Below are 42,160 nucleotides of genomic sequence, written 5' to 3' on the forward strand. Positions count from 1 at the left end.
CGCGCGCACAGTGCCGCGGCCACCAGCAGCGCCACCGTCAGCGCGGCCAGGGTCGCCGCCGCCGCCGACCGCCGCCGCAGGGCGGGGATGCGCGCGACGACCGCCACCACGACGAGCGCGCCGAGCAGGGAGAGCGCCGCCGCGATCACCGGTCCGCCTCCCGCAGCAGGCGTTCGGCAAGGACCCGGCCCGCGACCTCCGGTTGCCAGGCGGCTGCGGCCAGCCGCTGGGACACCGCCTGTTTGGTGATGCCAAGGACATCTGCCGCCTCCGATTGGGTGAGCCCGCGATCCATCAGGCCCACGGCGGTGTGGCCCTGCGCGGAGCGCCGTACGATCACCAGGCCCGTGAGCACCAGCGCCGTCTGCGCCGATTCGGTCCTGGCGGCGTCCTGCCCGGCGGCCGCGACGGGGACCTGGGCCGATTTCGCGGCCTCGACCGCGGTCCGCGCCGCCTCGAACGCCCTGCCCCTGCCCGCGCGCGTGCTCTCCGGCAGCGGCAGGTCCACGGCGCCGATTCCGATCCCGACGCTCCAGTGTTTGCGCCGGAGCAGGTCGAGGGCAAGCGTCACCACCAGGCGGGGATTGTCCGTGACCCCCTGCACCTCGTCGCCCGCGGTGCGTTCGAATGGCCGGAGCAGGGGAGCCTTGTTGACCTCCGGCAGCAGGGCCTCGACGCGATCTTGGTCACGGCGGCTGCGCCGCTGGTCTACGGTGAGAACGAACATCGTCGAGGGCCTCCCGGAATGCTTCGGCCCGCCCCGCGGACGTGGGCGAGGGGTCGTACCATCACATCTCGGTCAAGGTTACAGCCTTAATATTGTTCAGTAAAGGCGTCTTCCTTGCTTCCAGTGCATCAAGAATAATGGCTTGACGTCGACGCGCGCTCCTCCCGGCCTGGCCGCCCCGACCATGAGTCCAGCCGCGCGTCGACGATCAGCCCCAGGATCCCGGCGCCGACCGCCGCCGCCGTGAGGGCGAGCGACGTCCAGCCGCCGCCGGCTCTCACCGCGTGGCCGAAGTACACGACCGCCACCGTCCCCGGCAGGCTGCCCGCCAGCGTGGCCGCGAGGAAAGGCATCACGCGCACCCCGGACACCGAGCAGCAGTAGTTGAGTACCGAGAACGGCACCACCGGTATCAGGCGCAGCGATCCGACAGCGAGCCAGCCGCGCCTGCGCAGCCGCTCGTCGACCCGCAGCACGGCCGGGTGCGCAAGCCGGGCGTGGACGGCGTCTCGGCCCAGTGACCGCCCGGCCAGCAGCGTCAGCAGTGCGGCGAGGACGCTGCCCGTCAACGCCAGGACCACGCCCCACAGCGGCGCGAACAGCACGCCCGCCGCGACGGTGAACGCGGTGCGCGGCACCGGCGCGGTGCACACCACCGCGTGCACCGCCACGAACACGACCGGGAACCACCAGCCCGCCCCCGCGGCCCACCGGGCCAGCGAATCCGGCGACAATCCGGGCCCCAGCACCGCCGCGGCGACAGCGACGGCCGCGAAGAACACCAGCGCGGCGATGCGATGCCGGCCGGCCGGCGTCCGCGGCGACAGTCCCGCACGGACCCGCGCCGCCGGCGACGGGACGGCACGCCCACATCGCTGCTCGAGCCCGGGGGAATCCACGGTCGATTAGAATACGCGGCAGCGCCCGCGCCCATCCGCTACCGGCCGGTAACAAAACTCGTGCGTACGCGGCTTCACCGGAAGCGAGACCGGGGGAGGGCGACAGTCGGTACTCCGACTAACATCGGCGAAATGACGGATTCGACGACCGGCGCGACGGTGAGCGCACCCGACGACCCCGGCTACTCCGCGTGGCGCACAGCAGCCGCAGCGGTGCTCGCGAAGGGGCGCAGAATCGACCCTGCGGACCTGCCCGCGGGCCCGGAGGAGCTCCTCCAGGCCACGACGTACGACGGCGCGGAGGTGGCACCGCTCTACACCGCGGCCGACGAGCGGGCAGAGCAGCCCCTGCCGGGCAGCTTCCCCTACGTGCGCGGCGGCGACGCCACTCGCGACGTCACCGTCGGCTGGCTGGTCGACGCACGCTTCGGCGGCGCCGACGACGACAACGACCCCGCAGCCGAGCCTGCGGCACTGAACGAGCGGATTCTCGACGCCCTGGCGAACGGCGTCAGCGCGGTCACGTTGGCGATGGGCCCCGGGGAGATCGCTCCGGGCGATCTCCCGGCCGTTCTGCGCGGCGTGCACCTCGACCTGGCCCCGGTGGCCCTCGATGCGGGCGCCGCGGCCGTCGACGCGGCCCGCGCACTGTTCGCCCTGCTCGACGACGCGCCCGCGGAGCGTCCCGACGCGGTCCGCGCGAGCCTGGGCGCGACGCCGCTGAGCGACTTGTTCGCCTCCGGCGACGAGAGCACCGGCGCCGACGCGCTGGCCGTGCTCGCCGCGGACGCGCACGCGCGCTCCGGCGCCATCCGCGCCGTCACCGTCGACGGCACCGCCTTCCACAACCGCGGCGCCTCCGACGCACAGGAGCTCGGCGCGGCGATCGCCGCCGGCGTCGAGCACGTGCGCGACCTGACCACGCGCGGGCTCACCACCGCCGCCGCGCTCGGGCAGATCGAGTTCCGGCTGGCGGCGACCGACGACCAGTTCGCGTCCATCGCCAAGTTCCGCGCGGCGCGCCGCCTGTGGGCGCGGGTGGCCCAGGTGCTCGGGGCGCCGGAGGCCGGGGCGGCGCCGCAGCACGCGGTGACCTCGGCCGCCATGCTCAGCCGCCGCGATCCGTGGGTGAACATGCTGCGCACGACGCTCGCCACGTTCGGCGCCGGCGTCGGCGGGGCGGACAAGATCACGGTGCTGCCCTTCGATGCCGCACTGCCCGTCGGCGCGCTCGGCACCTCCGAGACGTTCGCCGGCCGCATCGCCCGCAACACGCAGCTGCTGCTGCTCGAAGAGTCACACCTGGGACAGGTGCTCGACCCGGCCGGCGGGTCCTGGTACGTCGAGTCGCTCACCGACGACCTGGCGCGCATCGCGTGGGCGGACTTCCAGCGGATCGAGGCCGACGGCGGCTTCCGCGCGTGCGTCGCGTCGGGGGCCCTCGGCGGCCGCATCGACGCCCTGGCCGCGCGCCGCGAGGCGGATATCGCACGCCGGGCCACCGCGGTGACGGGGGTCAACGAGTTCCCGAATCTCGACGAGCCGGTGCCGGCTGCGGGGGAGCCGCGGCTCGCGGAGGTCCGCCGCTACTCCGCCCCGTTCGAGGCGCTGCGCGACCGCTCGGACGCGCACCTCGCCTCGCATGGCGCCCGGCCGCGGGCCGTGCTTGTGGCGCTCGGGCCGCTGTCCGAGCACAACGTGCGCACCAGCTTCGCCTCGAACCTGCTGGCTTCCGGCGGCATCGCCTCCGAGAGCACCGGCACCGTCACGGCCGACTCGCTCACCGACGCGCTCGCGTCGCTCGGCGACGCGGCGCCCGCCGTCGCCGTGGTCTGCGGCACCGACGCCCGCTACGCCGACGAGGCGCCGGCCGCCGCGGCCGCCCTGCGCGCGGCCGGGGCCGGCAAGGTCCTGCTCGCCGGCCCGGAGAAGGCGTGGCCGCAGGGCGCGGGAGAGCGCCCGGACGGCTTCCTGACCATGAAGATCGACGCCGTCGAGACCCTCGCCGGCCTCCTCGACGCGCTGGGAGTGAAGTGAGCATGACCGACACGCAGCAGGTTCCTTCGTTCGCCGACGTCCCCCTTGAGGCGCCCGACGCGGCTGAGAGCCCCGACGTCACTGCGGCGGACGGCGCCGCCGACATGATCCGGGTCGGCGCGGAGGCGCACGGCTACTCGGCAGAGCAGGTCACCTGGTCCACGCCCGAGGGCATCGACGTCAAGCCGGTGTACACCCGCGCCGACCGCGACGAGGCGGTCGCCGCCGGGTACCCGTTGAACTCGCATCCCGGCGCCGCTCCGTACCTGCGCGGCCCCTACCCGACGATGTACGTCAACCAGCCGTGGACCATCCGCCAGTACGCGGGATTCTCGACCGCGGCGGAGTCCAACGCCTTCTACCGCCGCAACCTCAAGGCCGGCCAGAAGGGCCTGTCGGTGGCCTTCGACCTGGCCACCCACCGCGGCTACGACTCCGACCACCCGCGTGTGCAGGGCGACGTGGGCATGGCCGGCGTGGCCATCGACTCGATCCTGGACATGCGGGAACTGTTCGAGGGGATCGACCTGTCGAAGGTGTCGGTGTCGATGACGATGAACGGCGCAGTGCTGCCGATCCTCGCTCTCTACGTGGCGACGGCCGAGGAGCAGGGCGTCGCGCCGGAGAAGCTTGCGGGGACCATCCAGAACGACATCCTCAAAGAGTTCATGGTCCGCAACACCTACATCTATCCGCCCAAGCCGTCGATGCGGATCATCTCGGACATCTTCGCGTACACGTCGACGAAGATGCCCAAGTACAACTCGATCTCGATCTCCGGCTACCACATCCAGGAGGCCGGCGCCACGGCCGACCTGGAGCTGGCCTACACCCTCGCCGACGGCGTCGAATACATCCGCGCCGGGCTGGACGCCGGGCTCGACATCGACGCATTCGCCCCGCGCCTGTCGTTCTTCTGGGGCATCGGCATGAACTTCTTCATGGAGGTCGCCAAGCTGCGCGCGGCGCGGCTGCTGTGGAGCGAGCTCGTCGCGCAGTTCGAGCCTGAAAACCCCAAGTCGCTCTCGCTGCGCACCCACTCCCAGACGTCCGGCTGGTCGCTGACCGCCCAGGACGTCTACAACAACGTGGCCCGCACCTGCGTGGAGGCCATGGCCGCCACCCAGGGGCACACCCAGTCGCTGCACACCAACGCGCTCGACGAGGCGCTGGCGCTGCCCACCGACTTCTCGGCACGCATCGCCCGCAACACCCAGCTGCTGATCCAGCAGGAGTCCAACACGGTGCGGCCCATCGACCCGTGGGCGGGCTCCGACTACGTCGAATGGCTGACCCACCAGCTGGCCGAGCGGGCGCGTGCGCACATCCGCGAGGTCGAAGAGGCCGGCGGCATGGCGCAGGCCATCAGCGAGGGCATCCCCAAACTCCGTATCGAGGAGGCCGCCGCCCGCACCCAGGCCCGCATCGACTCGGGCCGTCAGCCACTGATCGGCGTCAACAAGTACCGCGTGGACGCGGACGAGCAGATCGACGTGCTCAAGGTCGAGAACTCGCAGGTGCGCCGCGAGCAGCTGGACAAGCTCGCCCGGCTGCGCGCCGAACGCGACCAGGACGAGGTGGATGCGGCGCTGGCCGACCTCACCCGCGCGGCCGCCGAGTCCGACCGCGCGGGTGGCGACGGGCTGGGCAACAACCTGCTCGCCCTCGCCATCAAGGCGGCGCGGGCCAAGGCCACCGGCGGTGAGATCTCCGACGCACTCGAGAAGGTCTACGGTCGGCACCAGGCGGAGATCAAGACGATCTCCGGCGTGTACCGAGACGAGGCGGGTTCCGTGGGCAACATCTCCGACGCCATCGCGGTGGTCGACCGATTCGCCGAGGCGGAGGGCCGACGCCCCCGCATCCTCATCGCCAAGATGGGCCAGGACGGGCACGACCGCGGCCAGAAGGTGATCGCCACCGCATTCGCCGACCTGGGCTTCGACGTCGACGTGGGCCCGCTGTTCCAGACGCCGGAGGAGGTCGCGCAGCAGGCGGCGGACAACGACGTGCACGCCATCGGCGCGTCGTCGCTCGCCGCGGGACACCTCACGCTGGTGCCGGCGCTGCGCGCCGCGCTGGAGAAGGTGGGCCGGCCGGACATCATGGTCATCGTCGGCGGCGTCATCCCGCCCGGCGACTTCGATGAGCTCTACGCGTCCGGCGCCGAGGCCATCTTCCCGCCCGGCACGGTCATCGCCGACGCCGCGGCGGAGCTGCTGACCAAGCTCGGCAAGCGGCTCGGCCACGATCTCACCGACTCCGCGGCCGGGGGCGAGTGATCCGGGCGATGTCTGCAGCACCATCGCGCCCGGTCATCGACGTCGGCGCCCTGGCCGAAGGCATCCGTGACGGCCGCCGGTCCGACCTTTCCCGGGCTATCACCCTGGTCGAGTCGACGCGAGTGGACCACCGGGCTCTGGCGCAGGAGCTTCTGATGGAGCTCTTGCCCGACTCGGGCGGCGCGCACCGCGTCGGCATCACCGGCGTTCCGGGGGTGGGCAAATCCACCTTCATCGACGCGCTGGGAGGCCACCTGATCGAGCAGGGGCACAAAGTGGCCGTGCTGGCCGTCGACCCGTCGTCGACCCGCACCGGTGGCTCGATCCTGGGCGACAAGACCCGGATGGGCCGGCTGTCCGCCAGTCCCGAGGCCTACATCCGTCCGTCGCCTACCGCCGGCACGCTCGGCGGGGTCGCCAAGGCCACCCGGCAGACCATCGTCCTGCTGGAAGCGGCAGGATTCGACGTCGTGCTGGTGGAGACTGTCGGTGTGGGCCAGTCCGAGGTGACGGTGGCGAACATGACCGACATCTTCTGCTTCCTCACCCTCTCGCGCACCGGCGACCAGCTGCAGGGCATCAAGAAGGGTGTCCTGGAGCTGGCGGACCTGGTAGCGGTCAACAAGGCCGACGGCAAGTTCGTCATCGAGGCCAAACGCACCGCGCGCGAACTCGCCGGCGCGCTGTCGCTGGTGCACCCGCACGACGCCCTGTGGCAGCCGCCGGTGATCACCATGAGCGGGCGCGAGGGCACGGGCATCGACGAGTTCTGGACTACCGTCGAACACCATGCCCAGGTGCTCAGGGACGCGGGGGAGTTCGACGCCAAACGCGCACGCCAGCAGGTGGACTGGACGTGGTCGATGGTGCACGAGCAGCTCCTGGACCGCCTGTTGCACAACCCCGGGGTCCGTGCCGTGCGCGGCGACGTCGAAGAGCGCGTGCGGGCGGGCACGCTCACCGCAGCGCTGGCGTCGCAGGCGATCCTCGACGCGTTCGACGCCCGATAGTCCCGGGTCTCCGGCGACGGCACCGCCCCGCGGACGGCACCTCAACCGTCCGCGGGGCGGTCCTGTTCCGGGTGCGGATGATTCAATGCCGGGCTTGCGAGGCATTCAGCTCCCCGCGAGCGCGTCGGCACGAAATCCACGTGGGCCGGGCGCGCAGGGCGTTGTTCTGCTCGCGAGCGGGGGAGCGGAGCGCTGAAGAACGGCCCGCGGATCGCGACGCACATCACGGCGCGGATACCTGCCCGCGGACGGGAGGGTTCGGCACAGTGACATCGGGTACAACGCAAGCGGCCCCGGATCATCGATCCGGGGCCGCTTGCGTCTGTCTCAACTCAGAGTGCGCGAGGGGGGACTTGAACCCCCACGTCCATTAATAGGACACTAGCACCTCAAGCTAGCGCGTCTGCCATTCCGCCACTCGCGCTTGCACACTCACACGTGCTCACACAACCTACCAGACGGCCCTGCAGGACCGGCCGCACCTGTGCGAGCAATCGACCACCGCAACAGGCTGAGCGGGCACCTACTGCCGTCGAGGGCTGTGCGCCATCGACGACTGCTCCCGATCCCCGCCCGATCCCCGCTGCCGGGGATTGCGCTTGCTGCCGGATCAGAGTAACCGATGCCCGAGGCGAATCCCAAATCCGGTGGCCGGGGACCGAGAGGCGTCGCCAACCACGGAGTGCGGGCGCTGCACGCGGCCCCGGGTGGTAGGAAAGGGGGCGTGGACGCGGACAACCCTGGACAGGAACGCCCTTCCGGCAACGGCACCGAGGCCGCGGCGTCTGCCGCGGTGGCGGAGGTCGTCGACCTGGTGAGCCGGCTCATCCGGTTCGACACCACCAACACGGGCGAGCCCGAGACGACGATGGGGGAGCGCGAGGCGGCCCAGTGGGTCGCTGCGCAGCTCGAGGACGCGGGCTACGCCACCACCTACATCGAATCCGGCGCCCCCGGCCGCGGCAACGTCTTCGCCCGGCTCGAGGGCGCGGACCCGGAGCGGGGCGCCCTGCTGCTGCACGGGCATCTCGACGTGGTCCCCGCCGAGGCCGCCGACTGGCAGGTGCACCCGTTTTCCGGCGCGGTGCAAGACGGCTACGTCTGGGGCCGCGGCGCGGTGGACATGAAGGACATGGTCGGGATGATGCTGGCGCTGGCGCGCCAGTACAAGCGGGTCGGAGTCGTCCCGCCCCGCGACATCGTCTTCGCCTTCCTGGCGGACGAGGAGGCCGGCAGCACGTTCGGCGCACAGTGGCTGGTGGAGCACCGGCCCGACCTGTTCGACGGCGTCACGGAGGCCGTGGGCGAGGTGGGCGGCTTTTCGCTGACCGTCCCGTCCCAGACGGGCGGCGACAGGCGGCTGTACCTGGTGGAGACCGCGGAGAAGGGCTTGTGCTGGATGCGCCTGACCGCGCGCGCCCGCCCCGGCCACGGCTCGTTCCTGCACGAGGACAACGCCGTCACCGCGCTGGCGGCGGCGGTGGCCCGGCTCGGCGCGCACGAGTTCCCGCTGGTGGTGACGGAGTCGGTCGCCGAGTTCCTCGCCGCCGTCTCGTCCGAGACCGGATACGACCTGGACCCCGGTGCTGACGACATCACCGGGCGGCTCGACAAGCTCGGCAGCATCGCCCGGATCGTCGGCGCCACGCTGCGTGACACCGCCAACCCGACGATGCTCGCCGCCGGGTACAAGGCCAACGTGATCCCGCAGACCGCGCAGGCCGTGGTGGACTGCCGGATCCTGCCGGGGCGGCGCGCCGCGTTCGAGGCCGAGCTCGACGAGATCCTCGGCCCCGACATCGAGCGCGAATGGATCACCAGCCTCGATTCATACGAGACCACTTTCGACGGGGACCTGGTCAAAGCCATGAACGCAGCGATACTCGCGCACGACCCGCAGGGCCGGACGGTGCCGTACATGCTCTCCGGCGGCACGGACGCGAAGGCCCTGGCCACGCTGGGCATCCGGTGCTTCGGGTTCGCCCCGCTGCAGCTGCCGCCGGAGCTCGACTTCGCCGCGCTGTTCCACGGGGTCGACGAGCGCGTCCCCGTGGACGCGCTCCGTTTCGGCACCCGGGTACTGGACCATTTCCTGCGGCACAGCTAGCGCCCGAGACCTGTCCCGCAGGCATCCCGCCACCATGAACGACCCCTACCGAATGGAAGGAATCGCTATGAGCCGCAATCCCTATGACGACCTGCCGAAGCTGCCCGGCTTCACCCTGACCTCCGAGGACGTCACCGACGGCGGCCCGCTGGCACGCGCCCAAGTCAGCGGGATCATGGGGGCCGGGGGCGACGACGTGTCGCCGCAGCTGGCGTGGTCGGGCTTCCCCGCCGAAACCAAGAGCTTCGCCGTGACGGTCTTCGACCCCGACGCGCCCACCGCAGCCGGATTCTGGCACTGGGCCGTGGCGGACATTCCGGCCACCACCACGTCGCTCGCCTCCGGCGCGGGCGACGACTCCGGCTCCGGCCTGCCGGACGGCGCGATCCAGTTGCGCAGCGACGCAGGCGCCGCCCGGTACATCGGCGCCGCCCCGCCCGCCGGCCACGGGCCGCACCATTACTACGTCGCCGTGCACGCGGTGGACGTCGCGAGCCTGGGGCTCGGTGCCGACACCACGCCGACGGTGCTGGGCTTCAACCTGTTCTCGCATGCCATCGCCCGCGCCTACATCGTCGGCACCTACGAGCAGAACTGACAGCGAGCGCCTCCGCCCGCTCAGCCCCCTCGTCCCGGGCGCCGGAACACCGGCCCCGGACGGGGGCGGATGTGCGCGTCGATCCGGTGGATCGCGCCATCGCCGCGCACCTCGAACTCCTCGGTGATGTGCGCGACCACGAGGTTCAGTCCGAGCACGGAGGTGTCGACGACGTAGCGTGTCCGCACGGTGTCGCCGTCACGCCACGCGGTGACGTCCCGGACCCCGGAGATCACCCGGAACTGCGGACCGCGCTCGAGGCTCCGGACGATGTGCGCACCGCTGCGCCCCGTCTTCACGCCCACCTCGTAGCGCACCGCGCCGGGTGCGAGCCGCACGTCCGACGCGTCATGCGACACCAGCGCATCGATGTAGGCCCGCGCGGCCGCGATCCGCTGTTCGGTCGTCGCATCACCGCCGCCGGACCCCGGTTCAGTGCCTTCGGTCATAGGCCTGCCTCCGTTCCCGTCTCCGCCTCGTCGTCGGCTCCGCCGGCCGTGGCGCTGCCGCCGGTCCCCACGGTATCGGTGCCCACCGCGTCCGCGATCGACGCGAACCCGGCGTCCCGCACCCGCTGTGCGAGGCCGCGGTGGATCCGCCGCATCCAGAAGGGCCCGCCGTAGATGAAGCCCGTGTAGCCCTGGAGCAGCGACGCGCCGGCCGTGATCCGTTGCCAGGCCTGTTCCACGGTGAAGATCCCGCCGACCGACACGATCGCCAGGTCGTCGCCCACCCGCGCGTGCAGACGCCGGAGCACCTCCAGCGACCTGTCCGCGACCGGCGCGCCGGAGACCCCGCCCGCGCCGATCCGTTCCACCTCGGCCGCGGGGGTCGCCAGCCCGGACCGTGAGATGGTCGTGTTCGTCGCCACGATCCCCGCCAGCCCCAGTTCGACCGCCAGGTCGGCCACCGCGTCCACGTCCGCGTCGGCCAGGTCGGGGGCGATCTTGACCAGGACCGGCGTCCGGGCGACGTCGAGCACGGTGCGCAGCAGCGGCCGCAGCGAGTCCACCGCTTGCAGGTTCCGCAGCCCCGGCGTATTCGGCGAGCTGACGTTGACGATGAGGAAGTCGGCCAACGGCGCCAGCAGCGCGGCGCTGTAGCGGTAGTCGCCGGCGGCCTCGTCCACCGGCACGGCCTTGGTCTTGCCGATGTTGATGCCGATGGGCACACCGCCGCGGCGCGCCCGCAGCCGCACCGCCGCGGCGTCGGCGCCCTCGTTGTTGAACCCCATGCGGTTGACCAGTGCCTGGTCGGCCGGAAGCCGGAACAGGCGGGGCGAGGGGTTGCCCGGCTGCGCACGGCCGGTCACCGTGCCGACCTCGGCGAAGCCGAAGCCCATCGGCCCCCAGGCGGCGACCCCCTCGGCGTTCTTGTCGAATCCGGCGGCCAGCCCCAGCGGGGCAGGGAAGTCGACGCCGAACACCCGCGTGCGCAACACCGGGTCACGGGGGGACAGAAACCGCGCGATGAGCGTGCCGACGGCCGGCAGCGCCGTCGCCAGGCGGATGGCGCGGAAGCTCAGGTGATGGATGCGCTCGGGGTCGACGAGGAACAGTGCGCGCAGTACGAGCGCGTACAGACGCCCGGTCATCGGATCTGCTCCGGACTGATGCGGGCCACGCCGCCGTCGCGGCCGGAGCCGACGTACACGGCGCCGTCCGCGCCCACCGCCACCGAGGTGGGGAACGCGACGGTGGGGTACCGGTGCTTCTCCACGGGCTCGCCGGTGGACAGGTCGAAGGCCGCCACCTCGTCGGTGCCGGTGAAGGTCACCCACACCAGCCCGCGCGCCGGGTCCGCCGCCAGCGCCGCCGGCGACGCGCCGATGGGCGCGAGCTGCCGGTTGATCAACGGGTCGAGACCGTAGACGAGCATCTGCCCGCCGTCCGTGTCCAGCGCGATGACGCGCCCGTATCCGTCGGAGATGATCCGTGTGGCGCCCTTGCCGACGCGCAGCGCCGCGCCGTGTTCACCGGTGGCCGGGTCCACCTCCGTGAGCGAGGTCTGGTGCGCATCCAGCACCAGCAGCGCGTCGCCCGACGCGGCCAGCGCATCCGCCGAGACGAAACCGGTGACGGTCCTGTCGACGGCGAGGTCCGCGCCGAGGATGTACACGGTGCCGTCCGCGGTGCCGACGGCGTATCCGCCGCCCGGCAGGCCCGTAGCGGAGATCGCGTCCCCGTCGATGTGCGCGGTGTCCGTCGCGCCCGTGGCGAGGTCCACCCGGAGCAGTGCGCCGGGCGCCGGGACGAGGACCACCGGCGGCGCCGACTCGTCGTCCGTGGCGGAGACCCGCGTCATCGGGGCCGCGCCGTCCGGGACCGGGATGACGCGCTGCGGGTCTGCCGGCGCGTCCGCGGCGTACACCGCGATCGACGACGGCCCGTCGGATTGCACCGCGAGCAGCCCGCCGCCGCCGGCCACGGTGAGAGCCCGCACCCCGGTGGTGTCGATGATGACCTGGGCCGCCGGTGCCTGGGCGGTGCCGGGGCCTGCCACCGGCGTGGCGGGCACGCGTGTGGGCACGTCCGGCCGTCCGCCCGACGAGCCGCACGCGGTGAGCGCGAGCAGCGCCGCCGCCAGGGCGGTGGCCGCCGCCACCCGGCCTGCCCCGGATGCGCGGCGGCCCCGCCGATGGGGGAGCCCGCCACGCACCACGCCCGCTGAGTCAGTGGACCTGAGTCCGGTCACTTTCGTCGTCACCGCCTGCATCCGTGTGCTGGAACTATCCTTGTGCTGGAACAATCCGTCGCCGTCGGGGCACTACGTCCGCACCGACCCAGGTGCTCCGGATGGGCCGCGGGCCGTCCCGACCGGGGTGACGGTGCACCGGCGCGGCCGGCGATCACATAGAGTCTGCCTGTGACCGAAACGGAGTAGGCGCTGCACTGGGCAGGACGCGCGGATCCCGTACACGAGGATACGGACGCGCCTGCCGCAGACGACTCCGCCCCGCACACGAACACGCTGGGAGACGAATGAGCACGGGCGATCCAGCGGCGGCCCCCCCGCCGGACGACGACGCTGCGGCGGAATCATCGTTCGTCATCGAGGACCTCTCCTCGGGCCCGGCCGCGCACGGGTTCGGCTCGCGCAGCGGCCGCGACTTCGCCTTCCAAGTGCGGCGCACCGTTCTGCGGCTGGAGCTGTACCGGGCGGGCCGCAAGGAGCCGGTGCCCGGCCCCGACGACGTCGTCGCGGTGGCCGAGCTCCCCGTGACCGACGTCGACCTGGATGACGCCCGCAGCGTCACCGCACTGGTCCGCGACGCGCTCGCGGAGGCGGAACGCACCGAGCAACCGGCGGGGCAGCATCCCACCGTCGTCCGCACGCTGCTCGGAAAGCTGGGGTCGGTCATCGATGGCATCTGAAAGTCCGGCCACAAGCACGGCCGAACCCCCCGCCGGGGGCGACGTGGCACGCGGCAAGGGCCGCCGCGAGCGGGCGAGCCTGCTCCGCCTGCTGCGCACGCACCTGCGCCCATACACGCCGCTGCTGATCGGGGTGGTCGTACTCGAGATCTTCGCCGCGGCGATGGCGCTGTTCCTGCCCACGCTCAACGCCCGGATCATCGATGACGGCATCGCCCGCGGCGACACCGACTTCATCCTCCGTGCCGGCGGGCTGATGCTGCTGGTGACCGTCGCCCAGGCCATAGGCGCCGTCGGCGTGGTGTACTGCGCGGCGAAGGCCGCCACCAGCGTGGGGCGCGACCTGCGCTCCGGCCTCTATCACCAGGTGTCGACGTTCTCGGACCGCGAGTTCGCCCAGTTCGGAACGCCCTCGCTCATCACGCGCAACACCAACGACGTCCAGCAGATCCAGATGCTGGTCATGATCAGTGCCACCATCTTGACCACGGCGCCCATCATGTCGATCGGCGGCGTGGTGATGGCGCTGCGCGAGAACGCACGGCTGTCCTTGCTGCTCGTGATCTCCGTGCCGCTGCTGCTCGGCGTGGTCACCGCGATCATGGCGCTGATGGTTCCGCTCTACCGCCGGATGCAGGCGCGGATCGACGGGGTCAACCGTGTGATGCGCGAGCAGCTCTCCGGCATGCGCGTGGTCCGCGCCTTCGTCCGCGAGCAGCTCGAACGCGACAAGTTCGACACCGCCAACAACGACCTGACGTCGGTGGCGCTGTCCGCGGGCAGGCTGTTCGCCTTGATGATGCCCGCCATCATGATCATCTCGAACCTCACGAGCGTCGCGGTGCTCTGGTTCGCCGCGCACCTGATCGACGACGGCCAGATGCAGGTCGGCCAGATGACGGCTTTCATCGCGTACGTCATGCAGATCCTCTCATCGGTGATGATGGCGGTGGTCATGGCCGTGCTCGTGCCGCGCGCCGCCGTCAGCGCCGAGCGGATCAGCGAGGTGCTGCGCACCGAGTCCTCCGTCCGCGACCCGCACGATCCGCAGACGCCGGCCTCGCCCGCGGGCGTCGTCACGTTCGAGGACGCCGGATTCGGCTACCCCGGTGCGGAGGAGCCGGTGCTCTCGGGGCTGAACTTCCGCTGCACACCCGGCACCACGACGGCCGTCGTCGGCAGCACCGGCAGCGGCAAGACCACCCTTCTGTCGCTCGTCCCGCGCTTGTTCGACGTCACCTCGGGCGCCGTGCTCGTCGACGGCGTCGACGTGCGCCTCCAGGACCAGGACGCCATGTGCAGGCACATCGGGCTCGTGCCGCAGCGCGCGTACCTGTTCTCCGGCACCGTCGCGTCCAACCTGCGCTTCGGCAAGCCCGACGCCACCGACGAGGAGATGTGGGAGGCGCTGCACATCAGTCAGGCCGATGAGTTCGTCCGCGCACTGCCGGAGGGCCTGGAGGCGCCGGTCTCGCAGGGCGGCACCAATTTCTCCGGCGGCCAGCGCCAGCGCCTCACCATCGCGCGGGCCGTGGTGCGGCGCCCCCGCGTCTACCTGTTCGACGACTCCTTCTCCGCGCTCGATCTGAGCACCGAGGCGGCGCTGTACCGGGCGCTGTCCGAGGCACGCGGCGAAGCGACGGTCATCACCATCAGCCAGCGCGTCGCCCGCATAGCCCAGTCCGACCAGATCGTGGTGCTCGAGGACGGCCGCGCTGTAGGGGTGGGCAGCCACCAGCAGCTGGTCGTCGAATGCCCCACGTACTGGGAGATCGTCCAATCGCAGCAGCCGACGGAGGTGGAGTCGTGAGCGCACCAGCAGCCATGCCCGGGGCGCCCGGGGCCGCCGCCGGCGCGGCGCAGAAGCCCCAGCATTTCCGCCAGACCTTCCGGCGGCTCATCGGCGAGCTGGGCCCGGAGAAGCTGCGGTTCTTCACCGTGCTGCTGATCTCCATCGTCGGGATCGGCATGAGCGCGGTGGCGCCGCTCATCATGGGCCGCGCCACCGACGTGCTGTTCTCCGGCGCCATCAGCCGCACCCTGCCCCCGGGCGCCACCAAGGAACAGGCCGTGGAGATCCTGCGCAGCCAGGGGGACATGACCAAGGCCGACATGGTCGCGAACATGGATCTCACACCCGGGGCCGGCATCGATTTCGACGCGCTCACCCGCATCATCCTGCTGATCCTGGCGCTGTATGTGGTGGCGGCGACGCTGTCGTGGGCGCAGGCGTACCTGCTCAACACCGTCGTGCAGAAGACCGTGTACCGGCTGCGCCGGAAGGTCTCGGAGAAGCTGCACCGCATGCCGCTGCACTATTTCGATTCGACCCCGCGCGGCGAGGTGCTCAGCCGGGTCACCAACGACGTCGACAACATGCAGACGGTGCTGGGGCAGACGATCAACCAGTTGATCACCTCGGCGCTCACGGTGGTCAGCGTGCTGGCCCTGATGTTCTTCCTCTCGCCCCTCCTCACGCTCATTGCGCTGGCCTCGATCCCCGTGTCGCTGCTGCTCGTCACCATCGTCGCGAAGAAGGCACAGCCGTTGTTCCGTCAGCAGTGGGCGGAGACCGGGCGCCTCAACGCCCACATCGAGGAGACCTACAGCGGCCACGCCCTGGTGCGCGTGTACGGCCACCAGAAGGAGATGGAGGGCCAGTTCACCGAGGTCAACGGTGCCCTGGTCAAGAGCAGTTTCGGCGCGCAGTTCCTCTCCGGCATGATCTCGCCGATCATGTCGCTGGTCTCCAACCTGATGTACGTGGTCCTGGCCGTCGTCGGCGGCCTGCGCATCGCGAACGGCACCATCAGCCTGGGCAGCGTGCAAGCGTTCATCCAGTATTCGCGCCAGTTCAGCCAGCCGATCAATCAGATCGCGTCGATGGCCAACCGGATGCAATCCGGCCTGGCGTCCGCCGAGCGCGTGTACGGGATCCTCGACGCGGAGGAGATGTCCCCGGAGACGGTCATCGAGGAGGGGGGACGCCATTCGGCCGCCGCCCGGTTCCTCGGCGGCGCCCGAGTGCGAGGGCACGTGCGCTTCGACGGCGTCGCCTTCCGCTACAACGAGGACACCCCGCTGATCGAGGACCTGTCCCTGGACGTCGAGCCCGGGCGCACCGTCGCCATCGTGGGCCCCACCGGGGCCGGCAAGACCACCCTGGTCAATCTCCTTATGCGGTTCTACGAACTGCGCTCCGGTTCCATCAGCATCGACGGGGTCGACATCACCGACATCCCGCGCGGCGCGCTGCGAGCGCGCATCGGCATGGTGCTGCAGGACACGTGGCTGTTCGAGGGGTCGATCCGCGACAACATCCTCTACGGCGACCTGAACGCCACCGAGGAACAGATGCTCGAGGCGGCGCGCGCCACCTTCGTCGACAGCTTCGTCGCGCACCTGCCCGACGGTTACGACACCCTCATCACCGAGGACGCCGGCAACGTGAGCGCCGGCCAGAAGCAGCTCATCACCATCGCCCGGGCGTTCCTGGCGTCGCCGTCCATCCTCATCCTCGACGAGGCCACCAGCTCGGTGGACACCCGCACCGAGGTGCTGCTGCAGGAGGCGATGAGCGCTCTGCGCAGCGACCGCACGAGTTTCATCATCGCCCATCGCCTTTCGACGATCCGCGACGCGGATCTGATCCTGGTGATGGAACACGGCGCGATCGTCGAGTCCGGGACTCACGACGAGCTTGCGGCGGCCGACGGCGCCTATGCGCGGCTGTACTCGGCCCAGTTCGCCGGTTCGACCGCCGGCTGACCGGCCCGGGCCGGCCCGTGGCCCGGGCGGCGGGGCACGATGAGCGGGCGTCCGCCGTGCGGGTGTGGCAGCACGTCCACCGGATGCCGGTACACGGCGCTGAGCAACGCCTCGGTGAGCACCTCGTCCGGCGGGCCGTCGGCCGCGGTCCGGCCGCCGGCGAGCACCATCACACGGTCCGCGTAGGCGGCGGCCAGGCCCAGGTCGTGCAGCACCACGACCACGGCAGAGCCCGCCTGCGCCCGTTGCGCGGCGATCCGCATCACCGTCTCCTGGTGGCGCAGGTCCAGCGCCGCCGTCGGCTCGTCGAGCATGATCGTCGGGCATTCCTGCGCCAGTACTCGGGCCAGCGCCACACGCGCCTGCTCGCCGCCGGACAACGTCACGAACGAACGGTCGTGGAAGGCGGCCACGTCGCAGATGTCGAGCGCCTCGGAGACCACCGCGTCGTCGTCCACCGACCTGTCGGTGCGCGCCCAGGGTGCGCGCCCCATACGGACGATCTCGTCCACGGTGAAGCCGAATCCCACCCGATGCTGCTGCGGCAGCACCGCGCGCCGCCGCGACAGCTCGCGGGCGGTCCAGTCCCGTACCGGCCTGCCGTCGATGACGGCGGTGCCCGCCGAGAGCGGAAGGTCTCCCGACAGCGCCGCGAGGAGCGTGGATTTTCCGGCGCCGTTGGGCCCCACCAGGGCCAGCACCTCACCGGCCATGACATCCACGTCCACGTCGGCCAGAATCGTGCGCGCGCCGCGGGCCACGCCCAGTCCGCGCGCCTGCAGCAGCACCCGCCCGCCATCCGGCGCCGCCGCATCCGCGTGGGAGGCGGCCCGCCCGCGGCGGGGATGCAGAACGTCCGCGAACCTCATGACCACCCTCCTTGCGACCTGCGGGTCCGGTGGAGCAACCAGAAGAAGAACGGGCCGCCCACCAGCGACGTGAGCATGCCGAGCGGAAGATCGGCATTGCTCACCAAGGTACGGGCGCCGATATCGGCGGCGAGCAGGACCACGGCGCCGCCGATGGTGCTGGCCGGGATGAGCATGCGGTGCGACGGGCCGATGAGCATGCGGAAGGCGTGCGGCACGACGAGGCCCACGAAAGCGATGATCCCCGTGAAGGCCACGCCGGCGGCCACGAGCACGCCGACGATGACGATGGCCCACCGGCGCACCCGTTCGACGTCCACGCCCAGGTGCCGCGCCGGCCCCTCGCCGAGCGCCAGGAGGTCGAGTTTGCGGGCCAGGAGCATCGAGCCGACGACCCCTGCGACGGCGAGCGGCGCCACCACGCCGACGGCCTCCCAGTCGGCGCCGCCGAGCGTGCCGAGCTGCCAGAACACGATCTGTTCACGGGCGGCGGGGGAGGCGACGAAGGTGAAGTACGCGATCAGACCGCCGGCCACGGCGTTGACCGCGACGCCCGTGAGGATCACGGTGACCACTTCGGTACGGCCGTCGGCCCGCGCCAGCCCGTAGACCAGCAGGGTGGTGCCGAGCCCCCCGGCGAATGCGGCCGCGGCGATGGCCCAGCCGGACGAGAACGTGCCGCCGATGAGGATGACCGAACTCGCCCCCACGGCCGCACCGGCGGAGACGCCGATGACGCCGGGCTCGGCGAGCGGATTGGCGAACACGCCCTGCAGGACGGCGCCCGCGCACCCGAGGCTGGCGCCCACGAGCATCGCCAGGACGACGCGCGGGAAGCGCACCTCCCACAGGGCGGCGTCCCCGTTGGGGTGGGCCGGCATGGCGAACCAGTCGATGCCGACCCGGTGCAGGATCGAGCCCACCACCTCGCCGGGATCCACGGGCACCTGGCCCAGGCAGGCCGCGAGGACGGCCAGCACCACCAGCGCGACGGCCGTCGCTGCGAGCACGATCACGGTGCGCCGCCGCCGCGGGTTGCGTGCGGCCGGCGCCCCCGGCGCCGGGGGAACGGGCTTGTCGGTGGTCGCCGTCACCGGGACTGCTCGCCGTAGAGCGCGTCGGTGAGCGCGCCGATCACCTTGCCGGTGGACGGTCCGTAGCTGAGCAGCACCGAATCGTCCATGTCGATCACCCGCCGGTTCTCACCCGCCGGAGTCTGTTTGATCCCCGGCATCTGCACGAGCCCGTCGACGCCGCCGACCGACTGCAGCCCGCCGGACATCATGAGGATCACGTCCGGGGCGGCGACGATGAGCGCCTCGGCGGTGACCGGCGTGTAGGCGGCGGTGAGCCCCGACGCGGTGCCCGCATCGACCCCGCCCACCGCGCGAATGATGTCGTCCGCGCCGCTGCCGGGGCCGCCGAGCATGGAGATCGCCGCGCCCCGCTGGTACAGGAATGCGATCGTGGGCGGGTCCTGCCGTTCCGGCACCGCGGCGAGCGCCTGGTCGATCTGCTGCTGCGTGCGCTCGGCGAGCGCGTCGCCCGCTTGAGGCACGCCGAGCGTGCGGCCGACGTCGCGGATCATGTCGGCGGTCGTGTCCAGAGTGCGCTCGCCGTCGAAGAAGACGACCGGGATGCCCGCCGCGCGGATCTGCTCCTGCACCGCGTGCGGCCCGATGCTCGAGTCGGTGAGCACCACCGTGGGGCGCAACGCCAGGATGGCCTCCGCATTGAGCGAATGGCCGCCGGGAGTCACGTTGGGTATGTCGGCGGCGGCCGGGAAGTCGGTGGCGGTGTCCCGGCCGACCAGATTCCCGCCCAGCCCCAGCGCGAAGACCGTCTCGCCGAGGGTGCCGTACTGGTCCACCGCGACGATGCGGTCGGCGCTCGTGACCGTCACCTCCGCTCCGTCTTCCGAGGCCACCGTGACGGGCAGCCGCGGCGACGGGGGAGGGCCGATCGGCTCCGGGTCGAGCTCGCCGATGGAGGCGGTGACCGCCCCCACGCCCCCGGAGTCCGCGCCGCCGGGTGCGTTGCATCCCGCCGCCAGCACGGCGAGCACTGCAACGAGCACGGCGATGCCCCTCGCGGGCACACGACCGCGCCGAGTATCCGCCAGGGAACGGTCCGTGCACCGACGGCCGGAGTCGATCCGCGATCTCACACTGCGGCTCCGCTGCGCGCGAATCGGCCGCCGAGGTCGGCGAAAAGGTCCCGGTTGAGGCGGAACGCGTCGGCGACTTCGGCGATGAAACGCTCGGATTCCGCACCGTCGATCGGCAGCGCGTCCATCTTAGCGCGGTAGCCGTCCTTGTAGGGCTTGGGCTTGGCGATCGCGTCGAAGATGTAGAAGCGCACGCCGTCGGTCTCGTATCCGTAGGTGCGCGACATCTTGGTGCGGATGATCTGGCCGCCTGAGAGGTCCCCGAGGTAGCGCAGGTAGTGGTGGGCGACGAAACCCGCGGGCCAAGTGGCGACGACTTCGGCGATGCGCTCCACGTACCGCTCGGTGGCCGGCAGCATCGCGATCAACGAACGCCATTGCGCGCCGAGGTGATGCTCCAGGTCCCGCTCCAGCCCCTCGAGGCGCAGAAGCGCGTCGTCGAGGAAAGGGTCCACCAGGGCGTTGCCGGCCAGCGTCCGCCCGCCCGCCTCCAGTGCGCGATAGATGAACCAGCTCTGCGCCTCGAGCTCGACGTAGGCGGCCTCCGGCAGCGCCCCGTCGAGCAGATCGGCCATGAACGAGGAGGACTCGGCGGCCCGGTGCGCCTCGTCCGTGCGGCTCTTGACCAGCGCCGCGAGGCCGCCCGCGCGCGCGGTGTCGTCAATGGTCATGTCGTTCTCTCCCCTGTCACAGTCGTCCAACTCCAACTAGGTTAGCCTAGCCTTCAGTATCCGACGAAGCGAGGATTCCCATGCACCGTTCCCACACTCTCCTGCGCCGCGCCGCCGCAGCGACCGGCATCGCCGCCGTCGCCGCCGGATCGCTGCTCGCCGTGAGCACGGCCGCGGCCGCCGACCCGGCGGCGTCCGGTCCGCAACTGACCATCAGCCAGACCGACGGGCTGGCAGCGGGCGAGAGCATCACCGTGGAGGGCAGCGGGCTCGACCCCGAGGCCGGCTACTACGTGGCCACCTGCGTGACCGGCACGACGGGGCCCGCGGGTCCGGAGTGCTCCGGCGACCGCACGGTGCCCGGGTCGCAGCTATGGGTGTCCAATGGGCGGGGCGCGACGACGCCGATCGCCCCCGACGGGACCTTCACCGCGGAGCTCAGCGCGGTCGCCGCCGGCACGTCCATGAGCGGCACCCCGGTCGACTGCACCGAGTCGGACTGTTCGATCACCCTGTTCTACGACCACCGCAACGGTTTCGGCACCGTCACCGGGGTGCCGGTCACCTTCACCGCGGCGACGGGTTCGGTGGCGACGGAGGTGTCGGCCGACCGGGAGGCCACCGGGGGACAGGCCGCAGAAGGACAGGGCACAGGGGACCAGAGTACGGACGACCAGGCCTCCGCCGAGGACTCCGACAGCTCGTCGACGGTCGTCTGGTGGACCGTCGGCGGCGTCGTCGTCGCGCTCGTCGTCATCGGCGGTATCGCCATCGCGGTCCGTCGACGCGGGCAGCAGGGTTCCTGACGGCCGGATCCGGCCGACACGCCCGGCGGCTCCGCCCTCCCTGTGGGGCCGCCCTGTCGGCCGGATCTAGCTGCTCACGTCGTCGAGCGCGGCGGTGATCGCCGGTGGCAGCGTGAGATCCGCCGCCACCAGCACGCCCGTGAGCTGTGCGATGTCCCGGGCACCGACGATGGCACTGCCCACTCCCGGACGGTCGCGGATCCATGCCAACGCCACGGCCAACGGCGACGTGCCCAGACCGTCCGCCGCCGTGACCACGGCGTCGATCACGCTCACCGCATCGTCGTGCAGGTAGGCCTGGACGATCTCCGCCCTTGCCGCGTCGGCGCCGCGCGAATCGCTGGGCACGCCGTCCCGGTACTTACCGGTGAGCACGCCGCCGGCCAGCGGAACCGCCGCGAGCAATCCCATGCCGTGGTGCAGCGCGGCGGGTACCAGCTCCTCCTCCACGCCGCGGGCGAGGAGCGAATACTCGGCCTGCGCCGCCACCATGTGCGAAGCACCGGCACGGCCCGCCACTGTCGCGAGTTGCCAGCCGAAGTGCCCGCGGACACCCGTGTAACGCACCCGGCCGGTGCGCACTGCGTAATCGCAGGTGTCGACGATCTCGTCCACCGGGGTACGACGGTCCCACGCCGCCACCTGCCACAGGTCCAGATGGTCGGTGCCCAGGGCGCGAAGGGTCGCATCGAGCTGTTGGAGCAGGGTGCGGCGCGAACAGTCGATGCGCGCGCCCACCGGAGCCGACGGAACGATGCCGGCGGCGCTGCTCAGGACCAGGTCGCGGCGAGGCACCACGTCCTCGAGAAGTTCTGCGAGCACGGCCTCTGCGGCCCCGTCCCCATACGCGGGGGAGGTGTCGACCAGAGTGCCGCCCGCCTCGGCGAACGCGCGCAGCTGGCCGGCCGCCTCGTCCCCGACGGTCTCCCGCCCCCAGGCGAGCGTGCCCAGGCCGAGGCCCGAGACCCGCAGGCCGCTGCGGCCCAGATTCGTCTCCTTCACGCCGCACGCCTGCCCGGCGCGGCCGCTCGTCGGTCCACTGCACTCCCCTCGGCTCCATCGTCACCGTCCGTGCCGTACGGCACGGACGGTGCGGCGCGGACCAGAGCACCCTAACCCGGGCACGCGGGGGCACGACCCGCGCCGCGCCGAGCGCATAGGGTGGCGGACATGACGGTGATCCTGCTGCGCCACGGGCGCTCCAGCGCCAACACCGCGGCCACCCTGGCGGGCCGCACCCCCGGGGTCGGGCTCGACGAGACCGGCCGGGCGCAGGCGACCGAGGCTGCGCGCCGGCTCGGCGGACTGCCCATCGTGGCCATCGTCTCCTCGCCCCAGCAGCGCTGCAGGGACACCGTCCGCCCGCTGTCCGAGGTGATCGGCATACAGGTGCGCACCGACGAAGCGCTTGCGGAGGTCGACTACGGCGAATGGACGGGGCGCGCGCTGTCCGAACTCGTCAAGGAACCGCTGTGGCGGGTCGTGCAGCAGCAGCCATCCGCGGCCACGTTCCCCGGCGGGGAATGCCTCGCCGCCGTGCAGGCGCGCAGCGTGGCGGCGATCCGGTCGCACGACGCACGCCTGCGCGCAGAGCACGGCGACAACTCGCTGTGGGTGGCATGCACCCACGGGGACGTGATCAAGTCGATCCTGGCGGACGCCCTCGGGATGCATCTGGACGGATTCCAGCGCATCGCCACGGTGCCGGCGGCGATCAGCGTGATCCGCTACACCGAGGCCCGCCCGATGGTGCAGCATCTGAACGACACCGGTTCCGTACTCGACGGGCTCGCGCGGCGCCCGCGGGACCCGCAGAGGGGCACCCCGGAATGTCCGGACGGCGATCGCCGTTCCCCGGACGGGGCGCCCGGAGCGTCCTCGTTCACCGGAGGTGTCCCCGGCGGGGAAGTCTGAGCGGGGCTGCCATGACCGACCGCGACCGCAGGCCATAGATTGGAGGTGCCATGTCACGTGCCATTCACATCTTCCGCAGCCCGGACCGATTCGTCGCGGGGACGGTGGGCGAGCCCGGTGACCGCGCGTTCTATCTCCAAGTGAGCCAGGACAACCGGCTGGTCAGCGTCCTGCTGGAAAAGCAGCAGGTGCAGATCCTGGCCGAGCGCATCGGCGCGCTTCTCGGCGAGGTCCACCGGCGGTTCGGTGCGGAGCTGCCGCCCACGGACGTCGCCGTGGACGACCTGGAGCCGCTGCAGATGCCGGTGGACGTGGAGTTCCGCGTGGGCACGATGGGCCTGGGCTGGGAGGCGGACGCCGGTGCGGTGGTCGTCGAGCTGCTCGCGGTGACGGAGACGCCGCTGGATGAGTCGGTGGTGCTCGACGACACCGACGAGGGCCCCGACACGGTGCGGGTGTTCCTGGCGCCGACGGAGGCGCGGCAATTCTCCGCGCGCACCGAGCTCATCGTCGATGCCGGCAGGCCCCCATGCCCGCTGTGCGGCAGGCCTCTCGACCCCGCCGGCCACATCTGCGCGCGCACCAACGGCTACCACCGCGGCATCGAGCTCACCGACCTGCACAAGCCGGACGACGAACAATGACGGTGCCCGCACCCCGGGACGCCGCCCACCCCGGCGACGCCCTCTCTGCGGACGGCGAATCCGCCCACGCCGCCCCTGCCCACGCCGATCCCGCCGACGCCGATCCTGCACTGTTGGGGGCTGCGCCGATCGAGGTCATCGGCCGCCTCACCACTGCCAGCAACGCCACATTCCTGTGCCGGCTGGGCGGGCCGGGCCGGGAGGCTCGCTGCGTCTACAAGCCGGTGCTGGGGGAGCGGCCGCTCTGGGACTTCCCCGACGGCACGCTTGCCGAGCGGGAGTACGCGTCGTATCTGATCAGTGCCGCGCTGGGTTGGGGGATCGTTCCGCGGACGGTGCTGCGCGGCGGCCCGCACGGCTGGGGGATGGTACAGGAATGGATAGAGGCCCCGCCCGCGCAGGCGGACGTCGGCTCCGAGGTCGAGGGCTCTGCCGTCGAGGGCTCTGCCGTCGGGGGCTCTGCCGTCGAAAGCTCTGCCGCCGGGGGCTCCGTCATAGAGGACTCCACCACCGACCTCGTGGACCTGTTCCCCGCCGATGCCGTCCCCGCCGGCCACCTGCCGGTGTTCGCGGCCGAAGACATGACCGGCCGCCAGGTGGTGCTCGCACATGCGGACGACGAGCGGTTGCAGCGCATCGCGGTCCTCGACGTCGTGCTCAACAACCCGGACCGCAAGGCCGGCCACATCCTGTGCGCGCCCGGTGGCCGACTGCGCGGCGTCGACCACGGCATCTGCCTGCACAGCGAACCCAAGCTCCGCACCGTGCTCTGGGGCTGGGCGCACCGACCGATCCCGGCCGGTCTGCTCGCGGACGTCGCCGTCCTCGGGGATGATCTCCGGCGCCGCAGCACCCCGTTGGCCGACGCCCTCGACGCGCTGCTCACCACCGCAGAGGTCGACGCTCTGGCGCGGCGGATCGAACGGCTGGTGGAATCGCGCGTGCATCCGGGGCCCACCGCCGCCCGCGCCATCCCCTGGCCGCCGTTCTGAGCACCCTGGACCCGGCAGCGCGCGTGCGCGTGCCGGAACGGCGTAGCGGCGCACTCGGTCCGCCCGGCCGCCGACGTCGCCCGGCGCGGGACCGCTTAGGCTGGTGCATATGCAGTCCTGGTCCGATGTCGCCGTGCCCGCCGTCCCCGGCTCCGGCCCGCCGCTCCGTCTCTACGACACCGCCGACCGCGCCGTCCGCCCCGTCGCCCCCGGACGGGTGGCGGGCATGTACGTGTGCGGGATCACCCCGTACGACGCCACCCACATGGGTCACGCCGCGACCTATCTGACGTTCGATGTGGTCGCCCGGGTCCTGCGCGACAACGGCCACGAGGTTCACTACGTGCAGAACGTCACCGACGTGGACGACCCGCTGTTCGAGCGCGCCGCGCGCGACGGCATCGACTGGCGCGCTCTGGGCGAGCGCGAGACCGACCTGTTCCGCACCGACATGGCGGCGTTGCGCGTGCTGCCGCCGCGCGACTACATCGGGGCCGTCGAGTCCATCGACGAGGTCATCACCATGGTGGAGAAGCTCCTGGCCTCCGGCGCCGCCTACGTGGTGGACGACCCGGAGTACCCCGACGTCTACTTCAGCATCGAGGCCACCGAGCAGTTCGGGTACGAGTCGGGGTACGACAAGGCCACGATGGACCGGTTCTTCGCCGAGCGCGGCGGCGACCCCGACCGCCCCGGCAAGCGGCACCGCCTGGACGCGCTGCTGTGGCGTGTGCGGCGCGAGGGCGAGCCGTCGTGGCCGTCCCCGTTCGGCGACGGGCGTCCCGGCTGGCACATCGAATGCTCCGCCATCGCGCTCAACAGGATCGGCAGCGGTTTCGACATCCAGGGCGGCGGCAGCGACCTCATCTTCCCGCACCACGAGTTCTCCGCGGCGCACGCCGAGGCCGCGACCGGCGAACGCCGTTTCGCCCGGCACTACGTGCACACCGGGATGATGGGGCTGGACGGTGAGAAGATGTCCAAGAGCCTCGGCAACCTCGTGCTCGTCTCCCGGCTTCGCGAGGCGGGGGAGGACCCGATGGCGCTGCGCCTGGCACTGCTCGACGCGCACTACCGCACCGACCGGTTCTGGACCGGCGGGCTGCTCGACACCGCACGTGAACGGCTGCGGCGGTGGCGCGCCGCGGCGAACGCCCAGGCGGGGCCGGGGGCGGAGGAGACCGTGGCGCGGCTGCGTCAGCACCTGGCCGACGACCTCGACACGCCGAAGGCGTTGACGGCGGTGGACGCGTGGGCGGCGGACGTCGAGGCCGGCCTGGGGAGCGACGCCCAGGCGCCCGGGCTCATCGCCGACGCGGTCGACGCCCTGCTCGGCGTGCAGCTGACGGGATAGCGCACGCCCCGACGCGGCAACACGCGACCGACGCGCCGAAGAGCGGCCCCGTCCGCTATCCGCCCTGGCCGCCGGGGTCGGGGCCGCGCCCCGGCCCCTGGCGGCGCAGATAGCGCTCGAACTCTGCTGCGATCTCATCACCGTCGACGGCGCGCAGCATTTCGGAGATGTCGGTCTGCTCGTCACCCCGCTCCTCGAGCGCCTGCACGTACTCCGCGATGTCCTCGTCCTCTTCGGTGAGCGCTCGTGCGGTGTCCTGCCACTCCTCGGCCTGCCGCGGAAGGTCGCCCGCCGGAATCTCGAACCCGAGCACCTGCTCGAGGCGGCGCATCAACGCCACCATCACCTTGGGGTTGGGCGGCTGCGACAGGTAGTGCGGCACCGCGGCCCACAGCGTGGTGGCGGGGATGCCGGCGCGCACGCACGCGTCCTGCAGCACCCCGGTGATGCCGGTAGGGCCCTCGTAGTCGCTGCCGGTCAACCCGTACAGCTTCGCCGCGGCGGCGCTGTGGGTGCTGCCCGTGATGGGCACCGGCCTGGTGTGCGGGGTGTCCGCCAGCAGCGCGCCCACGGTGACGACGGCCGCAACGCCCGCCTGGGTGAAGAGATCCAGCAACTCGGCGCAGAAAGCGCGCCACCGCAGGTTGGGCTCGATACCGTGCACCAGGATCAGCTCGCGGCCGCCGGGGGAGAGGCGGCACCGCGTCAGCCGCGTGGCCGGCCAGGTGATCCGGCGGGTGACGCCCGAAATTTGAGAGATCGTGGGCCGGTTGACCTGGTAGTCGTAATAGCCTTCCGAATCGAGCTCGGCCAGCGGGGTGGCCCCGCCGATCAGGGCGAGATGCTCGACCAGTCCGGTCGCGGCGTCCGCCGCATCGTTCCAGCCTTCGAAGGCCGCGACCACGATGGGCCCGTCGTCGGCCGGGTCCTCGCCGTCGCGGCGCCGCGCATCGGGGCCGTCTGTATCGGGGTTGGGCGCACCGGCGCTGCGGGATGGGTCCGTACTGCTCACACCCCCAGCCTACGGTCCGTGGGAAATTACCGGACCACTACGCTGTCCTCATGCCTGCACACACTGATTCCGCACTCGCCCGCGCCCTCGACCGCCGTGTCGTGATCGGTGACGGGGCGATGGGGACGATGCTGCAGGCGGCCGATCTTCCGCTCGACGACTTCCGCGGTCTCGAGGGCTGCAACGAGATCCTCAACGAGACCCGGCCGGACGTGCTCCGGGACATCCACCATCGGTTTCTCGAGGTCGGGGTCGATGCGATCGAGTCGAACACCTTCGGCTGCAACCTTCCCAACCTCGCCGACTACGGCATCGCCGACCGCATCCGCGACCTCTCGCAGCGCGGAGTGGCGCTGGCCCGCGCCGCCGCCGACGAGGCGGGCCCCGGCGCGGACGGGCAGGGCCGGCTCGTCTTCGGTTCCATGGGCCCCGGGACCAAGCTGCCCACACTGGGACACGCGCCGTTCGCCGACCTCCGCGACGCCTACACCGAATCCGCACTGGGGATGCTCGACGGCGGCGCCGACGCCATCCTGGTCGAAACCTGCCAGGATCTGCTGCAGGCCAAGGCCGCCATCATCGGCAGCCAACGCGCGATGGACCGGGCCGGCCACCGCATCCCGATCATCACCCACGTGACGGTGGAGACGACGGGCACGATGCTCGTCGGCTCCGAGATCGGGGCGGCATTGAACGCCCTCGAGCCGCTGGGCATCGACATGATCGGGCTCAACTGCGCCACCGGCCCCGAGGAGATGAGCGAGCATCTCCGATTCCTCTCGCAGCACGCACGCATCCCCGTCTCCGTCATGCCCAACGCCGGGCTGCCGGTACTCGGCAAGAACGGGGCGGAGTACCCGCTGACCCCCGACGAGCTGGCGGAAGCGCTCGCCGGGTTCGTCACGCAGTTCGGCCTGTCCATGGTGGGCGGCTGCTGCGGCACGACGCCCGAGCACCTGCAGCGCGTGGTCGAGGCGGTGCGCGGAATCCGGCCCGCGCAGCGTGATCCGGTGCACGAGCCGGGCGTCTCGTCGATGTACTCCGCCGTGCCGTTCGACCAAGACGCGTCGTTCCTTGTCATCGGCGAGCGCACCAACGCCAACGGGTCCAAGGCGTTCCGCGAGGCCATGCTCGGCGGCGACTACGACAAGTGCATCGACATCGCCAAGGGCCAGATCCGCGACGGCGCGCACCTGCTGGACCTGTGCATCGACTATGTGGGCCGCGACGGCGCCGGCGACATGAGCGCGCTGGCGTCCCGGCTGGCCACCGCGTCCACGCTGCCGATCATGCTCGACTCCACCGAACCCGAGGTGCTGCGCGCCGGTCTCGAGCACCTGGGCGGTCGCTGCATCGTCAATTCGGTGAACTTCGAGGACGGCGACGCCCCGGATTCCCGCTATCAGCTGATCATGCGCCACGTGAAGGAGCACGGCGCCGCCGTCGTGGCGCTCACGATCGACGAACAGGGCCAGGCGCGCACGGCCGAGCACAAGGTCGCCATCGCGGAGCGGCTCATCACGGACCTCACCGGCACGTGGGGGCTCGAGGTGTCCGACATCGTCATCGACTGCCTGACGTTCCCGATCTCGACCGGGCAGGTGGAAGTGCAACGCGACGGCATCGAGACCATCGAGGCCATCCGCGAGATCAAGCGGCGCTACCCGCAGGTGCACACCACCCTCGGGCTGTCGAACATCTCCTTCGGGCTCAACCCGGCGGCACGCCAGGTGCTCAACTCGGTGTTCCTGCACGAGTGCGTTCAGGCCGGCCTCGACACCGCCATCGTGCACGCCTCCAAGATCCTGCCGATGGCGCGGATCCCCGACGAGCAGCGCGACACGGCCCTGGACCTGGTCTACAACCGCCGCACCGACGACTACGACCCGCTGCAGAAGCTCATGGAGCTGTTCGAGGGCGTCTCCGCCGCGTCCGCCCGCGAAACCCGCGCCCAGGAACTTGCCGCGCTGCCGCTGTTCGATCGGCTCGAGCGGCGCATCGTCGACGGAGAGAAGAACGGCATCGAGGCCGACCTCGACGAGGCGATGGGGACGGTGCCGCCGCTCGAGATCATCAACGGCACGCTGCTGTCCGGGATGAAGACCGTGGGCGAGCTGTTCGGCTCCGGCCAGATGCAGCTGCCCTTCGTCCTCCAGTCGGCCGAGACGATGAAATCCGCGGTGGCGCACCTCGAACCGCACATGGAGGCCGCCGACGACTCCGGTAAGGGGCGCATCGTCCTCGCCACCGTCAAGGGCGACGTCCACGACATCGGCAAGAATCTCGTCGACATCATCCTCAGCAACAACGGGTACGAGGTCGTGAACCTGGGCATCAAGCAGCCAATCACCACGATCTACGACGCCGCGGTGGATAAGAGGGCGGACGCCATCGGCATGTCCGGACTGCTGGTCAAGTCCACCGTGGTGATGAAGGACAACCTGGTCGAACTCAACTCCAAGGGTGTGGCGGGCGACTTCCCGGTGCTGCTCGGCGGCGCCGCGCTCACCCGCACCTACGTCGAGGACGACCTGGCCGAGATCTACGAGGGCGACGTGAGCTACGCGCGTGACGCGTTCGAGGGCCTGCGCCTGATGGACGAGATCATGGCGGTGAAGCGCGGCGAGGGACCGGACCCGGACAGCCCCGAGGCCCTCGAGGCCGCCCGCAAGAAGGAGGAGCGCAAGGAACGCCGACGCCGGTCCAAGCGCATCGCCGCGCAGCGCAAGGCGGCCGAGACGCCCGTGGAGGTCCCCGAACGCTCCGACGTCGCGGCCGACAACCCCATCCCCACCCCGCCGTTCTGGGGCACCAGGGTGGTCAAGGGCCTGGCCGTCAAGGATTTCGCGGGCATGCTCGACGAGCGCGCGACTTTCCTGGGCCAGTGGGGCCTGCGCGGCGCCCGCAAGGGGGAGGGGCCCTCCTACGAGGAGCTCGTCGAGACCGAGGGACGTCCGCGCCTGCGCTACTGGCTCGACCGCCTGACCGCGGAGGGGATCCTGGCCCACTCGGCGGTGGTCTACGGGTACTTCCCGACCGTCTCGGAGAAGGACACCGTGCACGTGCTCGAGTCCGCGGATCCGGATGCTCCCGTGCGCTACTCGTTCACCTACCCACGACAGGAGCGCGGGCGTTTTCTGTGCGTCGCGGACTTCATCCGCTCACGCGGGCAGGCGCGCGAGACCGGCCAGGTGGACGTGCTGCCCTTCCAGCTGGTCACCATGGGACAGCCCATCGCCGACTTCGCCAACCGGCTTTTCGCGGAGAACCACTACCGCGACTACATGGAGGTGCACGGGCTCGGCGTGCAGCTCACCGAGGCGCTGGCCGAGTACTGGCACAGCCGCATCCGCTCCGAACTCACCGTCGACGGCACCTGGTCGGTGGCCGACGACGATCCGGTGGCCATCGAGGAGTTCTTCAAGCTCGGGTACCGCGGCGCCCGGTATGCGTTCGGCTACGGCGCCTGCCCGAACCTCGAGGACCGGCGCAAACTGGTAGCGCTCCTGGAACCCGACCGGATCGGCGTGGAGCTCTCCGAGGAGTTGCAGCTGCATCCGGAGCAGTCCACCGACGCGTTCGTCCTGCACCACCCCGAGGCGAAGTACTTCAACACCTGAGCGCTCACCGGACACTCCGGGCGAGGCCGACGGCGCAGCCGCCCCGCCCGGGCGACGCCCCGTCGGCGTCGCCCGGGCGTGTGGGAAGATGACTTCCCGTGAAGACCTTCGACTCCCTGTTCGCCGAGCTGTCCCTGCGCGCCGCGGAACGACCTGAGGGCAGCGGCACCGTCGCCGCACTGGACGCCGGCGTCCATCACATCGGCAAGAAGGTGATCGAGGAGGCAGGCGAGGTGTGGATCGCCGCCGAGCACGAGACGGACGACGAACTCGCCGGCGAGATCTCGCAGTTGCTGTACTGGGTGCAGGTGATGATGGTCGCGCGCGGGCTGTCCCCGGAGGACGTATACCGGCATCTGTGAACCGCGGGCCCTCCCGCAGTCCGGACCGTCGACCATCCACCTGACCGCAAAGGAACCGCACATGCTCAGGGTCGCCGTACCCAACAAGGGGGCGCTGTCCGAATCGGCCGCCGCCATGCTCGCCGAGGCCGGCTACCGCCGCCGCAGCGACAGCAAGGACCTCACCGTGCTCGACGACGAGCACGAGGTCGAGTTCTTCTTCCTGCGCCCCAAGGACATCGCCACCTACGTGGGGTCGGGCGAGCTGGACCTGGGGATCACCGGCCGGGACCTGTCCCTGGAATCCGGCGCCCCGGTGGCCGAGCGGCTCGCCCTGGGCTTCGGCCGCTCCACTTTCCGCTACGCGGCCCCCCGGGGTCGCGAGTGGACCGTCGGCGACCTGGACGGCGTCCGCATCGCCACCGCGTATCCGAATCTGGTGCGCGCCGACCTGGCCGCGCGCGGCCTGTCCGCCACGGTGATCCCGCTCGACGGGGCCGTGGAGATCTCCATCCAGCTCGGCGTGGCGGACCTCATCGCCGACGTCGTCGGGTCCGGACGCACCCTGCGTCAGCACGACCTCGCGCCGTTCGGCGAGGTCCTGTGCAGGTCGGAGGCGGTGCTGATCGGGCGCGACGACGCGTCCGAGGCAGGGGCCGCCGCGCGCGCCCAGCTCACGGCCAGGGTGCAAGGCGTCGTGTATGGACAGCAGTACGTGCTGCTGGACTACAACTGCCCGCGCGAGCTGCTGGACGAGGCCTCACGAGTCACCCCCGGAGTCGAGTCTCCGACCGTGTCCGACCTGGCCGAACCCGGCTGGCTCGCCGTGCGCGCCATGGTGCCGCGCAAGGGCATGAACGGGGTCATGGACCAGCTCAAGGCCGTCGGTGCGCGGGCGGTGCTCGCCACCGACATCAGGTCCTGCCGCATGTGAGCCTGCGCGCCGGTGGTCAGATGCGGCGGCGCACCAGTAACGATTGCGCGGTACGTGCCACCGGTCCCGCCTCGTCATGGATGACAGCGGTGCACATGCCCACCCCGTCGGGGCCGACGCTGGACTCCGCGGCGATCCCCAGGCCGACTCCGGGCACGCGGTGGATGTGTACGGACATCTCGGTGTTGAGGAACGTCCATTCCCGCGGATCGAGGGTGGCGCCGACACCGTTGGCCGCGTCGATCACGCAGAACATCCGCTCGAGGGGTGTAGGCTCCTCGCCCGCCACCAGCGCCACTTTCCCGCGCACCCGCACGCGACCCGGCTCCTCGTCCCCGGCGAGTGAGGTCCACTGCCACTCGACCGCGTCGAGGAACGTGACCACCTCGTGGGCGCCGAAGAAGCCAAACCCCGAATCTGCCGACGGCCGCCCCGCGGGGTATCGGTCGTCCGTGGCCCGCTGCACCATCGCGGTGTCCTCGGTGGCCATCCGCCAGGCCCGCGCGCTCGCCACCGTCCGGGCCGACCCGTCGGGCATCGGCGCGTCCATCCGCGCCTCGAGCAGTTCGATGGAGCGCCCCGGCCGAAGCACACGGCTGCGCACCCGGCATTCCGTGACCGGCACCGGGCCCAGCAGCTCCACTGTGACGCGGGCCAGGCGGGCGCCTTCCCGCGGGTGGCCGCGTTCCATGGCGCGCACCAACAGAGCGGCGGGCGGCGAGCCGTGCTGCATCTCCGTGCTCCACACGCTGCGCGTGTAGTCGGTGGCGGCGAAGCGTTCGGTCCCGTCGTCCGCGACACCCAGCCGGTGGTAGAAGGCGGAGTCCGCCCCGGAATCGGTCATGCGCACCAGTGTGGCCGATGCGGCACGTCGGCACGCTACGGGCCCGGCCGCCCGCCCGCGACTACTCTCCGGGCCAGCCGGGGTAGGGCGGCGGCGTGCCGTCGAAGGCGGGGCACAGCGCCTTGTGATCGCACCAGTCGCACAGCTTCGACGGCGTCGGGCGGAAATCGCCGGTGCTCCCCACGGTACGGATGGCCTGCCAGAGCGCGGACACGGTGCGCTCGAACCGGTCGAGCTCCGGCTCCGTGGGCTCGTAGATCAGGTCCTCGCCGCTCTTGAGGTACATCAGCCGCAGTTGGGTCGGCAGCACACCACGCTCACGCAGAAGCGCCAACGCGTAGAACTTCATCTGGAACAGCGCGGTGGCCTTGCCCGGCCCCCACGGCAAGCGGCCCGTCTTGTAGTCGACCACCCGCACCTGCCCCGTGGGCGCCACGTCGATCCTGTCGATGAACCCGCGCAGTGGGGTGCCGTCATCGAGGCGGGTCTCCACGCGCTGCTCGCACGCATCCGGTTCGAACCGCGTGGGATCCTCCATCGTGTAATAGCCGGCGATGAGTCCGCGTGCCTCGTCCAGGAACTGCGCGCGGTCCGCCGGCCCGACCAGCCCGGCCAGCTCCGGCTGGCCGGCGACCATCTCGCTCCAGGCCGGCTCCAGAAGACCGGCCGCGCGTTCCTGGACCCGCTCGGCCGCCGGGAGCGCGTAGAGCCGTTCCAACGCGGTGTGCACCAGCGTGCCGCGTGCCTGGGCCGTCGACGGCGTCTCCGGGATGCGGTCCACCGCCCGGAACCGGTACAGCAGCGGGCACTGCTTGAAGTCCGAGGCCCGCGACGGCGAGAGGGCGATGTGCCGGCGCCCGCGCGCCCGCCCTCCGCGGTGTGCCTGCTGTGACGGGGCAGTCTTCTGCACGGGGTCTCCGGGTGCGGGCGTGTCCATGGCTGGCAGGGTAATGCCCGATACCGACAGGAAGGCAACCGACTGATGGCGATCGACGCCGAGGCTTCAGCGTCCGGGACGGCGCCCGGTGGGAGCGGAGCGCCGACCGGGCCGTTCCGCGTGGGCGAGCGGGTCCAGCTCACCGACGGCAAGGGGCGCAAGTACACCGTGGTGCTCGCCCCCGGCGGCCAGTTCCACACCCACCGCGGCGCCATCGAGAACGACGCGCTCATCGGCGCGGCCGAGGGCACGGTGGTCGAGTCGTCCAACGGCACGCCATATCTGGCGCTGCGGCCGCTGCTCACCGACTACGTGCTCTCGATGCCGCGCGGCGCGCAGGTCATCTATCCCAAGGACGCTGCGCAGATCGTGCACGAGGGCGACGTGTTCCCCGGCGCGAGGGTGCTCGAGGCGGGCGCGGGCTCCGGCGCGCTGACCTGCTCGTTGCTGCGGGCCGTGGGCCCGGAGGGCCGCGTCATCTCCTACGAGGTCCGCGAGGATCATGCGGTGCACGCCGTCCGCAATGTCGAGACGTTCTTCGGTGGCCGCCCAGCACACTGGGACCTCACCATCGGCGATCTCGCCGAGGCGTCCCCGGAGGCCGTCGGCGGCCACGTCGACCGGGTCATCCTCGACATGCTCGCACCGTGGGACGTGCTTCCTGCCGTGGCGCGCACCCTCGTGCCCGGCGGAGTGCTCATCGTCTATGTGGCCACCGTCACCCAGCTTTCCCGCGTCGTCGAGGCGCTGCGCGAACAGGCGTGCTGGACCGAGCCCCGCGCCTGGGAGACGATCGTGCGCGACTGGCACTCGGTGGGTCTGGCCGTGCGTCCCGAGCACCGCATGCAGGGGCACACCGCATTCCTCATCGGCACCCGCCGACTGGCCGACGGCACCATCGCCCCCCGGCCCGAGCGCCGCCCCAGCAAAGGCTGAGCGCACAGCGGTCGAGCCGCATCCCCCTCCGCGCGGGCGGCGGGGATCCGGGACACGCTTTGCGCCGGTAACCGCCGCCGACGCCGTCATCCCGGTAGCGTTGGAGGCACAACGGGTTCGGTGCCGCAGCGCGGCCTCCGTAGGCGCCGGGACGCGCTTCCCCGCAGGTTCACCCGCGGGCGGCGGCCCGGTGACCGGGCAGCCGGTGCTGCGGGGCGGTCCGATCGTCGACGGCGGCGCCCGTGCGGGTCCGCCGCCGTCCGCAGAGGGAGGACGTCATGACAGCACCAGGGAACGGCGCGGGCGCGAATGCGCCGCACGGCGACGGATCCGATCAGGATTTCGAACGTCGCATCGCCGCGCTCACCACGCGCAACACCAAGCTCGCCGAGCTGCTCAAGGAGGCGCGCACCCAGCTCGTCGCCCTGCGCGAGGAGGTGGACCGGCTCGGGCAGCCGCCCAGCGGGTTCGGCGTGCTCGTCGGATCCGTCGATGACGAGGCCGCCGACGTCTTCACCTCCGGACGGCGGATGCGCCTCACGCTGTCACCCAACCTGGACGCGTCGACGCTGCGCCGCGGTCAGAGCCTTCGGCTCAACGAGGCCCTCACCGTGGTGGAGGCCTGCGATTTCGAACAGGTCGGCGAGATCTGCACCCTGCGTGAGGTGCTCGACGACGGTCACCGCGCGCTGGTCGTGGGCCATGCGGACGAGGAACGCATCGTGTGGCTGGCGGATCCGCTGCTGGAGAGCCCGCTGGGCGAGTACGGCGAACGCAAGCCGCTGCGCGCCGGCGACTCCCTCATCGTCGACACCAAGGCCGGCTACGCCTTCGCCCGCGTCCCCAAGGCGGAGGTCGAGGACCTGCTGCTCGAGGAGGTGCCGGACGTCGACTACACCGCCATCGGCGGGCTGGGACGGCAGATCGAGCAGATCCGCGACGCCGTGGAGCTGCCCTTCCTGCACGGCGACCTGTTCCGCGAGTACGCGCTGCGCCCACCCAAGGGGGTGCTGCTCTACGGCCCGCCGGGCTGTGGAAAGACCCTCATCGCCAAGGCGGTGGCGCACTCCCTGGCCCTCAAGATCGCGGAGTCGCGTGGCAAAGACTCGCGCGAGGTCAAGTCCTACTTCCTCAACATCAAGGGCCCCGAACTGCTCAACAAGTTCGTCGGCGAGACCGAGCGGCACATCCGGCTGATCTTCCAGCGCGCGCGGGAGAAGGCGTCCGAGGGCACGCCGGTGATCGTGTTCTTCGACGAGATGGATTCGATCTTCCGCACCCGCGGGTCCGGCGTATCGTCCGACGTGGAGACGACGGTGGTGCCGCAGCTGCTCAGCGAGATCGACGGCGTCGAGGGCCTGGAGAACGTCATCGTCATCGGTGCGTCCAACCGCGAGGACATGATCGACCCCGCCATCCTGCGGCCGGGCCGCCTGGACGTGAAGATCAAGATCGAGCGGCCCGACGCCGAGGCCGCGCAGGACATCTTCTCCAAGTACCTCACCGAGGGCCTGCCCATCCACGCCGACGACCTGGCCGAGTTCGGCGGCGACCGGGCCGCTTGCGTGCACACGATGATCACCCGGGTCGTGGACCGCATGTACGCGGAGAGCGAGGACAACCGCTTCCTCGAGGTCACCTACGCCAACGGCGACAAGGAGGTCCTGTACTTCAAGGATTTCAACTCGGGTGCCATGATCCAGAACATCGTCGACCGCGCCAAGAAGTACGCCATCAAGGAGGTGCTCGACACCGGCGCGCCAGGGCTGCGAGTCCAGCATCTGCTGGACTCGATCGTGGACGAGTTCAGCGAGAACGAGGACCTGCCGAACACGACGAACCCGGACGACTGGGCACGCATCTCCGGGAAGAAGGGCGAGCGGATCGTGTACATCCGCACGCTCGTGACGGGCAAGTCGTCCAGCGCCAGCCGGGCCATCGACACCGAGACCAGCACGGGGCAGTACCTGTGATGGACCAATGCCTGTGATGGGGCAGTACCTGTGATGGAGCGATACCCGCCCGAAGCCGACGCGACCGCCCGCCCGGCGGACCGCGGCGGCGGGCGGCGATAGGCTCGGGCCATGCAGCGCATCATCGGGACCGAGGTCGAGTACGGCATCTCCGCTCCAGGCGAGCACTCCGCCAACCCCATCGTCACCTCCACGCAGGCGGTGCTCGCCTACGGCGCTGCCACAGGAATGCCGCGGGCGCGCGGCACCCGGTGGGACTACGAGGTGGAGTCGCCGCTGCGCGACGCCCGCGGGTTCGACCTTGGGCGCAGCCGCGGCCCGGCGCCCGTCATCGACTCGGACGAGGTGGGCGCGGCCAACCTCATCCTCACCAACGGCGCGCGACTGTACGTGGACCACGCGCACCCGGAATACTCCGCGCCCGAGGTGCTCGACCCGCTGGACGCCGTCATCTGGGACAAGGCGGGCGAACGGGTCATGGAGGCCGCCGCCCGGTACGCGGCGAGCGTGCCCGGCACGCCGCGCCTGCAGTTGTACAAGAACAACGTCGACGGCAAAGGCGCGTCCTACGGCACGCACGAGAACTACCTCATGCGCCGCGACACCGATTTCACCGACATCGCGGTGGGGCTGATCCCGTTCTTCGTCTCACGCCAGGTGATCTGCGGCTCCGGGCGGGTGGGCCTGGGCCAGTCCGGCGAGGAGCCGGGATTCCAGCTTTCCCAGCGCGCCGACTACATCGAGGTGGAGATCGGGCTGGAGACCACGCTCAAGCGCGGCATCATCAACACCCGCGACGAGCCCCACGCCGATTCCGCGAAGTACCGTCGCCTGCACGTCATCGTCGGCGACGCGAACCTCGCCGAGACCGCCACCTACCTCAAGGTGGGCAGCACGGCCCTGGTGCTGGACCTCATCGAAGCCGGCGTGGGCCTGGCCGACCTGCAGCTGGCTGCCCCGGTGCAGGCCATCCATGCCATCAGCCACGACCCCACGCTGCGCACACGCGTGGATCTGTCGGACGGCCGCCGGCTCACCGGCATCGAACTCCAACGCGAATACCACCGGCGGGCGGCCGAGTTCTGCGCCCGCCACGCGCCCGACGACGCGCGCGCCGCCGACGTGCTCGAGCAGTGGGCGCAGGTGCTCGACCTCCTCGACGAGGATCCGATGCTGTGCGCCGACCGCCTCGATTGGCCCGCGAAGCTGCGCCTTCTCGACGGTTTCCGGCAGCGGGAGGGGCTCGGATGGTCTGCGCCGCGGCTGCACCTGGTGGACCTGCAGTACTCCGACGTCCGCCTGGACAAGGGTCTGTACAACCGACTCGTCGCGCGCGGGTCGATGCGGCGCCTCGTCGCCGAGGAGCAGGTCCTGCACGCGGTCGGCAACCCGCCCACGGACACCCGTGCGTACTTCCGCGGTGAGTGCCTGCGACGGTTCGGTGCGGACATCACCGCGGCCAGCTGGGACTCGCTCATCTTCGATGTGGGAGGGGAGTCGCTGGTGCGCATCCCGACGATGGAGCCGCTGCGCGGGACCCGTGCGCACGTGGGCGCACTGCTCGACACGGCGACGACCGCGCGCGAGCTGGTCGACTCGCTGACGTCGTAGTACACGCACGGGCGGGCCGGTGCGCTAACGGTGTGAGAGCTGTTGCGCACCTACGACGCCCGCCATCGGTAGGGTGACAGGTGAGACGGGCGCCGGCCCCCGGGCAGAGGGCCCGGTTCGGCGGCCGATACGGCGCGACACTCCAGGAGGGGCGCGATGGCACAGGAGCAGACCAAGCGCGGCGGCGGCGAGGACGACGACGAGGCCGTCACCGGCGGCGCGGGACAGCAGCAGAGCACTGCGTCCGTGGACGACACGGACGACCTCCTCGACGAGATCGACGACGTCCTGGAGGAGAACGCCGAAGACTTCGTCCGCGCATACGTGCAGAAGGGCGGCCAATGATCCCGGGCGGGTGGGACGGCCCGGGCCTGCCCGGATTCGGCGTCGCCGGCACCGGCCACCCGCGCCGCACCGTGCGCCCGGACGCGCCGTCTTCGGACATGTCCTCGTTCGCCGAGCATCTGCGCCTGTTCAACCCCGAACTGCTGCCCGGTCACGGCCCGCAGGCCGCGGCCACGCAGGCCGGGGCGGCACCGTCGGTGCCGCACGGCACCACGATCGTCGCGCTCGCCCACACCGAGGGCGTGGTCATCGCCGGCGACCGGCGGGCCACCATGGGGAATCTCATCGCCAGCCGCGACATCGAGAAGGTCTTCGTCACCGACGCCTACTCGGCGGTGGGGATCGCCGGCACTGCGGGCGTCGCGATCGAGCTGGTACGGCTGTTCGCGGTGGAACTCGAACACTACGACAAGATCGAGGGCATGCCGCTGACCTTCGACGGCAAAGCCAACCGCCTCGCCACGATGGTGCGCGGCAACCTCGGTGCCGCGATGCAAGGGCTGGCCGTCGTCCCGCTGTTCGTCGGGTACGACACCGCGGTGGGCGATCCCGCCCGCGCCGGCCGCATCGTCTCCTACGACGTCGCCGGGGGCCGCTACGAGGAGCACGCCGGCTACCACGCCGTCGGGTCGGGTTCGCTGTTCGCCAAGTCGGCGCTCAAACGGATGTACTCGCCCGACGACGCGCCCGAGGCCGCACTGCGCAAGGCCGTCGAGGCCCTCTACGACGCCGCGGACGATGATTCGGCCACCGGCGGGCCCGACGCCACCCGGGGCGTGTACCCCACGGCGATCTCGGTGACCGTCGACGGCGCCCAGGCCGTGCCCGCGGACCGGATCGAGGCCGCCGCCGCCACGGTGATCGACGACCGCACCCGCCGGGCCGGACGGGCCTGAGCGAGGCCGCACATCCGCACCCCCGCGACCAGCACAGCGACGAAGAACGCCAGGACGGAGCCGCCCCCATGACCATGCCCTATTACGCGTCGGCCGAGCAGATCATGCGCGACCGCTCCGACTTGGCGCGCAAGGGGATCGCCCGGGGCCGGAGCGTGGTGGCGATGACCTACGCGGACGGCGTGGTTCTCGTCGCCGAGAACCCGTCGAAGGCCCTGCACAAGGTGAGCGAGCTCTACGACCGCCTCGCCTTCGCCGCGGTGGGCAAGTACAACGAGTTCGAGAACCTGCGCCGCGCGGGGATCATGCACGCGGACATGCGCGGGTATTCGTACGACCGTCGCGACGTGACGGGCCGTTCGCTGGCCAACGCCTACGCGCAGACGCTCGGTTCCATCTTCACCGACCATCCCAAACCGTACGAAGTGGAGATCTGCGTGGCCGAGGTCGCGCCCGCCGGGTCCGGCGACGCGCCGCAGCTCTACCGGATCACCTACGACGGGTCGATCGTCGACCACTCCACGTTCGTCGTCATGGGCGGCGCCGCCGAACCGGTCACACGCGAACTGTCGTCCGCGTTCACCGAGGGGATGGACCTCGCCGCCGCTCTGGACACCGCGGTGGGGGCATTGGAACGGGGGACAGGGGAGACGGACGCCGCCCAGGCGCGCAGCCTCACGGCAGGCGTGATCGAGGTGGGGGTACTCGAGCACCACCGCCCGCGCCGCGCATTCCGCCGCGTAGGGGCGGAGGAGATCGCGCGGCTGTTGCCGGCGCGCGCCGCCGGGGGCACCGCCGAAGACCGGCAGGGCACGGCCGGAAACGGTGCAGCCCCGGCGAGCGGCGGCGACGCGGCCGGTGGCGGCGCGGACGAGACCGGATAGCCGCGCTCGCACACGATCTCGCCTTCAGTTCACGTCCGCGCGGTAGTGTCGGGGTGTGCAGCGAAGGATCATGGGCATCGAGACCGAGTACGGGGTCACCTGTACCTTCCACGGGCACCGGCGGCTCAGCCCCGACGAGGTGGCGCGGTACCTTTTCCGCCGCGTCGTGTCCTGGGGCCGCAGTTCCAATGTGTTCCTCCGCAATGGCGCCCGGTTGTATCTGGACGTGGGGTCGCATCCGGAGTATGCGACTGCGGAATGCGACGGTCTCGATCAGCTCGTCACCCACGACCGTTCGGGGGAGATCATCCTCGGGCAGCTTCTCGACGACGCGGAGTCGCGCCTTCAGGACGAAGGGATCGGCGGCGACATCTACCTGTTCAAAAACAACACCGACTCCGCCGGCAACTCCTACGGCTGCCACGAGAACTACCTCATCGCCCGGGCGGGTGAGTTCTCCCGGATCTCCGACGTGCTGCTGCCGTTCCTCGTCACCCGCCAGCTGATCTGCGGCGCGGGCAAGGTGCTGCAGACCCCCAAGTCGGCTTCGCTGTGCCTGAGCCAGCGCGCCGAGCACATCTGGGAGGGCGTCTCCTCTGCCACCACCCGGTCCCGGCCGATCATCAACACCCGCGACGAGCCGCATGCCGACGCCGACCGGTACCGTCGGCTGCACGTGATCGTCGGCGATTCCAACATGTCCGAGACGACGACGCGCCTCAAGGTCGGCACCGTGAACCTGGTCCTCGAGATGATCGAGGCGGGTGTCGCGTTTCGCGACTTCGCGTTGGACAACCCCATCCGGGCCATCCGTGAGATCAGCCACGACCTCACCGGCACGCACCCGGTGCGGCTGGCCGGGGGCAGGCACGCCAGCGCGCTCGACGTGCAACGGCATTACCATGAGCGCGCCGTGGCCTTTCTTGCCGACCGCGCACCCGACGCGGAGCTCGACGCGGTCGTCGACCTGTGGGGCCGCATGCTCGACGCGGTCGAATCGGACGATTTCGGAAAGGTGGACACCGAGGTCGACTGGGTCATCAAACGCAAACTGTTCGAGCGATATCAGAATCGGTACGGCATTTCGCTCGCAGACCCCAAGATCGCGCAACTCGACCTCGCTTACCACGACATCAAACGCGGCCGCGGCGTATTCAACCTGCTGGAGGGCAAGGGTCTGGCCGCCCGGATCACCGAACCGGAAGATGTCGACGCGGCGGTGGAGACCCCGCCGCACACCACGCGCGCGCGGCTGCGCGGCCGGTTCATCGCCGCCGCCCAGGACGCCGACCGCGACTTCACCGTCGACTGGGTGCACCTCAAGATCAACGACCAGGCCCAGCGCACCGTGCTGTGCAAGGACCCGTTCCTCGCGGTCGACGAGCGGGTCGACCGCCTCATCGCCGCAATGTGACCGGCTTGCCCGGTGCCCGCGACATTGCCCGGAGCCCGTCGCACTCCCGCACGGCGCGGGCGGTATGGCGGCTCTTCAGCTCTTAGAGTGCGTTGATGCGTGCGGCGAGTTGGCCGGAGTGCAGTAGTGATCGCAAGATGTAGTGGTCGAGGTTGCGGAAGCCTTGAGCGATGCCGCGTAGGTGTTCCAGGCGG

The 42,160-nt window shown here is 71.2% G+C and carries 36 protein-coding genes and 1 tRNA gene; 23 read left to right on the forward strand and 14 right to left on the reverse strand.

All coding sequences use genetic code 11. The annotated features are described in order from the left end of the window. Positions 1–145: 145 nt before the first annotated feature. Positions 146–727 carry a hypothetical protein gene (locus JJ683_RS13795; protein ID WP_200174940.1) on the reverse strand — a complete coding sequence of 194 codons (582 nt, stop codon included), beginning with the start codon at positions 725–727 and terminating at the stop codon, positions 146–148. A 128-nt stretch (positions 728–855) separates the two neighbouring features. Beyond that, entirely contained in the window at positions 856–1,626 is a 771-nt protein-coding gene (locus tag JJ683_RS13800) for a TVP38/TMEM64 family protein (protein WP_307810934.1), read from the reverse strand. 132 nt (positions 1,627–1,758) lie between these two features. Here JJ683_RS13800 and JJ683_RS13805 point away from each other — a divergent pair, with 132 nt between their 5' ends. From JJ683_RS13805 to meaB, 3 genes are read left to right on the forward strand one after another with little or no spacing between them, the layout of a single operon-like run. Further along, positions 1,759–3,663: a methylmalonyl-CoA mutase family protein gene (locus JJ683_RS13805; RefSeq protein ID WP_200174942.1), complete on the forward strand. Its 1,905-nt coding sequence runs from the start codon at positions 1,759–1,761 to the stop codon at positions 3,661–3,663. 2 nt (positions 3,664–3,665) lie between these two features. After that, positions 3,666–5,945 carry a methylmalonyl-CoA mutase gene (scpA, locus tag JJ683_RS13810; RefSeq protein ID WP_200174944.1) on the forward strand — a complete coding sequence of 760 codons (2,280 nt, stop codon included), beginning with the start codon at positions 3,666–3,668 and terminating at the stop codon, positions 5,943–5,945. A gap of 8 nt (positions 5,946–5,953) precedes the next feature. Continuing rightward, positions 5,954–6,955, forward strand: coding sequence for a methylmalonyl Co-A mutase-associated GTPase MeaB (gene meaB / locus JJ683_RS13815; protein ID WP_200174947.1), 1,002 nt, complete (start codon positions 5,954–5,956; stop codon positions 6,953–6,955). 338 nt (positions 6,956–7,293) lie between these two features. Here the strand turns inward: meaB and JJ683_RS13820 are convergent. Further along, positions 7,294–7,379, reverse strand: a tRNA-Leu gene (locus tag JJ683_RS13820). A 300-nt stretch (positions 7,380–7,679) separates the two neighbouring features. Between JJ683_RS13820 and JJ683_RS13825 the strand changes: the two genes are divergently transcribed. Together JJ683_RS13825 and JJ683_RS13830 are read left to right on the forward strand one after the other, a co-directional pair. Then, positions 7,680–9,062, forward strand: a complete 1,383-nt coding sequence (locus tag JJ683_RS13825) for a M20/M25/M40 family metallo-hydrolase (protein ID WP_307810935.1) — start codon at positions 7,680–7,682, stop codon at positions 9,060–9,062. Between the two features lie 67 nt (positions 9,063–9,129). After that, positions 9,130–9,660, forward strand: a complete 531-nt coding sequence (locus JJ683_RS13830; protein ID WP_200174961.1) for a YbhB/YbcL family Raf kinase inhibitor-like protein — start codon at positions 9,130–9,132, stop codon at positions 9,658–9,660. 20 nt (positions 9,661–9,680) lie between these two features. On the opposite strand, the gene JJ683_RS13835 is transcribed toward JJ683_RS13830, so the two are convergent. The 3 genes from JJ683_RS13835 to JJ683_RS13845 are packed head-to-tail and all read right to left on the reverse strand — an operon-like array spanning position 9,681 to position 12,264. Continuing rightward, complete coding sequence (locus JJ683_RS13835; protein WP_200174963.1) at positions 9,681–10,109, reverse strand: DUF8021 domain-containing protein; 429 nt, start codon at positions 10,107–10,109, stop codon at positions 9,681–9,683. Beyond that, on the reverse strand, positions 10,106–11,242 hold the full coding sequence (locus JJ683_RS13840; RefSeq protein ID WP_200175004.1) for a quinone-dependent dihydroorotate dehydrogenase: 1,137 nt from the start codon (positions 11,240–11,242) through the stop codon (positions 10,106–10,108). The genes JJ683_RS13835 and JJ683_RS13840 overlap by 4 nt, the downstream gene beginning before the upstream one ends. A gap of 8 nt (positions 11,243–11,250) precedes the next feature. Next, entirely contained in the window at positions 11,251–12,264 is a 1,014-nt protein-coding gene (locus JJ683_RS13845) for a YncE family protein (RefSeq protein WP_200174965.1), read from the reverse strand. Between the two features lie 377 nt (positions 12,265–12,641). Between JJ683_RS13845 and JJ683_RS13850 the strand changes: the two genes are divergently transcribed. From JJ683_RS13850 to JJ683_RS13860, 3 genes are read left to right on the forward strand one after another with little or no spacing between them, the layout of a single operon-like run. Then, the gene (locus JJ683_RS13850) at positions 12,642–13,034 is read left to right on the forward strand and encodes a hypothetical protein (protein ID WP_200174966.1); all 393 of its coding nucleotides are present in this window, start codon (positions 12,642–12,644) and stop codon (positions 13,032–13,034) included. Beyond that, a complete protein-coding gene (locus tag JJ683_RS13855; protein ID WP_200174967.1) occupies positions 13,024–14,844 on the forward strand; it encodes an ABC transporter ATP-binding protein in 1,821 nt (606 codons plus the stop codon). The genes JJ683_RS13850 and JJ683_RS13855 overlap by 11 nt, the downstream gene beginning before the upstream one ends. A 14-nt stretch (positions 14,845–14,858) precedes the next feature. Then, positions 14,859–16,802 carry an ABC transporter ATP-binding protein gene (locus JJ683_RS13860; protein ID WP_200175006.1) on the forward strand — a complete coding sequence of 648 codons (1,944 nt, stop codon included), beginning with the start codon at positions 14,859–14,861 and terminating at the stop codon, positions 16,800–16,802. Here JJ683_RS13860 and JJ683_RS13865 read toward each other — a convergent pair. From JJ683_RS13865 to JJ683_RS13880, 4 genes are all read right to left on the reverse strand, one after another. Then, entirely contained in the window at positions 16,754–17,671 is a 918-nt protein-coding gene (locus JJ683_RS13865; RefSeq protein WP_200174968.1) for a heme ABC transporter ATP-binding protein, read from the reverse strand. The genes JJ683_RS13860 and JJ683_RS13865 overlap by 49 nt on opposite strands. Beyond that, positions 17,668–18,765: a FecCD family ABC transporter permease gene (locus JJ683_RS13870; protein WP_372435302.1), complete on the reverse strand. Its 1,098-nt coding sequence runs from the start codon at positions 18,763–18,765 to the stop codon at positions 17,668–17,670. The genes JJ683_RS13865 and JJ683_RS13870 overlap by 4 nt, the downstream gene beginning before the upstream one ends. After that, a complete protein-coding gene (locus JJ683_RS13875) occupies positions 18,762–19,754 on the reverse strand; it encodes a heme/hemin ABC transporter substrate-binding protein (RefSeq protein ID WP_372435303.1) in 993 nt (330 codons plus the stop codon). The genes JJ683_RS13870 and JJ683_RS13875 overlap by 4 nt, the downstream gene beginning before the upstream one ends. Before the next feature lie 80 nt (positions 19,755–19,834). Then, positions 19,835–20,509 carry a biliverdin-producing heme oxygenase gene (locus JJ683_RS13880; protein ID WP_200174971.1) on the reverse strand — a complete coding sequence of 225 codons (675 nt, stop codon included), beginning with the start codon at positions 20,507–20,509 and terminating at the stop codon, positions 19,835–19,837. 80 nt (positions 20,510–20,589) lie between these two features. On the opposite strand from JJ683_RS13880, the gene JJ683_RS13885 reads away from it, so the two are divergent. Continuing rightward, complete coding sequence (locus tag JJ683_RS13885) at positions 20,590–21,315, forward strand: neocarzinostatin apoprotein domain-containing protein (protein WP_200174973.1); 726 nt, start codon at positions 20,590–20,592, stop codon at positions 21,313–21,315. Positions 21,316–21,381: 66 nt separating this feature from the next. On the opposite strand, the gene JJ683_RS13890 is transcribed toward JJ683_RS13885, so the two are convergent. After that, the gene (locus tag JJ683_RS13890; protein ID WP_200174975.1) at positions 21,382–22,317 is read right to left on the reverse strand and encodes an aldo/keto reductase; all 936 of its coding nucleotides are present in this window, start codon (positions 22,315–22,317) and stop codon (positions 21,382–21,384) included. Between the two features lie 168 nt (positions 22,318–22,485). Here JJ683_RS13890 and JJ683_RS13895 point away from each other — a divergent pair, with 168 nt between their 5' ends. The 4 genes from JJ683_RS13895 to mshC all read left to right on the forward strand — a co-directional run bounded on the left by JJ683_RS13895 (position 22,486) and on the right by mshC (position 26,219). Continuing rightward, a complete protein-coding gene (locus JJ683_RS13895; RefSeq protein ID WP_200174977.1) occupies positions 22,486–23,229 on the forward strand; it encodes a histidine phosphatase family protein in 744 nt (247 codons plus the stop codon). A 50-nt stretch (positions 23,230–23,279) separates the two neighbouring features. Next, positions 23,280–23,873: a DUF3090 domain-containing protein gene (locus JJ683_RS13900; protein ID WP_200174979.1), complete on the forward strand. Its 594-nt coding sequence runs from the start codon at positions 23,280–23,282 to the stop codon at positions 23,871–23,873. Next, the gene (locus JJ683_RS13905; protein WP_200174981.1) at positions 23,870–24,865 is read left to right on the forward strand and encodes an SCO1664 family protein; all 996 of its coding nucleotides are present in this window, start codon (positions 23,870–23,872) and stop codon (positions 24,863–24,865) included. Before JJ683_RS13900 ends, JJ683_RS13905 begins: the two co-directional genes overlap by 4 nt. 109 nt (positions 24,866–24,974) lie before the next feature. Next, positions 24,975–26,219, forward strand: a complete 1,245-nt coding sequence (gene mshC / locus JJ683_RS13910) for a cysteine--1-D-myo-inosityl 2-amino-2-deoxy-alpha-D-glucopyranoside ligase (protein ID WP_200174983.1) — start codon at positions 24,975–24,977, stop codon at positions 26,217–26,219. A 55-nt stretch (positions 26,220–26,274) separates the two neighbouring features. Here mshC and JJ683_RS13915 read toward each other — a convergent pair whose 3' ends face one another. After that, positions 26,275–27,231, reverse strand: coding sequence for a PAC2 family protein (locus JJ683_RS13915; protein WP_200174985.1), 957 nt, complete (start codon positions 27,229–27,231; stop codon positions 26,275–26,277). Positions 27,232–27,281: 50 nt separating this feature from the next. Between JJ683_RS13915 and metH the strand changes: the two genes are divergently transcribed. The 3 genes from metH (at position 27,282) to hisG (ending at position 32,126) form a co-directional block, all read left to right on the forward strand. Further along, on the forward strand, positions 27,282–30,851 hold the full coding sequence (gene metH, locus JJ683_RS13920) for a methionine synthase (RefSeq protein WP_200174986.1): 3,570 nt from the start codon (positions 27,282–27,284) through the stop codon (positions 30,849–30,851). Positions 30,852–30,949: 98 nt separating this feature from the next. Next, complete coding sequence (locus tag JJ683_RS13925) at positions 30,950–31,213, forward strand: phosphoribosyl-ATP diphosphatase (protein ID WP_182360046.1); 264 nt, start codon at positions 30,950–30,952, stop codon at positions 31,211–31,213. A 61-nt stretch (positions 31,214–31,274) separates the two neighbouring features. Beyond that, positions 31,275–32,126, forward strand: coding sequence for an ATP phosphoribosyltransferase (hisG, locus tag JJ683_RS13930; protein WP_200174987.1), 852 nt, complete (start codon positions 31,275–31,277; stop codon positions 32,124–32,126). A gap of 16 nt (positions 32,127–32,142) precedes the next feature. On the opposite strand, the gene JJ683_RS13935 is transcribed toward hisG, so the two are convergent. Both JJ683_RS13935 and JJ683_RS13940 read right to left on the reverse strand, forming a co-directional pair. After that, the gene (locus tag JJ683_RS13935) at positions 32,143–32,970 is read right to left on the reverse strand and encodes a thioesterase family protein (protein ID WP_200174988.1); all 828 of its coding nucleotides are present in this window, start codon (positions 32,968–32,970) and stop codon (positions 32,143–32,145) included. A 61-nt stretch (positions 32,971–33,031) separates the two neighbouring features. Then, complete coding sequence (locus JJ683_RS13940; RefSeq protein WP_200174989.1) at positions 33,032–33,907, reverse strand: RecB family exonuclease; 876 nt, start codon at positions 33,905–33,907, stop codon at positions 33,032–33,034. A 45-nt stretch (positions 33,908–33,952) separates the two neighbouring features. Between JJ683_RS13940 and JJ683_RS13945 the strand changes: the two genes are divergently transcribed. The 7 genes from JJ683_RS13945 (at position 33,953) to pafA (ending at position 41,966) form a co-directional block, all read left to right on the forward strand. Further along, positions 33,953–34,843: a tRNA (adenine-N1)-methyltransferase gene (locus tag JJ683_RS13945; RefSeq protein ID WP_200174990.1), complete on the forward strand. Its 891-nt coding sequence runs from the start codon at positions 33,953–33,955 to the stop codon at positions 34,841–34,843. Between the two features lie 278 nt (positions 34,844–35,121). After that, positions 35,122–36,816: a proteasome ATPase gene (gene arc / locus JJ683_RS13950; RefSeq protein ID WP_200174991.1), complete on the forward strand. Its 1,695-nt coding sequence runs from the start codon at positions 35,122–35,124 to the stop codon at positions 36,814–36,816. 111 nt (positions 36,817–36,927) lie between these two features. Continuing rightward, positions 36,928–38,427, forward strand: a complete 1,500-nt coding sequence (dop, locus tag JJ683_RS13955; RefSeq protein ID WP_200174993.1) for a depupylase/deamidase Dop — start codon at positions 36,928–36,930, stop codon at positions 38,425–38,427. 156 nt (positions 38,428–38,583) lie between these two features. Continuing rightward, a complete protein-coding gene (locus tag JJ683_RS13960; RefSeq protein ID WP_200174995.1) occupies positions 38,584–38,772 on the forward strand; it encodes a ubiquitin-like protein Pup in 189 nt (62 codons plus the stop codon). A gap of 98 nt (positions 38,773–38,870) precedes the next feature. Then, positions 38,871–39,668, forward strand: a complete 798-nt coding sequence (prcB, locus tag JJ683_RS13965; RefSeq protein WP_200175011.1) for a proteasome subunit beta — start codon at positions 38,871–38,873, stop codon at positions 39,666–39,668. A gap of 68 nt (positions 39,669–39,736) precedes the next feature. Then, positions 39,737–40,552 (forward strand): proteasome subunit alpha, encoded by an 816-nt coding sequence (prcA, locus tag JJ683_RS13970; RefSeq protein WP_200174997.1) that lies wholly within the window; start codon positions 39,737–39,739, stop codon positions 40,550–40,552. A 55-nt stretch (positions 40,553–40,607) separates the two neighbouring features. Then, complete coding sequence (pafA, locus tag JJ683_RS13975; RefSeq protein ID WP_200175000.1) at positions 40,608–41,966, forward strand: Pup--protein ligase; 1,359 nt, start codon at positions 40,608–40,610, stop codon at positions 41,964–41,966. Positions 41,967–42,160 lie beyond the last annotated feature (194 nt).

The sequence above is a fragment of the Tomitella cavernea genome (assembly GCF_016599145.1).
GTDB classification, from domain to species: domain Bacteria; phylum Actinomycetota; class Actinomycetes; order Mycobacteriales; family Mycobacteriaceae; genus Tomitella; species Tomitella cavernae.

Excerpts from the sequence above, each read along its gene's own strand:
- JJ683_RS13795 (WP_200174940.1), bottom strand. The coding sequence starts at position 727 with ATGTTCGTTCTCACCGTAGACCAGCGGCGCAGCCGCCGTGACCAAGAT.
- JJ683_RS13805 (WP_200174942.1), top strand. The coding sequence starts at position 1,759 with ATGACGGATTCGACGACCGGCGCGACGGTGAGCGCACCCGACGACCCC.
- scpA (WP_200174944.1), top strand. The coding sequence starts at position 3,666 with ATGACCGACACGCAGCAGGTTCCTTCGTTCGCCGACGTCCCCCTTGAG.
- meaB (WP_200174947.1), top strand. The coding sequence starts at position 5,954 with ATGTCTGCAGCACCATCGCGCCCGGTCATCGACGTCGGCGCCCTGGCC.
- JJ683_RS13830 (WP_200174961.1), top strand. The coding sequence starts at position 9,130 with ATGAGCCGCAATCCCTATGACGACCTGCCGAAGCTGCCCGGCTTCACC.
- JJ683_RS13835 (WP_200174963.1), bottom strand. The coding sequence starts at position 10,109 with ATGACCGAAGGCACTGAACCGGGGTCCGGCGGCGGTGATGCGACGACC.
- JJ683_RS13850 (WP_200174966.1), top strand. The coding sequence starts at position 12,642 with ATGAGCACGGGCGATCCAGCGGCGGCCCCCCCGCCGGACGACGACGCT.
- JJ683_RS13855 (WP_200174967.1), top strand. The coding sequence starts at position 13,024 with ATGGCATCTGAAAGTCCGGCCACAAGCACGGCCGAACCCCCCGCCGGG.
- JJ683_RS13860 (WP_200175006.1), top strand. The coding sequence starts at position 14,859 with ATGCCCGGGGCGCCCGGGGCCGCCGCCGGCGCGGCGCAGAAGCCCCAG.
- JJ683_RS13865 (WP_200174968.1), bottom strand. The coding sequence starts at position 17,671 with ATGAGGTTCGCGGACGTTCTGCATCCCCGCCGCGGGCGGGCCGCCTCC.
- JJ683_RS13880 (WP_200174971.1), bottom strand. The coding sequence starts at position 20,509 with ATGACCATTGACGACACCGCGCGCGCGGGCGGCCTCGCGGCGCTGGTC.
- JJ683_RS13885 (WP_200174973.1), top strand. The coding sequence starts at position 20,590 with ATGCACCGTTCCCACACTCTCCTGCGCCGCGCCGCCGCAGCGACCGGC.
- JJ683_RS13895 (WP_200174977.1), top strand. The coding sequence starts at position 22,486 with ATGACGGTGATCCTGCTGCGCCACGGGCGCTCCAGCGCCAACACCGCG.
- JJ683_RS13900 (WP_200174979.1), top strand. The coding sequence starts at position 23,280 with ATGTCACGTGCCATTCACATCTTCCGCAGCCCGGACCGATTCGTCGCG.
- JJ683_RS13905 (WP_200174981.1), top strand. The coding sequence starts at position 23,870 with ATGACGGTGCCCGCACCCCGGGACGCCGCCCACCCCGGCGACGCCCTC.
- mshC (WP_200174983.1), top strand. The coding sequence starts at position 24,975 with ATGCAGTCCTGGTCCGATGTCGCCGTGCCCGCCGTCCCCGGCTCCGGC.
- metH (WP_200174986.1), top strand. The coding sequence starts at position 27,282 with ATGCCTGCACACACTGATTCCGCACTCGCCCGCGCCCTCGACCGCCGT.
- hisG (WP_200174987.1), top strand. The coding sequence starts at position 31,275 with ATGCTCAGGGTCGCCGTACCCAACAAGGGGGCGCTGTCCGAATCGGCC.
- JJ683_RS13935 (WP_200174988.1), bottom strand. The coding sequence starts at position 32,970 with ATGACCGATTCCGGGGCGGACTCCGCCTTCTACCACCGGCTGGGTGTC.
- JJ683_RS13940 (WP_200174989.1), bottom strand. The coding sequence starts at position 33,907 with ATGGACACGCCCGCACCCGGAGACCCCGTGCAGAAGACTGCCCCGTCA.
- JJ683_RS13945 (WP_200174990.1), top strand. The coding sequence starts at position 33,953 with ATGGCGATCGACGCCGAGGCTTCAGCGTCCGGGACGGCGCCCGGTGGG.
- arc (WP_200174991.1), top strand. The coding sequence starts at position 35,122 with ATGACAGCACCAGGGAACGGCGCGGGCGCGAATGCGCCGCACGGCGAC.
- dop (WP_200174993.1), top strand. The coding sequence starts at position 36,928 with ATGCAGCGCATCATCGGGACCGAGGTCGAGTACGGCATCTCCGCTCCA.
- JJ683_RS13960 (WP_200174995.1), top strand. The coding sequence starts at position 38,584 with ATGGCACAGGAGCAGACCAAGCGCGGCGGCGGCGAGGACGACGACGAG.
- prcB (WP_200175011.1), top strand. The coding sequence starts at position 38,871 with ATGTCCTCGTTCGCCGAGCATCTGCGCCTGTTCAACCCCGAACTGCTG.
- prcA (WP_200174997.1), top strand. The coding sequence starts at position 39,737 with ATGACCATGCCCTATTACGCGTCGGCCGAGCAGATCATGCGCGACCGC.